The organism is Pseudoxanthomonas japonensis (genome assembly GCF_010093445.1).
Classification (GTDB): Bacteria; Pseudomonadota; Gammaproteobacteria; order Xanthomonadales; family Xanthomonadaceae; genus Pseudoxanthomonas_A; species Pseudoxanthomonas_A japonensis.
On record NZ_PDWW01000006.1, the window covers coordinates 115344 to 172466 of the forward strand.

The 57123-nt window shown below is 66.9% G+C and carries 54 protein-coding genes (2 of these 54 running past the window's edge); 13 read left to right on the top strand and 41 right to left on the bottom strand.

Annotated elements, in window-relative coordinates; genetic code table 11:
• Positions 1-968 carry the 5' portion of a metallopeptidase domain-containing protein gene (locus CSC78_RS06865; RefSeq protein WP_162337163.1) on the bottom strand. Its footprint begins 658 nt before the window's first position, so the window shows 968 of its 1626 coding nt (coding positions 1-968); it begins with the start codon at positions 966-968; the stop codon falls past the left edge of the window.
• Positions 969-1109: 141 nt separating this feature from the next.
• On the opposite strand from CSC78_RS06865, the gene CSC78_RS06870 reads away from it, so the two are divergent.
• The gene (locus CSC78_RS06870; protein WP_162337164.1) at positions 1110-1565 is read left to right on the top strand and encodes a nucleoside deaminase; all 456 of its coding nucleotides are present in this window, start codon (positions 1110-1112) and stop codon (positions 1563-1565) included.
• 10 nt (positions 1566-1575) lie between these two features.
• Here CSC78_RS06870 and CSC78_RS06875 read toward each other — a convergent pair whose 3' ends face one another.
• From CSC78_RS06875 to CSC78_RS06935, 13 genes are all read right to left on the bottom strand, one after another.
• Entirely contained in the window at positions 1576-2040 is a 465-nt protein-coding gene (locus tag CSC78_RS06875) for a DUF2269 family protein (protein WP_162337165.1), read from the bottom strand.
• The gene (locus tag CSC78_RS06880; RefSeq protein ID WP_162337166.1) at positions 2040-3356 is read right to left on the bottom strand and encodes an SDR family oxidoreductase; all 1317 of its coding nucleotides are present in this window, start codon (positions 3354-3356) and stop codon (positions 2040-2042) included. Before CSC78_RS06880 ends, CSC78_RS06875 begins: the two co-directional genes overlap by 1 nt.
• A 39-nt stretch (positions 3357-3395) precedes the next feature.
• Positions 3396-3734, bottom strand: coding sequence for a zinc ribbon domain-containing protein YjdM (locus CSC78_RS06885; protein WP_162337167.1), 339 nt, complete (start codon positions 3732-3734; stop codon positions 3396-3398).
• Positions 3735-3830: 96 nt separating this feature from the next.
• Positions 3831-5219 (bottom strand): ATP-dependent protease ATPase subunit HslU, encoded by a 1389-nt coding sequence (hslU, locus tag CSC78_RS06890; RefSeq protein ID WP_162337168.1) that lies wholly within the window; start codon positions 5217-5219, stop codon positions 3831-3833.
• 69 nt (positions 5220-5288) lie between these two features.
• The gene (hslV, locus tag CSC78_RS06895) at positions 5289-5840 is read right to left on the bottom strand and encodes an ATP-dependent protease subunit HslV (RefSeq protein WP_056879246.1); all 552 of its coding nucleotides are present in this window, start codon (positions 5838-5840) and stop codon (positions 5289-5291) included.
• 185 nt (positions 5841-6025) lie between these two features.
• Entirely contained in the window at positions 6026-6904 is an 879-nt protein-coding gene (gene xerC, locus CSC78_RS06900) for a tyrosine recombinase XerC (RefSeq protein ID WP_162337169.1), read from the bottom strand.
• Between the two features lie 136 nt (positions 6905-7040).
• Entirely contained in the window at positions 7041-7715 is a 675-nt protein-coding gene (locus tag CSC78_RS06905) for a DUF484 family protein (protein ID WP_162337170.1), read from the bottom strand.
• 2 nt (positions 7716-7717) lie between these two features.
• The gene (gene dapF, locus CSC78_RS06910) at positions 7718-8575 is read right to left on the bottom strand and encodes a diaminopimelate epimerase (protein WP_379608859.1); all 858 of its coding nucleotides are present in this window, start codon (positions 8573-8575) and stop codon (positions 7718-7720) included.
• Positions 8568-8777 (bottom strand): LPS translocon maturation chaperone LptM, encoded by a 210-nt coding sequence (lptM, locus tag CSC78_RS06915; RefSeq protein ID WP_162337172.1) that lies wholly within the window; start codon positions 8775-8777, stop codon positions 8568-8570. Before lptM ends, dapF begins: the two co-directional genes overlap by 8 nt.
• Before the next feature lie 40 nt (positions 8778-8817).
• Positions 8818-9255, bottom strand: coding sequence for a YbaN family protein (locus CSC78_RS06920; protein ID WP_274379346.1), 438 nt, complete (start codon positions 9253-9255; stop codon positions 8818-8820).
• Between the two features lie 213 nt (positions 9256-9468).
• Positions 9469-11640: a S9 family peptidase gene (locus tag CSC78_RS06925; RefSeq protein ID WP_238391183.1), complete on the bottom strand. Its 2172-nt coding sequence runs from the start codon at positions 11638-11640 to the stop codon at positions 9469-9471.
• Positions 11641-11803: 163 nt separating this feature from the next.
• Complete coding sequence (locus tag CSC78_RS06930) at positions 11804-13909, bottom strand: prolyl oligopeptidase family serine peptidase (RefSeq protein WP_162337174.1); 2106 nt, start codon at positions 13907-13909, stop codon at positions 11804-11806.
• Between the two features lie 76 nt (positions 13910-13985).
• Positions 13986-14279: a hypothetical protein gene (locus CSC78_RS06935; RefSeq protein ID WP_162337175.1), complete on the bottom strand. Its 294-nt coding sequence runs from the start codon at positions 14277-14279 to the stop codon at positions 13986-13988.
• A 142-nt stretch (positions 14280-14421) separates the two neighbouring features.
• Here CSC78_RS06935 and CSC78_RS06940 point away from each other — a divergent pair, with 142 nt between their 5' ends.
• Entirely contained in the window at positions 14422-15006 is a 585-nt protein-coding gene (locus CSC78_RS06940; RefSeq protein WP_162337176.1) for a lipocalin family protein, read from the top strand.
• A gap of 105 nt (positions 15007-15111) precedes the next feature.
• Here the strand turns inward: CSC78_RS06940 and CSC78_RS06945 are convergent, their stop codons facing one another.
• Positions 15112-16083: a helix-turn-helix transcriptional regulator gene (locus CSC78_RS06945; protein WP_162337177.1), complete on the bottom strand. Its 972-nt coding sequence runs from the start codon at positions 16081-16083 to the stop codon at positions 15112-15114.
• Positions 16084-16390: 307 nt separating this feature from the next.
• On the opposite strand from CSC78_RS06945, the gene CSC78_RS06950 reads away from it, so the two are divergent.
• Positions 16391-17011 (top strand): hypothetical protein, encoded by a 621-nt coding sequence (locus tag CSC78_RS06950; protein ID WP_162337178.1) that lies wholly within the window; start codon positions 16391-16393, stop codon positions 17009-17011.
• 309 nt (positions 17012-17320) lie between these two features.
• Positions 17321-18067 carry a DUF481 domain-containing protein gene (locus CSC78_RS06955; protein ID WP_162337219.1) on the top strand — a complete coding sequence of 249 codons (747 nt, stop codon included), beginning with the start codon at positions 17321-17323 and terminating at the stop codon, positions 18065-18067.
• Positions 18068-18073: 6 nt separating this feature from the next.
• Here CSC78_RS06955 and hemC read toward each other — a convergent pair whose 3' ends face one another.
• From hemC to CSC78_RS06970, 3 genes are all read right to left on the bottom strand, one after another.
• Positions 18074-18982, bottom strand: coding sequence for a hydroxymethylbilane synthase (gene hemC, locus CSC78_RS06960; RefSeq protein ID WP_162337179.1), 909 nt, complete (start codon positions 18980-18982; stop codon positions 18074-18076).
• Positions 18983-19019: 37 nt separating this feature from the next.
• Positions 19020-19751: a LytR/AlgR family response regulator transcription factor gene (locus tag CSC78_RS06965; protein WP_162337180.1), complete on the bottom strand. Its 732-nt coding sequence runs from the start codon at positions 19749-19751 to the stop codon at positions 19020-19022.
• A 95-nt stretch (positions 19752-19846) separates the two neighbouring features.
• Positions 19847-20533: an alpha/beta hydrolase gene (locus CSC78_RS06970; RefSeq protein ID WP_162337181.1), complete on the bottom strand. Its 687-nt coding sequence runs from the start codon at positions 20531-20533 to the stop codon at positions 19847-19849.
• 383 nt (positions 20534-20916) lie between these two features.
• On the opposite strand from CSC78_RS06970, the gene CSC78_RS06975 reads away from it, so the two are divergent.
• Positions 20917-23100 (top strand): sensor domain-containing protein, encoded by a 2184-nt coding sequence (locus tag CSC78_RS06975; protein ID WP_162337182.1) that lies wholly within the window; start codon positions 20917-20919, stop codon positions 23098-23100.
• On the opposite strand, the gene CSC78_RS06980 is transcribed toward CSC78_RS06975, so the two are convergent.
• The 7 genes from CSC78_RS06980 to CSC78_RS07010 form a co-directional block, all read right to left on the bottom strand.
• Positions 23075-23944, bottom strand: a complete 870-nt coding sequence (locus CSC78_RS06980; protein ID WP_162337183.1) for an NAD-dependent protein deacetylase — start codon at positions 23942-23944, stop codon at positions 23075-23077. The two genes, CSC78_RS06975 and CSC78_RS06980, sit on opposite strands and share 26 nt — an antisense overlap.
• A gap of 16 nt (positions 23945-23960) precedes the next feature.
• Positions 23961-25469, bottom strand: a complete 1509-nt coding sequence (locus CSC78_RS06985) for a tryptophan halogenase family protein (protein WP_162337184.1) — start codon at positions 25467-25469, stop codon at positions 23961-23963.
• Between the two features lie 25 nt (positions 25470-25494).
• Entirely contained in the window at positions 25495-26514 is a 1020-nt protein-coding gene (locus tag CSC78_RS06990) for a cupin-like domain-containing protein (protein ID WP_162337185.1), read from the bottom strand.
• Positions 26498-27205 carry a SapC family protein gene (locus tag CSC78_RS06995; RefSeq protein WP_162337186.1) on the bottom strand — a complete coding sequence of 236 codons (708 nt, stop codon included), beginning with the start codon at positions 27203-27205 and terminating at the stop codon, positions 26498-26500. Before CSC78_RS06995 ends, CSC78_RS06990 begins: the two co-directional genes overlap by 17 nt.
• A 12-nt stretch (positions 27206-27217) precedes the next feature.
• Positions 27218-28771 carry a tryptophan halogenase family protein gene (locus CSC78_RS07000; RefSeq protein WP_162337187.1) on the bottom strand — a complete coding sequence of 518 codons (1554 nt, stop codon included), beginning with the start codon at positions 28769-28771 and terminating at the stop codon, positions 27218-27220.
• A 128-nt stretch (positions 28772-28899) separates the two neighbouring features.
• Positions 28900-31935 carry a TonB-dependent receptor gene (locus CSC78_RS07005; RefSeq protein ID WP_162337188.1) on the bottom strand — a complete coding sequence of 1012 codons (3036 nt, stop codon included), beginning with the start codon at positions 31933-31935 and terminating at the stop codon, positions 28900-28902.
• 317 nt (positions 31936-32252) lie between these two features.
• Positions 32253-33263, bottom strand: a complete 1011-nt coding sequence (locus tag CSC78_RS07010) for a LacI family DNA-binding transcriptional regulator (protein ID WP_162337189.1) — start codon at positions 33261-33263, stop codon at positions 32253-32255.
• A 308-nt stretch (positions 33264-33571) separates the two neighbouring features.
• Between CSC78_RS07010 and CSC78_RS07015 the strand changes: the two genes are divergently transcribed.
• Together CSC78_RS07015 and CSC78_RS07020 are read left to right on the top strand one after the other, a co-directional pair.
• Positions 33572-35014, top strand: coding sequence for a glycoside hydrolase family 30 protein (locus CSC78_RS07015; RefSeq protein WP_238391185.1), 1443 nt, complete (start codon positions 33572-33574; stop codon positions 35012-35014).
• Positions 35015-35016: 2 nt separating this feature from the next.
• On the top strand, positions 35017-35853 hold the full coding sequence (locus CSC78_RS07020) for a polysaccharide deacetylase family protein (RefSeq protein WP_238391186.1): 837 nt from the start codon (positions 35017-35019) through the stop codon (positions 35851-35853).
• A 12-nt stretch (positions 35854-35865) separates the two neighbouring features.
• Here the strand turns inward: CSC78_RS07020 and CSC78_RS07025 are convergent, their stop codons facing one another.
• The 10 genes from CSC78_RS07025 to CSC78_RS07070 all read right to left on the bottom strand — a co-directional run bounded on the left by CSC78_RS07025 (position 35866) and on the right by CSC78_RS07070 (position 48771).
• Positions 35866-38001: a TonB-dependent receptor family protein gene (locus tag CSC78_RS07025; protein WP_238391187.1), complete on the bottom strand. Its 2136-nt coding sequence runs from the start codon at positions 37999-38001 to the stop codon at positions 35866-35868.
• 7 nt (positions 38002-38008) lie between these two features.
• Positions 38009-38467 carry an azurin gene (azu, locus tag CSC78_RS07030; protein ID WP_162337190.1) on the bottom strand — a complete coding sequence of 153 codons (459 nt, stop codon included), beginning with the start codon at positions 38465-38467 and terminating at the stop codon, positions 38009-38011.
• 81 nt (positions 38468-38548) lie between these two features.
• Positions 38549-40276 (bottom strand): PQQ-dependent dehydrogenase, methanol/ethanol family, encoded by a 1728-nt coding sequence (locus CSC78_RS07035; RefSeq protein ID WP_162337191.1) that lies wholly within the window; start codon positions 40274-40276, stop codon positions 38549-38551.
• A gap of 68 nt (positions 40277-40344) precedes the next feature.
• The gene (locus tag CSC78_RS07040) at positions 40345-40899 is read right to left on the bottom strand and encodes a QcrA and Rieske domain-containing protein (protein ID WP_202924134.1); all 555 of its coding nucleotides are present in this window, start codon (positions 40897-40899) and stop codon (positions 40345-40347) included.
• Between the two features lie 95 nt (positions 40900-40994).
• Positions 40995-42431 carry an aldehyde dehydrogenase gene (aldA, locus tag CSC78_RS07045; RefSeq protein ID WP_162337193.1) on the bottom strand — a complete coding sequence of 479 codons (1437 nt, stop codon included), beginning with the start codon at positions 42429-42431 and terminating at the stop codon, positions 40995-40997.
• A gap of 70 nt (positions 42432-42501) precedes the next feature.
• Positions 42502-43362, bottom strand: coding sequence for a transporter (locus tag CSC78_RS07050; RefSeq protein WP_202924135.1), 861 nt, complete (start codon positions 43360-43362; stop codon positions 42502-42504).
• A 428-nt stretch (positions 43363-43790) separates the two neighbouring features.
• Complete coding sequence (locus CSC78_RS07055) at positions 43791-45776, bottom strand: sigma-54-dependent Fis family transcriptional regulator (RefSeq protein WP_162337194.1); 1986 nt, start codon at positions 45774-45776, stop codon at positions 43791-43793.
• 102 nt (positions 45777-45878) lie between these two features.
• The gene (locus tag CSC78_RS07060) at positions 45879-47354 is read right to left on the bottom strand and encodes a LutB/LldF family L-lactate oxidation iron-sulfur protein (RefSeq protein ID WP_162337195.1); all 1476 of its coding nucleotides are present in this window, start codon (positions 47352-47354) and stop codon (positions 45879-45881) included.
• Positions 47351-48034 (bottom strand): LutC/YkgG family protein, encoded by a 684-nt coding sequence (locus tag CSC78_RS07065; protein WP_162337196.1) that lies wholly within the window; start codon positions 48032-48034, stop codon positions 47351-47353. Before CSC78_RS07065 ends, CSC78_RS07060 begins: the two co-directional genes overlap by 4 nt.
• Entirely contained in the window at positions 48031-48771 is a 741-nt protein-coding gene (locus CSC78_RS07070) for a (Fe-S)-binding protein (RefSeq protein WP_238391188.1), read from the bottom strand. Before CSC78_RS07070 ends, CSC78_RS07065 begins: the two co-directional genes overlap by 4 nt.
• A gap of 137 nt (positions 48772-48908) precedes the next feature.
• On the opposite strand from CSC78_RS07070, the gene CSC78_RS07075 reads away from it, so the two are divergent.
• Positions 48909-49628 (top strand): FadR/GntR family transcriptional regulator, encoded by a 720-nt coding sequence (locus CSC78_RS07075; protein WP_162337198.1) that lies wholly within the window; start codon positions 48909-48911, stop codon positions 49626-49628.
• A gap of 61 nt (positions 49629-49689) precedes the next feature.
• Here the strand turns inward: CSC78_RS07075 and arsH are convergent, their stop codons facing one another.
• From arsH to CSC78_RS07100, 5 genes are all read right to left on the bottom strand, one after another.
• Complete coding sequence (arsH, locus tag CSC78_RS07080; protein WP_162337199.1) at positions 49690-50409, bottom strand: arsenical resistance protein ArsH; 720 nt, start codon at positions 50407-50409, stop codon at positions 49690-49692.
• Positions 50393-51049 carry an aquaporin gene (locus CSC78_RS07085; RefSeq protein ID WP_162337200.1) on the bottom strand — a complete coding sequence of 219 codons (657 nt, stop codon included), beginning with the start codon at positions 51047-51049 and terminating at the stop codon, positions 50393-50395. The genes arsH and CSC78_RS07085 overlap by 17 nt, the downstream gene beginning before the upstream one ends.
• Positions 51046-51549 carry an arsenate reductase ArsC gene (locus tag CSC78_RS07090; protein ID WP_162337201.1) on the bottom strand — a complete coding sequence of 168 codons (504 nt, stop codon included), beginning with the start codon at positions 51547-51549 and terminating at the stop codon, positions 51046-51048. The genes CSC78_RS07085 and CSC78_RS07090 overlap by 4 nt, the downstream gene beginning before the upstream one ends.
• A 21-nt stretch (positions 51550-51570) precedes the next feature.
• Positions 51571-51891 (bottom strand): ArsR/SmtB family transcription factor, encoded by a 321-nt coding sequence (locus tag CSC78_RS07095; RefSeq protein ID WP_162337202.1) that lies wholly within the window; start codon positions 51889-51891, stop codon positions 51571-51573.
• Between the two features lie 234 nt (positions 51892-52125).
• Positions 52126-53139 (bottom strand): GlxA family transcriptional regulator, encoded by a 1014-nt coding sequence (locus CSC78_RS07100; RefSeq protein WP_238391191.1) that lies wholly within the window; start codon positions 53137-53139, stop codon positions 52126-52128.
• Between the two features lie 57 nt (positions 53140-53196).
• Here CSC78_RS07100 and CSC78_RS07105 point away from each other — a divergent pair, with 57 nt between their 5' ends.
• The 3 genes from CSC78_RS07105 (at position 53197) to CSC78_RS07115 (ending at position 55223) form a co-directional block, all read left to right on the top strand.
• Complete coding sequence (locus CSC78_RS07105) at positions 53197-54003, top strand: SDR family NAD(P)-dependent oxidoreductase (protein ID WP_162337203.1); 807 nt, start codon at positions 53197-53199, stop codon at positions 54001-54003.
• 40 nt (positions 54004-54043) lie between these two features.
• Entirely contained in the window at positions 54044-54805 is a 762-nt protein-coding gene (locus tag CSC78_RS07110; RefSeq protein ID WP_162337204.1) for an SDR family oxidoreductase, read from the top strand.
• An 85-nt stretch (positions 54806-54890) separates the two neighbouring features.
• Positions 54891-55223, top strand: a complete 333-nt coding sequence (locus CSC78_RS07115; protein ID WP_162337205.1) for a carboxymuconolactone decarboxylase family protein — start codon at positions 54891-54893, stop codon at positions 55221-55223.
• Positions 55224-55404: 181 nt separating this feature from the next.
• On the opposite strand, the gene CSC78_RS07120 is transcribed toward CSC78_RS07115, so the two are convergent.
• Positions 55405-55842, bottom strand: coding sequence for a winged helix-turn-helix transcriptional regulator (locus CSC78_RS07120; protein ID WP_162337206.1), 438 nt, complete (start codon positions 55840-55842; stop codon positions 55405-55407).
• A 123-nt stretch (positions 55843-55965) separates the two neighbouring features.
• Here CSC78_RS07120 and acuI point away from each other — a divergent pair, with 123 nt between their 5' ends.
• Together acuI and CSC78_RS07130 are read left to right on the top strand one after the other, a co-directional pair.
• Complete coding sequence (gene acuI, locus CSC78_RS07125; protein WP_162337207.1) at positions 55966-56952, top strand: acrylyl-CoA reductase (NADPH); 987 nt, start codon at positions 55966-55968, stop codon at positions 56950-56952.
• A 39-nt stretch (positions 56953-56991) separates the two neighbouring features.
• Positions 56992-57123, top strand: the 5' end (the start) of a protein-coding gene (locus CSC78_RS07130) for an SDR family NAD(P)-dependent oxidoreductase (RefSeq protein WP_162337208.1). The gene runs 657 nt beyond the window's last position; the window shows 132 of its 789 coding nt (coding positions 1-132); it begins with the start codon at positions 56992-56994; the stop codon falls past the right edge of the window.

Here is a 57123-nt window from a genome sequence, read left to right on the forward strand (position 1 = left end):
TTCGACCAGCTGTCGCTCATCACGTCCCACGGGTTGTCGTAGGTATCGTCGTCGCCATCGGAATTGTCCGAGTGCGGCAGGCCGTAACCGTGTCCCATCTCGTGCGCGAGCGGGGCGAGGTTGCCGAACGACCACGGCGGGTTCCACGTAACGCGCTTGCACAGGCGCGCGCCGCGCACCGTGGCGCAGCTCTGTCCACCCCAGGCATAGCCGTCCAGGTTGCCGTTGAACATCATGTTGATGCCCACCGGCGCGGTCAGGTCGACGGTGTCCGGTGCGGCCGACGCGCAGTCGGCGAACAGCTTGTTGAGGTCTGCCTTGTCCTTGCCATCCACGGTCGTGACATACGTGGAACGCGGACTGGGCAGCGTGTACCAGCCATGCGCGGTGCTGCCCGTCAGGTTGATCTTGTTGTACGACACCTCGCGCCAGTAATGACCGAGCTGGCCGACGCCTTCGCCGTACTGGGACTGGAAGAACGCCAGGTCCTTCTGCTCGTCCGCGAGGTCGCTGAACTTGCACATCAGCGTCACCCAGCGTGTGGTGCCGCTGATCGGTGCAGCCGCCATCACGCGGGCATTGGCGGCATGCATGGGTGCGGATTGCGTCACGCGATCGACAGGCACGATGGCCTCGATAGCCGGCATGGATGACATGACGCGTCCCGCGGGCGCGAAGGCCACGGCAACGCGGCGATTGGCCAGCACGTACAGATCGCCCGCCGCCAGCTTCGCCTGCGCGGGATCGAGGCGGATGCGGGTGCCGTCGTCCTTCAGCAGCGAGGCGTTGAACTGCGGCGCACGCCGTGGCTGTCCCTTCGCCACGGGTGGCGGATCGCCCCATTCCAGATGCAGCAACCCTTGTTCGATGGCCTGTGCGCGCGCGTCCGTCGCCGACGACATCGCACACATGACCAGTACCGCCACCGCCCACGCGCGGCACGGCGGCGCCTTGGCATCCTTCCCCATGATCTCCGACTCCCCAGGTTCCGGTGCGCCTTCCGCACCGCGTCCTGCGTTCTAACCGCTCGCCGGCGCATGCGCCGTGAGTGGTATCACATTCTCCACGTGTGGGATGCTGCGCACCTGACACCACCGGCCTTTCACCGCATGAGCACGTCCATCGACTACCACGCCCTCCTCCAGACCGCCATCGCCGAAGCCCGGCAGGGACTCGCGGAGGGCGGCATCCCCATCGGCGCCGCGCTCTACCACCAGGACGGGCGCCTGCTCGGCTGCGGCCACAACCGCCGCGTGCAGGAAGGCGACCCCTCCGTGCACGGCGAGACCGACGCCTTCCGCAAGGCCGGCCGCCAGCGTCGCTACCGCGACACGATCATGGTCACCACGCTGGCGCCCTGCTGGTACTGCAGCGGGCTGGTGCGCCAGTTCAACATCGGCACCGTGGTGGTCGGCGAATCGGTGACGTTCCAGGGCGGCATCGACTGGCTGCGCGAATCCGGCGTCGAGGTCGTCGACCTGCACGACCAGGAATGCATCGACCTGCTCGGCGGCTACATCCGCGCCAATCCCGAGGTGTGGAACGAGGATATCGGCGAGGACTGAACGCCGGACCTCAGGCGGGTTTCACCACCATCAGCCAGAAGATGGCGATGACGCTGATGAAGGCTGGCCAGCCCAACCAGAACCACCACCGCATCGCGCGGTGGTAAGCCGGCGGCAGCGGCGCGCCGGTGGTGGCCGCCTGCGCCGCGAGATCGCGCGCACGTACCTGCAGCCACAGTACCGGCAACCAGCAGACACCGATCACGAAGAAGAGCACCAGCGCCGCCTTCACCCAGAACACGTCCAGCGGCAGGCCGAGCAGATGCGTCAGCCACAGGCCGCTGCCCAGTTGCACCACCACGGCGGGGGCGGTGAAGCAGGCATCGGCGATGACCACCGTGCGCGCCGTGGCGGCGATGACGCGTGCATCGCCGCGCAGGTGCGCCAGCCACATGAAGAAGGCGATGCCCAGGCCCGTGCCGAACAGCAGGGTCGAGGCGAGGATGTGGATCCACTTCACCCACAGGTACGTCATCAGCGTCGCTCCGTCAGGACCCACAGCACGGCCAGGGTCGGCAGCAGCCCCAGGTTCTTCGCCAGTCCGCCCAGCGGGTCCCACCAGAGCGCCGGCACGGCGATGCCCAGCACCAGCGTATAGGCGAGCAGCAACAGCAGCATCGCGGAGACGGCGGCACGGGGGCGCCGGCCGCTGGCCAGCCACAGGCCGAGCATCAGGTCGGCCACGCCACCACCACGGGCCAGCAGCACAGGATCCATCGCATCCAGCGGCGTGCCGGACGACAGGCGCAGGATATCGGCCGCCGGGGTGAGGAAGCCGGCCAGCGCCGACAGCAGCCAGAGCGCCACCACGGACCATCTCAAGGCCGGCGCAAGGAAATACAGCTCCGCCTGCCAACGGTCCTGCACCTGGCTCGGCGCCGATGCGAGTGCATCCTCCAGCGTGCGCGGCCGAATGCCGAAATCGGCCGCCAGCCGCTCGCCCGCGTCCGGCCCCGCCGTGTTGCCGCGCCGGAGCATGCGCCACATGGTGCGTCCCACCGGACCGCGTCCGAGCGCTTCCATGACGGTGACGGCGAGCGACACCGCGGCCTCGGGCACGGCGACGACACGCGCTCCCGGGACCCGCAGCCAGCGCCGCCACTGCCCCTGGTAGTCGCGCAACGACAGCGGTGCGGGACCGCCCACGTCATAGATGCCGGTGACGGTGCCCGACGCCGCGCGCGCGACCAGTTCCCCGAGGTCTTCCGCCGCCAGCGGCTGCACCTGCCAGCGCCCATCGCCCGGAAGCCATTGCACGCCGGGAAATCCTGCCAGCGCACGCAGCAGCGAGGTGCCGCCATACGAACCGCTGACCGAATACACCACCGAGGGGCGAAGCACGACGGACGACAATGCGAGGCCGCCGAGTCGCTCGTCGAAACGATGCTTGGAGGCGATGAACGGACCGTCCTCGGGAAGGCCGAGCGCCGAGACCTGCACGAAACGGCCTACGCCGCGTGCCAAGCACGCTTGCGCGAGTGCGAAAGGCGCCTCGACATGGATCGCCTCGAACGTCTGGCCGCCCTCTTCGCGCAGGATGCCGGCAGCATTGACGACGGCATCCACGCCATCGAGCAGCGGCAGCCAGTCTTCCAGGCGCACCATCGCCTGCAGGTCGCAGGCGCGCTCATCGTCCGAAAGCGCGCGTCCTTTCGGTCGCACTGCGCGCAACACGTTCCAGCCATGGCGGCGAAGCGCCGCGACCAGATAGCCACCGATGAAACCCGCGCCACCCACTACCAGCACGGTCCGACCCACGTTGTCCGGCGATGCCTGCGGGAGGGGTTCCATGCGGTCTTCCATGTCCGTCGAGGAGAGAGAAACGTGGAATCAGGCCTTGCGCACGAACTCCGACTTGAGCTTCATCGCGCCGATGCCGTCGATCCTGCAGTCGATGTCATGGTCGCCATCGACAAGGCGGATGTTCTTGACCTTGGTGCCGACCTTGACCACCAGCGATGAGCCCTTGACCTTCAGGTCCTTGATGACGGTGACGGTGTCGCCATCCTGCAGCAGGTTGCCGTTGGCATCCTTGATGACGCGCTCATCGTCGCTGGCCGCCGCCGCATCGGCGGACCACTCGTGTCCGCACTCCGGACAGACCAGCTGGGCGCCGTCCTCGTAGGTGTAGGCGGAGGCGCATTGCGGGCAGGGAGGCAGCGTACTCATACGGGTGAAAGCGTCTTGCGGAACGAGGTGCGATTGTAACCGACGCCCCGCCGCGACCCGGAAACGAAGAACCCGCCTTGCGGCGGGTTCGTGGCGTCACAGGATGTAACGGCTCAGGTCCGGATCCTGCACCAGTTCGCCCAGGTGCGCATCGACGTAGGCGCGGTCGATGGTGATGCTCTGGCCGTCGCGATCCGGTGCTTCATAGCTCAGCGTGTCCAGCAGGCGTTCCAGCACGGTATGCAGGCGGCGGGCACCGATGTTCTCCTGGCGCTCGTTGACCAGCGCCGCGATCTCGGCGAGGCGATCCACCGCATCGTCGGTGAAGCGCAGCGACACGCCTTCCGTCTTCATCAGTTCGACATACTGCTTCGTCAGCGCGGCCTTCGGTTCGGTAAGGATGCGGATGAAGTCCTCCTTGCTCAGCGCCGACAGTTCCACGCGGATCGGGAAGCGGCCCTGCAGCTCCGGGATCAGGTCGCTGGGCTTGGCCAGGTGGAACGCGCCCGAGGCGATGAACAGGATGTGGTCGGTCTTCACCGTGCCGTACTTGGTCGACACGTTGCTGCCCTCGACCAGCGGCAACAGGTCGCGCTGCACGCCCTCGCGGCTGACGTCGGCACCGCTCATGGTGCCGCTGCGCTTGGCGACCTTGTCGATCTCGTCGATGAAGACGATGCCGTGCTGTTCGCAGGCCTCGATGGCCGCGGCGCGGATGTCGTCCTCGTTGACCAGCTTGGCGGCTTCCTCCTCGATCAATTGCGGGCGGGCGGCCTTGATGGTCACGGTGCGCTTGTGCGTCTTCTGCCCGCCGAGGTTGGAGAACATCTGCCGCAGCTGCTGGCCCATTTCCTCCATGCCGGGCGGCGTCATGATGTCGACGCCGACGTTGGCGGCCAGTTCCAGTTCGATCTCGCGGTCGTCCAGATCGCCGTTGCGCAGCTGGCGACGCAGCTTCTGGCGGGTCTCCGACTCCTTCGGCGAGGGTTCGGCACCGATGTCGACCGTGGTGGTGTTCGCGCCGAAGCCGAAGCCGTTGCCGCCTGCGGCATCGCGTCGCGGCAGCAGCGCATCGAGGATGCGGTCCTCGGCACGTTCCTCGGCCTGCGTGCGCATGCGCGCCTTGGCCTGTTCGCGGTACATCTTCACTGCGGTGTCCGCCAGGTCGCGGACGATCTGCTCAACATCCTTGCCCACGTAGCCGACCTCGGTGAAGCGCGTGGCTTCGACCTTGACGAACGGTGCGTTGGCCAGCGTCGCCAGCCGGCGCGCGATCTCGGTCTTGCCGACGCCGGTGGGGCCGATCAGCAGGATGTTCTTGGGCATCACTTCGTTGCGCAGCCCGGCATCGAGCTGCATGCGGCGCCAGCGGTTGCGCAGCGCAATGGCGACGGCGCGCTTTGCGGAATGTTGGCCGACGATGTGGCGGTCCAGTTCCTGCACGATCTCGCGCGGCGTCATGGTGGACGAGGTGTTTTCGGTCATGGCGTGATGTTCTGTAGGAGGGGCTTCAGCCCCGACCCTGACGGCCGGAGCGGGATGGCGGTCGGAGCCTCAGAGCTCTTCGACCACCACGTTGCGATTGGTGTAGATGCAGATGTCGCCGGCGATGTTCAGCGACTCGACCGCGATGGACTTTGCGTCCAGCTCGGTATGCGCGAGCAGCGCGCGCGCCGCGGACAGGGCGTAGGAACCGCCCGAACCGATGGCGATGATGCCGTCCTCCGGCTCGATGACATCCCCGGTACCGCTGATGATCAGCGAGGTTTCCTTGTCGGCGACCGCGAGCAGCGCTTCGAGCTTGCCGAGGCGACGCTCGGTGCGCCAATCCTTCGCAAGTTCGACCGCCGCACGCGTCAGCTGGCCGTGCTTTTCCAGCTTGGCTTCGAACAGTTCGAACAGCGTGAACGCATCGGCCGCGGCGCCGGCGAACCCCGCCAGCACCTGGCCGTCGCGACCGAGCCGGCGCACCTTGCGCGCGTTGCCCTTCATCACCGTGTGGCCCAGCGTCACCTGGCCGTCGCCGGCAACGGCGACATGGCCGTTGCGGCGCACGGACAGGATGGTGGTGGCGTGGAAAACGTTGGGATTCTGGCTGGGGTCCATGGAGGCCTCCGGGGTGTTCCCCCAGAGGTGGGGACGCCGGTGCCCGGTTCAAGCATGACCTTTGGGAGAACGCTCCGAACACCGACCGTAGGCTGGGATGCAGCGCAGCGAAATCCCAGCAACCCCGCGATATCGAGCGCCACGCGCTGGGATTGCGCGTTGCTTCATCCCAGCCTACGGCTTCCCTATTTCTTTCGCTTCGCTCTGGGATGCGCGGCGTCGTACACCTTGGCCAGGTGCTGGAAATCCAGGTGCGTGTAGATCTGCGTGGTGGCGATGTCGGCATGGCCGAGCAGTTCCTGCACACCGCGCAGGTCGCCGGACGATTCCAGGATGTGGCTGGCGAAACTGTGGCGCAGCATGTGCGGGTGTACGTGCTTGAACAGCCCCTGCCGTTGCGCGAGCTGCTTGATGCGGATCTGCACGGCGCGCTGCGAGATGGGACCCTCGCCGCGACCGGGGAACACGAACGCGTCGTTGCCGGCGGGTTTTTCCTGTCGCCATTCCGCCAATGCGTTGCGCGCGTGCGAACCGACCGGCACCTTGCGTTCCTTGTTGCCCTTGCCGAGCACGGTGACCATGCCGCCGGCCATATCGAGGTCGCGCCAGCGCAAGGCGCATAGCTCGCTCAGGCGCAGGCCGGAGGAATAGAACAGTTCCAGCAACGCGCGATCACGCTTGCCCAGCGGCGCATCGACCGGCACCTCGACCAGCCTGACGGCCTCGTCCGCGTCCAGCACCTGCGGCAACTTGCGCGGTGCCTTGGGCGCGCGAAGCGCGGCGGCAGGACTGGCAGCGACGCGGCCGTGCTTCAGCAACCACTGGTAGTAGCTGCGGCAGGCGGACAGGCGCCGTTGCAGGCTCTTCGGCGACAGGCCGCGCCGATGTTCGCTGGCGACGAAGCCGCGCAGCTGTTCCGCCTGCAGCTCGGCAAGACCGGCGATGCCCTGGGCCTGCGCCCATTCGGTCAGCGCGGCGAGGTCACGGCGATAGGCATCCAGCGTGTGCGTGGAGACCCGGCGCTCGACTTGGAGATGGGCGATAAAGTCGGCGACTGCGTACATTCCGGTGATCCGTCATTCCGGCGAAAGCCGGAATCCACGTTGCCGTTGCGTTTGTCTTGATCGGCCCACCGGAAAGACAAGAGCGAAATGGATTCCGGCTTTCGCCGGAATGACGGCCGGAAGCGTCGGCCCGCGCTCAACCATCGAACCGCTTCAGCGCCGTCACCAGCGTATCGCCCATCATGCGCAGGAACAGCGTGCCCATGCCGGGGTAGAAGCGGTTGCCGTCGCGGCTGCCGACGGCGACCAGACCGATGCCCGGCAGCGGCAGCAAGGCCGACGACGCCACGTCCTCGGCACGCGCACCGTACAGCAGCACGTGCTTCTCCGGCTGCAGGCGGCCGCAGATCGGCTCGCCGTCGCGCAGGCAGTCGCGGAACGGCGCCATGTGCGGGTTGTCGGCCGGAATCACCTGCAGCCACTCGCTTTCCTCCAGCCCGGCCACGGGCTGCAGCAGCACGATGCTGACGCGGTCGCCATTGAAGTCTTCGGCCAGCGAGGCGGCCATCGCACGCACGGTGTCGGCGGCAGTGCCCTGCTTCATCAGCGTGAGCGCCAGCTGGTGCGTGCGGACGGCCAGGCGTTCGTTCTCCTGCGCATTGGCGAACAGGTCGGTGAGGCGGCGCGACAGTTCGCGGTTCTTGTCGCGCAACACTTCCAGCTGGTAGCTGGCCAGCGACGCCGTGGGGCCATCGTCGCGCGGCACCACCAGGCTCAGGGCCAGGTCCGGGAACTGCTTCAGGAAGGTCGGGTGCCGACGCAGCCACGCCGCGACGTCGTGGGCGCCCAGTTTTTCCAGTGTCTCGCTCATGCTTACCATTCCCCTTCGAATACGAATGCCGCCGGCCCCGACATGATGACCGGCGCGTCGTCGGACGGCCAGCGGATCCGCAACTCGCCCCCCGGCAGCGCGATGGCCACGTCGCGATCGACCCGGCCGCGGCGGATCAGCACCGCCGCCGCGGCGCAGGCGCCGCTGCCGCAGGCCAGCGTCTCGCCCACGCCGCGCTCGTACACGCGCAGGCGGACGCGGTCGCGCGCGACGACCTCGGCGAAGCCGACGTTGACGGATTCCGGGAAATGCCGCGAGCGCTGCAGCAGCGGGCCGTAATGCCGTACCGGCGCGGCGTCGACCGAAGGCACTTCGATGACGGCGTGCGGATTGCCCATCGATACGGCGCCGAAACGCAGCCGCAGACCTTCGTCCACGTCCGCATCGTATTCGGCACGCACCTGCTCGAAGCCATGCATCGGAATGCGGGCGGGCACGAACTCCGGCACGCCCATGGCGATGGCATAGCGGTCGGCGCCGATCCGTTCGACCGCGTGCGTGGCCAGTGGACTGTCGACATCGAACATGTCGCCGTGCGCCGCACCGTCGCGCATCAGCCAGGCCGCCACGCAGCGCGCACCGTTGCCACACTGCTGCGAGGGCGAGCCGTCGGAATTCCAGATGCGGTAGGCCGCGATCGAACCGGCGCTGCGCGGCCGCTCGATGGTCAGGATCTGGTCGCAGCCGACACCGCGGTGACGATCGGCCAGTGCGGCGGCGAGCGCGGCATCCGGCGGCGGCAGGCCATCGCGCAGATCGAGCACGACGAAGTCGTTGCCGGCGCCGTGCATCTTGGTGAACCGCATCGCCGTGGACCGCGCGTGCGGAAACTCAGCCATTCCCGCCGGTGGCGGGCACCGTCGCGGGATCGATCGGCGGTTCGGCGGGAACGCTGTCGGTCGCGGGCGGTGCCGGCTCCGCCGGCGTCACCGGCGCCTCTTCGACCGGCTTCTCCGGCATGAACAGCGGGCCCTTGGCACCGCAGGCGGACAGGACCGCCATGACGGCGGCAGCGAGGACAAGACGGACGTTCCGGTTCATGCCGCGAGTATAGCCACAGCGGGATGAATGCGATGGCCGTTCACCCCGCACGCGGCGGTTCCGGACGTCGCCACAACCAGGCGGCGACCACGGCCATGCAGGCGATCGGCAGCGCCACCATCCACCAGCGGTGCGAAGCGGTCCACAGCATCAGCGCGACCAGGATCGCGGCACTGGCAAGCATCGTCCACGTCGCGGCCCACTTGGCCCGTCGCGAGACGGCACGATGCAGATGCCAGTCATGGATCATCGGCCCGAAGCGCGGATGGGTGACCAGGTACCGATGCAGCCGCTCGGAACCCCGCGACGCCGCATAGGCGGCGACCAGGATGAAGACCGTGGTCGGCAGGCCGGGGACGAACACGCCCACGATGCCCATGCCGAGGCTGGCGTACGCCAGCAGCCACCACGCCCAGCGGAAGCGCACCGGGTGCGCATCGGGCAGGTCACGCGGCGGCGGCGGAGACGGCTGGTGCACGTCGACCTTGTACCCCAAATCGGCAACGGACGGCGCGAATACCATCCGCGCCGATCTTGCGACCGCACCCCACCCTGCCATGACCCTCACCCGCTCGCGCCGACTCTTCCGGGTTATCGGCGGTGACCTGCACCTACTGAAGCCCCCGGGTTCGCGATCCGGAAACGGAAAGAGCCGGGTTTCCCCGGCTCTCCCTGTTCACGCACGACGCGGTTACTTCGACGCCACGCCCAGCTGGTCCAGCATGAAGGCGTACATTTCCGCACGCTCGCGGTACTGGCGGAAACGGCCCGACTTGCCGCCGTGGCCCGCTTCCATGTTGGTGCGGAACACGATGGTGTTCTTGCTCGTGTTCAGGTCGCGCAGGCGGGCGACGTACTTGGCCGGCTCCCAGTACTGCACCTGCGAATCCCACAGCCCGGTGCCGACGAACATCGCCGGGTAGGCCTTGGCCGCCAGGTTGTCGTAGGGCGAGTACTTCAGGATGTAGTCGTAGTAGCCCTTCTCTTCCGGGTTGCCCCACTCGTCGTACTCGTTGGTGGTCAGCGGGATGCTGGGGTCGAGCATGGTGGTGACCACGTCGACGAACGGCACCAGGGTCAGGATGACCTTGTACTTCTCCGGCGCCATGTTCGACACCGCACCCATCAACAGGCCACCGGCGCTGCCGCCCATCGCGGCGACGCGATCCTTGGCCGCATAACCTTCCTTCACCAGGTAATCGGTGACGTCGATGAAGTCGGTGAAGGTGTTGATCTTGTTGTACAGCTTGCCGTCGTCGTACCAGGTACGGCCCATTTCCTGGCCGCCGCGGATGTGCGCCAGCGCATACACCACGCCGCGGTCCAGCAGGCTGATGTTGGTGATGCTGAAGTTCGGGTCCATCGACGAGCCGTAGCTGCCATAGGCGTACTGCAGCATCGGCGCCTTGCCGTCGCGGGCGACGTCCTTGCGGTACACCAGCGTCACCGGGATCTTCGTCTTGCCGTCGCGGGCCGGCGCCCACACGCGCTCGGTCACGTACTTCGAGGCGTCGTAGCCCGGCACCGGCTGCTGCTTCAACTGGCGGCGCTCGCCGGTCTTGGTGTTGATCTCGTAGGTCGTGGCCGGCGTGGTCATCGACGTGTAGCTGTAGCGGACCCAGTCGGTGCCGGTCTCGGGATTCGCGGACAGGCCCATCGAGTACGCAGGCTCGTCGGCCTTGATGTCCTCGCTGCTGCCGTCGGCCTTGATCACGCGCAGGCTCTCCAGCGCGTTGGCGCGCTCGGACACCACGCTGAAGCCGTCGAACAGCTCGATGCCCTCGACGAACACGTCGTCGCGGTGCGCGATCCAGTCCTTCCAGTCCTTGCGCGAAGTCGAACCGGTCGGCGCGGTGACGACCTTGAAATTGGTGGCGCCGTCGGCATTGGTGCGGATCACCCAGCGGCCGCCCAGATGATCGGCCTGGTACTCGACGTCGCGCTCGCGCGGCGCCAGCACGGTGAACACACCCGGGCTGGCGGCCGGCGTGCAGCGCATCTCCGAGGACACGGTGCTTTCCACGCCGATGCAGATGAATTCATCGTCGCGGGTGCGGCCGATGCCCATGTAGAAGCTGTCGTCTTCCTCTTCGTACACCAGCTTGTCGTCGCTGGCCGGGGTACCCAGCACGTGCGACTTCACCCGCTTGCTGAGCAGGGTTTCCGGATCCTTGTCGACATAGAACAGCGTGCTGCCGTCGTTGGACCAGACCAGGTTCGGTTCGGCATTGGTCACGGTATCCGGCAGGATCTCGCCGGTGTCCAGATTCTTGAAGCGGATGGTGTACTGGCGGCGGCCGTTGGTGTCGTCGGCGTACGCGAGCAGCCGGTTGTCCTGGCTGACCTCGTAGTCGCCGACGCTGTAGTAATCCTTGCCTTCGCCCAGCGCATTGACGTCCAGCAGCACCTGTTCGCCGACAAAGTCGCCGGCCGCGTTCGCCGCCTGGATCGACACCGCATCCACGCCGGGGCCGTCCTTGCGGCGCGCGTGTACCGGATAGTCCTTGCCGGTGACGAAGCGCGCGTAATACCACCAGCCGCGCTCGCGGTAGGGCACGCTGGCGTCGTCCTGCTTGATGCGCGCGACGACCTCGTTGTAGAGCTTGTCCTCCAGCGGCTTCAGCGGCGCCATCACCGCGTCGACATAGGCGTTCTCCGCGTTGAGGTAGGCGAGCATCTCCTTGTTCTCGCGCTTGTCGTCGCGCAGCCAGTAGTACTCGTCATTGCGCTCGGCGCCATGCGGCGCCTTGACGACGTGCGGCTTCTTGGCCACGTCGGGCGGGGTGGCGGTGGCGGCGAAAGCGGAGGTGATCGGCGTGCTCATCAGGACGGTCGCGGCAAGCAGGAGGGAAGTCGTCTTCATGGATGGGGTCCGGGAATGCGGGATGCAATGCGTCGGGATAGGCCCCCTCCCCCGCATGCGGGGGAGGGTTGGGGTGGAGGCGAGCGACTCCGTTTGACGTCGGCGCTGCCCCCATCCGCCCTTCGGGCACCTTCCCCCGCATGCGGGGGAAGGGAGCCAACACTTACTTCGACAGTTGCTGCCAGAGGAACGTATAGGCCAGCGCGCTCATGTGCGCGGCCTGGGCATTGTTCGCCGCACCGCCGTGGCCGCCCTCGATGTTCTCGTAGTAGCGCACGTCCTTGCCGGCATCCAGCATCATCGCCGCCATCTTGCGGGCGTGGCCGGGGTGCACGCGGTCGTCGCGCGTCGAGGTCATGAACAGCGTCGGCGGATAGTCCTTCTTGGCATCGAACAGGTGGTACGGCGAGAAGGTCTTGATGAATTCCCAGTCGGACGTGTCGGGGTTGCCGTACTCGGCCATCCACGACGCACCGGCCAGCAGGTGGCTGTAGCGCTTCATGTCGAGCAGCGGCACCTGCACCACCACGGCGCCGAACAGCTCCGGATACTGCGTCAGCATGTTGCCGGTCAGCAGGCCACCGTTGCTGCCGCCCTGGATGCCCAGGTGCTTGGGCGAGGTGATCTTGCGGGCGATCAGGTCCTGCGCGACCGCCGCGAAGTCTTCATAGGCCTTGTGGCGGTTGGCTTTCAGCGCCGCCTGGTGCCAGCGTGGACCGTATTCGCCGCCGCCGCGGATGTTGGCGACCGCGTAGACGCCGCCCTTCTCCAGCCAGCCCTTGCCGACGCCACCGGAATAGCCCGGCGTCATCGAGATCTCGAAGCCGCCGTAGCCGTACAGCAGGGTCGGCGTGCTGCCGTCGTACTTCAGGCCTTCCGGGCGCACCAGGAAGTACGGGATCTTGGTGCCGTCCTTCGAGGTGGCGAAGTGCTGCTCGATCTTCTTGCCGGACGCGTCGAAGAACGCCGGCATCGACTTCAGCTGTTCCGGCTGCTGGCCCAGCTCGACCAGCGACAGCGTGGTCGGGGTGAGATAGTCGGTGACGGTCATCCACACCGCATCGCTGTCGTCGCTGTCGACCGCGCTGACACTGACCGTGCCGAAGCTGGGGGCGCCGACGAACGCGCTGCGCTTCCAGCCGGTGGCCGACGGCGTCAGCACGCTGAGCTTGTTCTTGACGTCGTCCAGCACATTCAGCACGACGTGGCTCTTGGTCACGGACATGCCAGCGAGCGAGGTGGTCTGGGTCGGCTCGAACAGCACGTCGAACGTGCGCTTGCCGGCCATGAAGTCGTCGAACTTCGCGGCGAGCAGCGAGCCCGCGGCGTAGGTCTTGCCGCCGACGGTCCACGGTTCGCGCAGCTCCAGCGTCAACCATTCGCGGAACGCGCCCTTGTTGGCCGAGTTCGGCGCATCGATCTTGGTGAGCTTGCCGTCCTTGCCGCGCAGGTACATCTCGTCGTTGTAGAAGGCCAGCGTGCGGCTGACGAAATCGCGCTGGAAGCCCGGCGTGTCGTCGTGGTACGCCGCGATGTACATGTCGTCCGGCTTGCCTTCGTAGACCACCTTGGCGCTGTCGAGCGGCGTGCCGCGCTTCCATTCCTTGACGATGCGCGGGTAGCCGGAGCTGGTCATGCTGCCGGCACCGAAGTCGGTGTAGACGTAGACGGTATCCGCGTCCTTCCAGCCCAGGCCGCCCTTGGCCTCGGGACGGTAGAAGCCGTCGGCCAGGAATTTCTTGTTGACCAGGTCGAACTCGCGGGTCTCATCCGCGTCCGCGCCGCCGCGCGACAGCGCGATCAGGCAGCGGGTGTAGTCGGGCTTGCGGCAGTCGGCGCCGTGCCAGACCCAGTTCTTGCCTTCGGCCTTGTTCAGCGCGTCCAGGTCCAGGACGGTTTCCCACTGCGGCTGCGGCTTGCGGTACTCGGCCAGCGTAGTGCGCCGCCACAGGCCGCGCTCGTGCTGCTTGTCCTTCCAGAAGTTGTAGTAGTGGTCACCGATCTTCTGCACGCCGGGGATCTTGGCGTCGGAATCAAGGATGGCGCGGATGTCCGCTTCCAGCTGCTTGAAGGCCGGGGTCGACGCGATCTCGGCCTCGGCCTTGGCGTTGACGCCCTTCACCCAGTCGAGTTGCTTCTGGCCCTCGACGTCCTCCAGCCAGGCATACGGGTCGTCGGACACGTCAGCGCCCCTGGCGTGGGCGGGAACCGACAGCGCGCCGGCAACGGCGAAGCCTGCCGCCAGGCAGGCATGGGCGAGTTTTGACATCGGACGGGGCTCCGGAGGTGCAGTTCATGAACATGTCACGCTAGCACAAGGCCCGGAGGCCACCCCCTGCCGAAGGTCAGGCCGCCCTCGGGAGGCGCCGCGCCTGCGGTCCACGGCGCCGCCGTTCGATACGCGCTGCCGCGGTCCGGCCGGGCACCCTGAACCGGTGCAGCGCCCACCAGGCCGCCGCCGGCATGCCGACCAGCCAGAGCGGCAGCCATCCCAGCGCGTCGGTGCTGGCGCGCGCCAAGGGCACCAGCAGCACCAGCGCCAGGCCGGTCAGCACGGCGCGCCGAAGCAGGCGATCCAGGGCGGCATCGGGCCGGTCGGATGACGGCGCTACGGACGAAGCGGGCGAAAGGAAGAACATGGCGGCGCACTCCTGTGAGGTGATGTCGACTGGACGTCACAGTGGCGCACGCGCATCTCACCGATTGCGACATCAGCGGTTAACATCTCCATCGCATCCTGATGGCTAGCGTGTCCGTATGACGGGGAGAAAGGAGTTCCACATGCCCATGGCCGTGTTTCCCCGTGCGACCCGCTACGCACTGCTCGCCTGCCTGCTGGTGCTGGCGGCCGGCTGCGGCCATCGCGGCGACGTCCGCGAAGAGCCTGCTGGCGTCGACCTGCCGCGCTTCATGGGCACCTGGCGCGTCATCGCCCACATCCCCTATTTCGCCGAGCGCGGCCATGTGGCGGCGCGTTACGAGTACGCGCTGCGCGACCGCGACAAGGTGGGCGTGACCTACCACTACCGCGAGGGCTTCACCGCACCGGAGCAGTCTCGCGATGCGCGCGCCTCGGTCAAGGAGGGCAGCGGCAACCGGGAGTGGACGCTGTGGTTCGTTGGCGTGGTGCCGGCGAAGTGGCGCATCGTCGAGGTGGCGCCCGACTACTCGTGGGCCCTGGCCGACTACCCGGGACGCGACATGGGCTGGATCCTGGCCCGTGATCCGGTGATGACCGATGCGCAGTACCAGGACCTGGTCAGGCGCGCCCGCGACCATGGCATCAACGCCCGGCAGCTGGTCCGCGTGCCGCAGGTGCCGGAACAGGTGGGCAAGCGGGGGTTCGGGGAACCGAAGGGGCCGTAGAACGCGGCAACCATCGCACGTAGAGCGGAGCTTGCTCCGCTGCTTTCGGCAGCAGGCCATCCGACTTTCGACGTCAAGCAGCGGAGCAAGCTCCGCTCTACGGCGTCATTTCTTCTCGTAGTTCGACAGCGCCAGTTCCAGCAGCGCCTTCGCCTGCTCGCGCAGCACCGCGGGCTCCACGATCTCGGCGTCGGCGCCGTAATGCAGGATGTCCATCAGCAGCTCACGCGAGACGCTGTAGGGAATCTTCAGCTCGTAGCGGCCATCAGGCAGATGGCGGCCCTGCTGCTTGGAATGCCATTGCTCGTCGGCGACCCAGCGCGCGGCCTTGGCACTGAACAGGATGGTCGCCCAGCCCTTGGGTTCGCCCGAGAAGATGCCGTAGCTCGAGGCCAGGTGCTGGTTCAGTTCTTCGTTGGGCAGATCGCGCGCGGGTTCGTCGCCCAGCCGCGCATTGCCGATGCGGTCGACGGCGAAGCTGCGCAATGCGTTGCGCTCGTGGTCCCACGCATCCAGGTACCAGTTGTCGCGGTAGTGGGTGATGCGCTGCGGCGACACGGTGCGTCTGGTGCGCTCGTCGGTGGAGCGTGCGCGGTACTCGAACTGCAGTTGCTTGCGCTCCAGCACGGCGGAGGCGACGGTGCGGAAACTGGCTTCGTCCAGCTTGCGACCGCGGTGCGGAATCACCCGCACGCGGTCGACCGGCCACTGGTCCACGCCCGCGTGGTCGGCCAGCAGTCCTTCGATGCGCTTCTGCAGGGGTGCCAGCGCGCCCGACAGCACGCCGCCGCCGGTGCGCACCAGCAACTGCTGCGCGGCGAGCAGCGCATACAGCTCTTCCGAACTCAGCCACAGGCCCGGCAGTTCGAAGCGGTCGCTTTCGGCGGCGTGGTAGCGGAAGCCCGCCTCGCCATCGCCCTCGATCGGCGCCATCAGCGCGTCGCGCAGGTAGGCCAGGTCGCGATAGACGGTGGCACGCGAACAACCCAGCTCCTCCTGCAGGCGCTTCACGGTGACCGGATAGCGCGCCGCTTTCAGGATGCGGTGCAGGGCGGTGATGCGTTCGATCTTGTCCATGGGCGGCACGGCAGGGGGCGTGCGCGGATTATCACCGACGGGTGGCCGTTTTCATCGCCTGCCCGCCGTTGGATCGGAGACAGGGGACAGGCGCCGATGGCGCCTTGGGCCCGTGCGGTGCCTGGTGCCGCGGCGTGTCCTCGCCGACGTGGCGCCCCCAACGCACGGACCCAAGGCACCCTGGCCGCTTGAGATACCTGCACGCTCGCGGGCGATGCGCCACGCCACGCGGCGATGGCCCGATGGCATAACTCCGGATTCATTTCCGGCGCGACAGACTCCGCGTACAGGATGCGGAGATGACAGGATGTCAGTGGAAGGCCGGAGCCGCGCCATCGCGGCCATGATCGTGGTGGTGATCCATGGGATGGTGACCTGGGTGCTGTTGCGCGCACCCCATCCGAGCGCCGATGAGCGCGCGGGTCCACCCGCCATGCGGGTGCGCTGGATCGAGCGCCCGCGACCTGCTCCATCTCGTCCGCCGCCCGCGACACCTCCCTCGTCCTCGGCAGATTCCCGGGTGCCGGACTTGCGTCGCCGCGTCCCGTCACCACAACGAGCCTCACGACCGACCTCGGCGACAGCAACATCGACGCCCGCCCCCACTCCCGACTATCTCGCCCAGGGCGCGGCATGGGCCATGGAAACGGCGCCGGCGCTGGATTTCCAGCCCGCGCTGACCGCCAGTCGCATACCGCCGCTTCCCGGCGGCGCCAACGGCGGTCGATTCCGGATGCGTGAGCCGACCTCGCCCAAACAGACGCTGGAAAAGACGATCGGATGGCTCTTTGGCGGTCCCGACTACACCACCGACCCCTGCCCGCAGATCCATGACAACGTCTACGGCCTGCTGCCGGACACCAGCGACGAAGGACGACGACGCCTGGCCTGGGAACTGCGGGAATACCGCGAACGCTGCCGTCCGTGACGGCGATCCTGATCCGGACCCGCTCCCGTGGCAGAATGCATGTCGCAAACCTGAATCGGAACAAGCACTTGGGTTGTGGCATCAAGGGTGCCTCCCTAACATGTAACCGGTTTCAGCCATCCCACTCCCCCGAGATTCGCCATGCCCGCCCGGATGTCCCCTTCCCTGCTCGCCCTTGCCCTCATGACGGGCGGCGCGATCCAGGCGCACGCCACCGACATCCTGCTGCCACGCAACGACAAGACCGCCGCATCGCAGACCGGCAAGGGATTGAGCAAGCAGGACGCCATCGTGGTGCCGGTCGTCGCGATGGCAGTGCGTCCGATTCCCGAAGAGGCACCGCCGCCGCCACCGGCCACCCCGCCCGCCCCGGCGCTGACCGGCGGTGGCGAGTTGGGCTTCGCGGCCGCCAGCGGCAACAGCAACAACGAAAGCTTCAACGGGCGGCTGGACCTCACCTACAACGACGGCAGCGCCTGGCGCCACAGCGCCAGCCTGTTCGGCCTGCATTCGCGCTCGGAGTACACGCGCACGCAGGAGGACGGCAGCGTCGTCCGCGACCGTCGCACCACCGCCAACCGCTACACGGTGACCGCCAACAGCGCGTACAAGATGGACGACCGCGGCACACTCAACACGTCGGTGCGCCACGAGGAAGACGACTTCGGCACCTACAGCCGGCAGCAGTCGGTCAGCCTGAGCTACGGCAACCGCGTGATCGAAAACGAACGCGCGCACCTCGACCTGCAGGTCGGGCCGGGTTACCGGCGTGCCTACGACACCGTGGACGGCCGCACCGAAGCCAGCTTCATCGGCCGTGGCCTCATCGACATGCGCTACGCCCTCAGCGAGAACACCGAGATCGTCAACAAGCTGCTGGTGGAGTCGGGCGAGTACAACACGTTCGCGCAGAACGATCTGGGCGTGTCGGTGACGATGAACTCTCACCTGGCGTTGAAGGCCGGCTGGCAGGCCCGCCACAACAGCGATGTCGCGCCCGACATCAAGAAGACCGACACGCTGACCACGATGAACGTGGTCTACCGCTTCAAGTAAGGGCCCTCAGGCGAGGAACGCACCCGCGCCCTGCTCCAGCAGCTGCGCGGCGACCCTGCGCCCCAGCGCGTCCGGATCGGTGGCCGATCCGCGCGCTTCGGTACGGAGCACCTGGCCATCGGCGGCCGATCCCACCAGTCCCGACAGCACGAGATCGCCGCCATCGCGCTGCGCGAATGCGGCGACGGGTACATGGCAGCTGCCATGCAGCGCGCGGTTCATCGCCCGCTCCGCTTCCACGCAGATGCGGGTGGCGGCGTCATCCAGTACCGCGAACAGCGCGTGCGTATCGGGGTCTTCAGCGCGGCACTCCACCGCGACCGCACCCTGCGCGGGCGCCGGCAGCCAGTCCGGCGCATCCAGCCGGGCACGGATGCGCGAGGCGAAACCGAGCCGCTGCAGGCCGGCGCAGGCCAAGACGATGGCGTCGTACTCGCCCGCATCCAGCTTGGCCAGGCGCGTGTTGACGTTGCCGCGCAGGTCGCGCAGTTCCAGGTCCGGGCGCAGCGCGCGCAACTGTGCCTGCCGGCGTAGCGACGACGTCCCAACCCGTGCGCCCTGCGGCAGCGCGGCGACATCGGCGTACAGGTTCGAGACGAACGCATCGGCAGGATCGGCGCGGGTCAGGATGGCCGGCAGGGCGAACGGGCCCTCCAGTTCCATCGGCACGTCCTTGAGCGAATGCACCGCGCAATCGGCTTCGCCGCGCAGCATCGCCAATTCAAGTTCCTTGAGGAACAGGCCCTTGCCACCGATCGCGGCCAGCGACCGGTCGAGCACTTCGTCGCCACGCGTGCTCATCGGCACCAGCTCGACGACCAGACCGGGGTGCGCGGCGCGCAGGCGATCGGCGACGTGTTCGCTCTGCCAGAGGGCGAGCGGGCTCTTGCGGGTGGCGATACGCAGCGTGGTCATGCGGGCATTATCCCGCATGGCACGGCGCTCGCGGGAATCAAAGCGCCTTGACCGTCTCGCGCAGGCCGGCCACGCAACGGCGGCTGACCTCCAGAGGCGTCTTGCCGTGGCGCAGGATGGCCTGCACGTGGCCATCGCCGACGCGCTTGATCTCGACCAGCTCGTGCCGCGCCACCAGGCAATTTCGATGGATGCGCACGAAGCGCCCGCCGAATTCCTCCTCCAGCGACTTCAGCGATTCCTCGATGAGGTCCTCGCCGCGGGCGTGGTGTACCACCACGTACTTCTCCTCGGCCTGCAGGTAATGCACCTCGTCCACCGGGATCAACCGCAGGCTGCCGCGCAGGCGCGCACACAGGTGCGTGCGCGGCTGGTTGCTCGATGCCGCCGGCGGATGGTTCTCGCGCCCGGCAATGAAGGTACGCGCGCGCTCCAGCGCCGCGGCCAGCCGTTCCGGACGGATCGGCTTCATCAGGTAGTCGATGGCCGCCGCCTCGAACGCGGACAGCGCGTGTTCGTCGTAGGCCGTGCAGAACACCACCGCCGGACGCGGATCGAAGGCCGCCAGGTGGCGGGCCGCTTCCAGTCCGTCTACGCCGGGCATGGCGATGTCGAGCAGCACCATGTCGGGGCGATGCTGCGAGCACGCCTGCAGCGCATCGAGGCCATTTTCGGCTTCGGCCACCACGTCGATGCCGGGATGCTCGGCGAGCAGCGCGCGCAACCGCTCGCGGGCCAGGGATTCGTCGTCGGCGATGACCACTTTCACGGCAAAGGCGTCCTCGGTGAACGTTGGCGTGATCCCCCGAGTCCTAGGGTACCCATGGCGACGCCCTGCGTCATCCATCGGGGGGCGCGTGGGGATTACAACGCAAAACGCCGCGCCATCCAGTCACCCAGGTCACGGATTTCCTCCGCGCAGACCTGGTGCGCCATCGGATAGCGGTGCCACTGGACGTCGAAGCCCAACTCGCCCAGTACGCGCGCGCTCTGGTCGGCATGGACGAGCGGAATCACCGGATCACCCGTGCCGTGCGCCATGAAGACAGGCTGCGCGGTCGCCGCCTGGGCGAGATGGGCCTTGGCCTGGGCAGCGCCCGGCAGGTAGGTCGACAGTGCGATGAGCCCTGCCAGCGGTACCTGCCTGCGCAGACCGGCCGCCAGGGTAATGGCGCCCCCCTGCGAGAAGCCGGCCAGCAACAGCCGGTCCGCCGCGATGCCGCGCGCCTGTTCGCGTGCGATCAACGCCTCCACCTGCACGATGGATTCCTCGATGCCGGCGCTGTCCGCGCGGGTGGGGAAATCCATGCCCACGATGTCGTACCACGCGCGCATGCGCACGCCATTGTTGATCGTCACCGCGCGCACCGGCGCATGCGGGAACACGAAGCGCAGCGCCGGCCAGCCCGGCCGCACCAGTTCAGGCACCAGTGGCGCGAAGTCATGGCCGTCGGCGCCCAGTCCGTGCAACCAGAGCACGGACCACTGCGGCTCGGGGCCGGTTTCCTGTTCGACGGTTTCGAGCACGGCGGAAGCGGAAGAAGTGGTCATGCCCCCATTCTCGCCGCAGACGCTTGCCGACACCACTCAGCCGCCGGCATCTCCGGCGGACAGGCGGAACCGCACCGCCGATCCGCACCGTGTCGGTGCGCACCTGTCGGGGCGGACCCTGGGCATTGCGCGCACGCGCGGAGCCGCTGGCGGCGTGCGCGGCGGCAGCGATCCGGCGCGCCGGGGGCTGGAAGCGTTTGCACGTCGCGCCGTCGCCCGCGTCACGGAAAACTTCAGGTAGAGTGCTGCGATCACGGGCAATACCTCGACGTATTGCCCTGCCTCGGGGACGGCTCGGCAGGGAATGCCGTGACGAACCCGGTCCATCTGGCGGCAACCGTTCTTTTGGGGAAGAACCGACCGTGAGGCCTACTGCCATCGCCATGCCTTCGTACGTCGCCGATGGCGAACCCGACGTGTCATGGGTCATCGACCACAGCGACAACGCCATCGTCGTCTGCGACGAGGCCGCGCGCGTCACCTGGATCAACCAGGGATTCACGCGCATGTTCGGCTACACGCCGGAAGACGCCCTCGGGCGCCGGCCCAGCGATTTCCTCGCCGGCCCGCACACCGACCCCGAAACGGTCGAATGGGTGCGCGGGCAACTGCACACCCAGCAGGGTTACCGCACCGAGTTGCTGGTGTACGCCAAGAACGGCGTACCGCTGTGGATCTCGGCGGTGGTGAACCCGGTGTTCGACCCCGAGCGCAACGTCCGCTACCTGCTCGGCGTCTACACCGACATCACCCACAGCAAGCTGCACGAGGAAATGCACCGCAAGGTGCTTTCCGCGATCGTCCGCGAGCAACCGCTGCAGGAGGTGCTGACGCTGATCTGCCGTGAAGTCGAGAAGGTCATGCCCGAGGCCGTGGCCTCGGTGATCGGCGTCGACGACTACGGTCGCCTGCGTCCGCTGGCATCGCCCAGCCTGCCCGACCAGATCGCCACCCTGATCGACGGCGAGCTGGCCGGGCCGATGGTCGGCGCCTGCGGCTCGGCCGCCTGGAGCGGGCAGCCGGTCGAATGCCGGGACATCGAGCGCGATCCGCGCTGGCAGTCCCACAACGCACCGTTCCTCGCGCTCGGCATCCGCGCCTGCTGGTCCAGCCCGGTCAAGGGCAACGACGGCCGCGTGCTCGGCACGTTCGCGCTGTACTACTGGGAGAATCGCGCGCCGGACGAATTCCACCTGCGCGTGGCCGACGTCTGCCTGCACCTGTGCGCGCTGGCGATGGAGCGCGAGCGCGAACGCGCCCGCATGCACCAGCTGTCGTTCTTCGACACGCTCACCGGCCTGCCCAACCGTGCGCTGTTCAACAGCAAGGTCGAGCAGATGCTGCTGGGTGCCGCGCGTCGCGATAGCCAGGTGGCATTGCTGTTCGTCGACATCGACCGCTTCAAGATCGTCAACGACACCCAGGGCCACACGGCCGGCGACGCGCTGCTGCGAGAACTGGCGAAGCGCTTGGGCAGCGAACTGCGCGACGGCGACGTGGTGGCGCGGCTGGCGGGCGACGAATTCGTGCTTGCGATTCCCGACCGCACGGCGGAGGAAGCCGCCAACCTCGCCGACCGGCTGATGGCCCGCCTGTCGGAGCCGCTCAGTGCCGGCCGCATGATACTGACCCCGCAGGCAAGCGTGGGCGTGGCGATGTTCCCCACCGATGGCTGGGACGTCGATTCGCTGGTGCGGCATGCGGATATCGCCATGTACCGTGCCAAGTCCGAAGGCGGTGGACGCATCGTGTTCTACAGCCTGGAGATGAACCAGGCGATGCAGGAACGCCTGGCGCTGGAGAACGCACTGCGAGAGGCCGTGCGCAGCGGCCAGCTGCGGCTGCACTACCAGCCGCAGGTCGCGCTGGACGACGATGCGAGCCTGCACGGGGTCGAGGCGCTGCTGCGCTGGCGGCACCCGGAGATCGGCGAGATCTCGCCGGCGACGTTCGTGCCGATGGCCGAGGAATGCGGCCTGATCGACGAGCTGGGCCGCTGGACGCTGGAGGAAGCCTGCACGCAGATGGCCGACTGGCGCCGCCGCGGCGTGCCGGTGCCGCGCGTGTCGGTCAACCTGTCGGCGATCAACTTCGAACAGCAGGATCTGCCCACCTTCATCGGCAACGTACTGGGCAAGTGCGGCCTGTCGCCCGACGAACTGATGGTCGAGGTGACCGAAAGCGTCATGCTGGCGCAGAAGCCGGAAGTGCTCGCCAACATCGACGCGATCCACCGGATGGGCGTCAGCCTGTCGATCGACGATTTCGGCACCGGCTATTCCAGCCTCAGCCACCTGCACCGCCTGCCGATCAGCGAGCTGAAGCTGGACATGAGCTTCGTCCGCGATCTCGAACACAGCGAATCCGCACGCGCGCTGACCACGTCCATCCTGCGCATCGGCGAAAGCCTGTCGCTGAAGGTGGTCGCCGAGGGCGTGGAGAATGCGGCGCAGCGTGCGGTACTGGCCTCGCTCAACTGCGACCTGCTGCAGGGCTACTACGTGTCGCGCCCGCTGTCGCCGCACTCGCTGGAGCGCTGGGTCAGCCTGCAACCGCCGACGGAGTGACCGGCGGACGCTCTGCGTCGTCCAGCAGGAAAGCGAGCGCCTCGCCGCAGTGCGCCGCCACCCGGAACTGCAGGACATCGTCCGCGCGTGTGCGCCCCAGACCGACCGCCGCCACGGGCAGGCCAAGCCGTATCGCGGCGTGCACGAAGCGCAGGCCCGAGTAGACCATCAGCGACGACCCGACCACGAGCATCGCGTCGGCCCGGCCCAGATGCGCCATCGCACGATCGACCCGCGCACGCGGCACGTTCTCGCCGAAGAACACGACGTCCGGCTTGAGCAGGCCCTCGCAGCGCTCGCATGCAGGCACCTGGAACAGGGAAAAATCTCTCCCTTCCAGATCCGCGTCACCATCCGGCGCAGCACCCGCCTCCAGACTGGCCCAGCCGGGGTTGGCCCGCTGCAGGCGAAGCTGCAGGCGTGCGCGTGAGGTCGTCGCGCCGCATGCGAGGCACACCACGCCATCCAGGCGGCCGTGGAGATCGATCACCGACGTGCTGCCCGCGGCCTGGTGCAGGCCATCGACATTCTGCGTCAGCAGCAATTCGCAACGACCCTGTTGCTCCAGTGCCGCCAGCGCGCGGTGCGCCGCATTCGGTCGTGCCGCCGCGACGCGGGGCCAGCCGAGCAGGCTGCGTGCCCAGTAGCGCTGGCGCGTCGCCACCTCACCGACGAAGGCCTGGTACGTCACCGGCGGCGTGCGCTTCCACGCCCCCTGCTCATCCCGGTAGTCCGGAATGCCGGAGGCCGTGCTGCACCCCGCGCCGGTCAGCACGAACAGGCGGCGGTGCGCCGCAACGAAGCCCTCGAGTCTCGCGTCGTCCATGCCGGCAGCATAGGCCATGCCGGCATCGGCGGGATCAGGGCTTCGGAGCGGGGCAGTAGCTGCGCAGGTAATCCATGTGTGCCGGCATCCGCTGCACGTTCCCGAGCACGTTGTGGCGGATGCCGTCGAGGAAGCGCTTCAGGTCGTCCGGCGACAGCACGTCCGCCGTCGGGTGGTAGCGCTTCGGCAGGATTCCCTGCCCCATCATCACCTGGATCCACGAGTTCTCGCCGAACAGTTCGCCCGGCACGTGGAAGACGGTACCGGTCTCGCGGAACAGGTCGATGCGGTGGCGCAGCGTGGACGGAATCTCCATCTCCGCGATCTCGCGCCAGTACGGCGAGTCACGGCGGTCGCTGAGGTGGTAGTGCATCACCACGAAGTCGCGCACATGCTGAAGCTCCTCGTCCAGCCGTGCGTTGTACTCGTCGATCGCGGGCTGGGTGATCACCTGCGGGAAGTTCTGCAGCAGGTGCACGATCCCGCGCTGGATCAGGTGGATGGTGGTCGACTCCAACGGCTCGATGAAACTGCCGGCCAGGCCGAGCGCCACGCAGTTCTTCGCCCAGCACTGCTGGCGCTGGCCGGGCTTGAAGCGGATCGGCCACGGCTGCTTGATGACCTCGCCCTCGACGCTGCCGAGGAACTCTTCGCGCGCCTGGTCGTCGCTCATGTGGCGGCTGGAATACACGATGCCATTGCCGACCCGGTGCTGCAGCGGAATGCGCCATTGCCAGCCGGCGCTGCCGGCGATGGCCCGGGTATACGGCACCGCATCGCGCACGGCCGTGGTCTGCGTGGCCAAGGCGCTGTCGTTGAACAGCCAGTGCGACCAGTCGGTGAAGCCCACGCCCAGCGTCTTGCCGATCAGCAGCGCGCGGAAGCCGGTGCAGTCGATGAAGAGATCGCCTTCTATCGTGTCGCCGTTCTCCATCTTCAGCGCGATGATATGGCCCGATTCCGCGTCGGTCAGGACCTCGGCGATCTTGCCTTCCACGCGCTTGGCGCCATGGCGTTCGCTGAACTTCCGCAGGAACCGGGCGTACAGGCTGGCGTCCATGTGGTACGCGTAGTTGAGGCCACCGTTGGGAAGATGCGCAAAGCGATCCTCTGTCGCCGCCTTCAGTTCGAGGCAGTAGTCCTCGTAGCCGCTGGCGATGCCTTCCTTGTGGCCGCGCAGCCAGAAGTGCTGGAAGCCCGTCGTTCCCCGGTCCTTGCCACTGAATCCGAACGAGTGGATATAGCGATGGCCGACATCCAGCCAGTTCTCGAATGAAATACCCAGCTTGACGGTGCCCTGCACCGCGGCCATGTAGTCCTGCTCGCCGATGTCGATCATCCGGTGGAAGCTCAACAGCGTCGGGATGGTGGCTTCGCCGACGCCCACGGTACCGATCTCCTCGGACTCCACCAGCGTGATGTCCAGCGTTACGCCAAGAACCCTGGAGACCGCTGCCGCGGCCATCCAGCCGGCCGTGCCGCCGCCGGCGATGACCACGCGCTTGACGGGCCGGGTGCGGATGTCGTTGTCGGGGTCGCTCACGGACGGATTCCTTGGTGTTCGCTGGTCAGCGGTTGATACGTTTGATCAGGCGCGCGCGAAGATCGCGCGCACGGGTTTCGTCGAGCGGCGAGAGCAGGCGGCGTGCGTGTTCCGGGATATGCGCGGCGGTATCGGCGTCTGCCTCGAACACGTAATGACGGAATACGTCCTTCCATGTCTCGCGCTCGTGCGGCGGAAGATCGCGTAGGGTCATCAGCGCGTACATGAGCACGTTCATGGGCGTGTCCATCCAGTCCGGCACGTCGCGCCACCAGTAGTTGACCAGCACGTTGAACGGCTCCAGCCCTTCCATGTGGTGCCACCACATGCTGGGGATCAGTACCGCGTCTCCCGGTTCGAGTTCGGCCACCTGCGCATGCCGCATCGCCTCGGCGAAACGCGGGAACCGCTCCAGGTCGGGCGCTGCGAAATCGACCAGGCTGATCGCCTGCCCGGCCGGCGTGAAATCCAGCGGTCCGATGTACAGGTTGCGCAACTGGTCGGGGGGAAACAGGGTGACCCGACGACGCCCCGCCACCACGCAGGCGAGGTTGTCGGGAACATCCTGGTGCGCGGCGATACGGGTGCGGTTGCCGATCCAGATACTGGCCAGCGGATCGCGCGCGCCCAGGGACAGGTCGTTGGCGTTGCGGAATCCCGGCAGCCAGGTGTCGAGCGTAGTCGATGCGACGTAGATCATCGGCGGCGACGGATGCCCGGCGTACTTGAGCAGCGTATCGAGCACCGTGTGCAACGGAATCTGTTCCTGGCGGAAATTGAGTCCGCTCAGGTCGTCGTTGTAGAACACCCTGCCACCGGTCTCGGGTGCCGAAACCGTCGCGACGACCGGCGGCGCGTCGGTGCGCACGAAACCATGCAGATAGGCCACAGCCGCCTGCGCCGATGCGCGTGCTGCCGCGACCATGGGCCAGTGCCCGACCAGGTTTCGTAACACCGTCGGTCCGGACGCTGCCTGCAACGCGGCTGCGAGCGCGCCCGGCACATCGCCGCGCTGCTCCCGGATTGGCTCAGCGCCCGCCAGCACGGTTCCGGTTCATCCTGTCGATCAGGCCACGGAAATTCGAGATCGATGCCACCGCCATGAAGACCGGTTCAAGGTAGCCCGCGGCGTGCAGTCGGCCCAGCGCTTCGGCATCGAGGGAGCGCAGGCGCTCCTCGTTGATGGTGTAGTAGCCCGCAAGACGGTTCTGCGAGCCATCGTCGAGCTCCACATCGAAGGCGAACGATTCCAGCAGGTCGAGCGCAAGCAGGGCATCGACGAACGCCGGTACGCGATCCAGCCCGTTGTGCAGCGTGAGCAGCACCGAAGCGATCCGGTCGAGGTATTCGGTGTTGCCGCCGTGCTCGCGGAACAAGGGCTCGCCATCGGTGCGGCCGACCCTGGGGTGGTCGAGGTCGATATGCACCGTCAACTCGTCGCCACTCCTGCCGATCAGGAAAGGCTGCCGTTCAATCGCCAGCGGCAGGTAGTGTGCATCCCAGCGCTCGCCGTCGAGAAACAGGTTCCGTCCTTCTTCGAACCCGAGCAGGGCGACTGGGGACAACGAACCACGGGCGTCCTTGCGGAACACGATGGGATAGCAGGCCTGCAGGTCGCGGAATTCTGCCGGGAACGTGGCGGCAAAACCGACATCGTCGCCCAGCGCAGCGCTGCGCCGGGTATCGACTTTCAGGTCCCTGTGGTCGATGTTGTTGACCTGGGCGTGTCGAGGCATCGTTGGGCTGTCCTAGATGCGCGGCATTCCGCGCGACATCACATGATCCAGCATCTCGCGATGCCCAGGCAACGCCGGCAGCATCTTCCTGGCGATGTCGGCGGACTGGCGGAAATACTCCTCGGAACGCCGCACATCGTCCATGCGGCGCGTGGTGGACCGGGGTTCGGGCGTGAACCCCATGCCATAGAGGATGAACTGGTAGCTCGCCGCCGGGAACACTTCCTCGACCCGGTTGAGGTCGTAGCGCGAAGGCGGCTGGTGGCGCCAGAACGCGAGCAGATCCTGCAGGCGCTCCGGTATCGTTTCCGGCCTGCGGTTGTCCCGCCAGTACTCACTGTCGTCGCGCTTGCTCAGGACATAGTGCAGTTTGAGGAAGTCGACGATGCGATCCCAGCGGTAACTGAACGTGTCGTTGTATCGCCTGGCGACAATGTCCACGGCCGCACGTGTTGCGGGCATCTGATCGGCGAGCATCCCCGCAGCGAGTTCCACCATGACCAGCGACGAGGCTTCGAGCGGCTCCATGAAGCCGCTCGACAGCCCGATGGCCACGCAATTGCGGTGCCAGGCACCCCGCCTGAACCCGGGACGGATCGTGATCCTCGGCAGCGACTCGATGTCCTGTTCGCGCCCCCCCGTCGCGACGATATAGCGGCGCAACGCGGCCTCCGCGGCCTCGTCGGTCGTATGCGTGCTGGAATAGACATGGCCGATGCCACGCCGGCTCTGCAGCCCGATATCCCAGATCCAGCCGGCCTCCTGTGCCGTCGAGATCGTCTGGCAAGCGATCTCCACGCTGGGATCAGCGTACGGCACCCGCGTGGCGATGGCGCGATCGTTGAACAGCACGTCCTTCTGCGATTCGATCTCGACGCCGTAATGCTGGCCGATCAGCAGCGCGCGCATGCCGCTGCAGTCCACGAACAGATCGCCCTCGATCGCCCCGTGCTCGCGCGTCCGCAACGCCGCGATGTCGCCGTTTTCGTGCGTTTCCACTTCGACCATGTGGTCGGCGACATGACGCACGCCCAGCTTCTCCACGCAGTGTCTGCGCAGGAACACACCAAGCTTCGCGGCATCCAGGTGGTAGGCATAGTTGGCCACGGACGCCCATTCCGGCGTGGCGAACTGCTTGGGCGATTTCCCCGCCTCGCACAGGTGCGCCTGGAAGCAGGTGAGCATGCTGAAGGGCACGTCGCGGTGCGCCATCCAACCGGTCGCCAGATGGGTCTCCAGGAAGCCAGGCGGCAATACGAACGGGTGGTGGTAGTAGTCGCCGTCGACCTCTTCGCGCCAGCGGACGAACTTGGAGCCCTGCTTGAAGGCCGCATCGCATTCGCGGACGAAGTCGGTCTCGCTGACGCCGGTCCTGCGCAGCGTGTCGCGCATGGTCGGCCACGTGCCCTCGCCCACGCCGACCGTCGCCACCTCCGGCGATTCGATCAGCGTGATCCGCAAACCGGTATCCAGGGCAGCCTGGTGCTCGGCCGCCAGGACGGCGGCCGTCAGCCAACCCGCGGAACCGCCGCCGAGGATGACTATCTGCCTGATGGGATGATCCACGCCACTACCTCGCTTCTGCGTTCGCTGGGCGCGACCTGCCGGACCCGCCCCAAAACCAAAGCCGCTGGAAACCAGCGGCTTCAAGATGCTGCCCGGATCCGTTCAAGATCCGGGCATGCGGTCGAACGTCATTGGAAGTTGTAGCGGAAGCCCAGCATGTAGCGCGGACCGGTCTGGGTACCATAGAACAGAATGTTCTTGTGGCGCTCGCTCAAACGCTGGGTTTCGTTGGTCAGGTTGATGCCTTCGAACTGCACCGTGAAGTTCTCGCTGAACTTGTAACCCACGCTCACGTCCCACTGGCCGTATTCTTCGACGTAGACCGGGTTGTTCTTGGCGGGATCGGCGGGGTCTCCGTCGTACTGGCCGCTCAGGAACTTGTCGCGCCAGTTGTAGGCCAGGCGCACCTGCCACGGCCCCTTGTCGTAGAAGCCCACCACGTTGGCCGAATCGCTCAGGCCGATCAGCACTTGTTGCGGCCCCTTGGCCGCATTGTCGTAGGACAGGCTGTCGCTGTCGACGATGGTGTAGTTGGCCGCCACGCCGAAACCGCTGTCGCCGAACATGTGCTGCACGTTGAGCTCGTAGCCGTTCAGGCTGTGCGAACCGGCGTTGCCCGGAGCGGTGACGCTGAACACCGTCAGCGGATCACCGGGAATGCCGGTGATGATGCCGGCCGTGCCCGCCGTGCTGTCCACGCCTGGCTGGCCATCGAAGTTGGCGAAGATGTAGTCGCGGATGCATTGCCCGTCGGCTTCGCCGCAGCCGTTGGCGACGGCGGCATTCCAGTACTCGCCGCCGATGGGCGTGGGCAGACTGAACAGGGTGTCCTGGAACGAGCCCGCGCCGTTGTCGATGTAGTTGGAGATGTTCTTGCGGTAGTACGTGGCGGAGACATAGCTGCCCTCTCCGTAGTACCACTCCCAAGACAGGTCGAAGTTCTTTGACAGCAAGGGCTTCAGGTCCGGATTGCCCGTCGAGGCGCTGCCGCCATTGACGCGCACGTTGCGGTTGACGACCAGGCCGCCCTGGATGTCCCTCCAGCCCGGACGACCGATGCTGTGGCCGTAGCTGGCGCGCAGCACCATCTCGTCGGTCAGCTGGAACTTGCTGTCGATGCTGGGCAGCCAGTACGCGTAATCGCCCGTCAGGGTGGTGAACGCCTTGTCGCCATCCACGGTCCTGAGTTCATTCGGCGCGTTCCATTCGACCAAGGTCGGCGTCACCACTTGGGCCGAAGACGTCACTTCGGTCTTCTCGTAGCGCACACCCACGGAGAGATCGACCGGAATCCGGCCCTGCCAACCGGTGCCGAACTGCAGATAGGCGCTACGGGTCTTCTCCGTCGTGCGCAGATCGTTGCTGTTGAATTCGGACGGATAGGTGGTCAGATCGCCATAGTCGCCCAACGCGCGGCGCAGGCGCTCCATGTCGCTGGTCAGGAACGCGGACGTGAAGCGCGGATCGTCATGCCCCGAGAACGCATCGAAGTACCTGGACATGTGGTCGATCTGCCAGATGCCGTCGTCCCAATCCGCCGGCGAGCCGAGCGGCGTCCCCCAGTCTGCGTATTCCCTGATGCCCACGGCGGTACGGTTATCGACCTCGGTGTTGGCCGCGCCGAAACGCAGGTCGGAGTAGTCGCCGAACTTGAATCTGCCGTCCAGGCGGGACTGTTCCACTTCCGACAGCGAGTATCCGTTCACGTAACGGCGCCCGCTCGGCCGCGCCTGCGAGGGATCCACCCCGCCCACCACGTCGTTCAGGCCAATGTTGAGAATGGGCAGTTCGTTGTCGAAATAGACGGTGGTATCGCCTCGCATGTTGGCGGCGACACCGATGGAGCCATCCGTACCCCAATCGCTGTCCGGACCCAGCTCGGCGGAAGAATTGTGGTAATCGAACGCAAGATCCAAGGCGTCGGTGACGGCCCATTCCACGTTGAATCCCACCGATTCGTTGACGGCCCGGGTCGCGCCCTTGCCGCCACCCACCGCGAGGTCGGCGCATCCGACGTAGATACCGCTCTCGTTCAGTTCATCCGTGCAGTTGATCAGTTCCCGGTAGAAGACCGGACCGGCCGCGGGTCCATCGGTCCATGCGCTCTCCGAAGGTCCGAAGTTGAACCACACCGACATCTCGTTGCGCTGCTGTTGGATCTTGTTTTCGGAATAGGTGTAGTCCAGCGTGGTGGTCACGCGATCGGTCGGCGCCCATTGCAGGGTGAGCTGGCCATTGGTGCGCTGGCGCTGCACGCTGTTGATCGTGTAGCCGAAGGATTGCGGCACGGAGTACAGGTCGGTGGGGCCGGGATAGTTCTCGGCGCTCGGGGAATCGGCCGGGATTGCGCCCCATCCGCCTTCACCGCCGAAGTGCGTGCGCCAGCCTGCGTTGACATGGGCCTGGTTGTAGCCGCTGTCGCGCTCCTGGTAGCTGCCGCTCACCGAGACACCGAACTTCCCGTCGGCGAAAGTCTGACTGAAGATGCCGGACATTTCACCGGTGAAGTCGTCGCCCTGCAAAGACGTCGGCAGGTTGCCGTTGGACGTATCGTGGACCGTCTTCATGCCCACGTTCATGAGCGGCCCGCTTTCCAGTGGCCGGGCCGTCTTGATGTTGATGGTCGCGCCGATGCCGCCGGTCGGATTGGACGCGCGGCCGGTCTTGTAGACCTCGATGGCCGACACAGCCTCAGACGCCAGATTGGCGAAATCGAAGGCGCGCGAGTTGGAAGCATTGAAGCCGTCGAGCAGGGCGCCCGGCATCTGCCTGCCGTTGAGCAGCACCAGGTTGTGGTCGGGCCCTATGCCGCGCACCGTGACCTTCGAACCTTCGCCGCTGGCGGTACGGTCGATCGATACGCCGGAGATGCGCTGCAGCGACTCGGCCAAGTTGGTGTCCGGGAACTTGCCGATGTCCTCGGCGACGATGCCGTCGACGACGCCCTGCGCATCGCGCTTGAGGTTCATCGACGACTCGAGGCTAGCCCGGATACCGGTGACGACGATGGTGTCGAGCTCGGTCGGATCTGCCTGCTCGGTGGCAGCCGGTGCTGGACTTGCACTTTGCGGCTCCGCCTGCTGGGCCCATGCAGGACCGGCCAGCGCGAACAACAATGCGGATGTCAGCACCCGCTTCTTCGGAACGGATTGCACTTGCTTCATGGACTTTCCCCTCTCCGGAAATTCACGAATGGCGTTGGAATACGTGCTCGAGGACCCCTTCGCCTCTCGCATTGGGCCGCATTGGACGCGCGATTGACAGCGTTGTCAACTTTCTGTGATTCGGGTGCCTGCCGTCGAAAAACCCCTTGTTTTCAGCTGCGGGAACGATGCTGCGGCGCAACTGAAACCGTTTTCTCGGCTGTCGATGGAATACGACATCACGAGAAATTCTTCGGCCGACCACACGTAAGGTTTTCTATTGGTATGGCATCCGCCACGACGGAGATCGCGTCCGCGGACGACGGTGTACGCGCGAATCAGCGACCCTTGGGAGCCTGGGTGGATTCGCGGAACAGCACTTCGTGCTCCACGTGCACCATGCTGCCGGCATCAGCGGTCCGGATGCGTGCGAGCAACTGCAAGGTTGCGAGCTTCCCCATTTCCGACGTGGGCTGGCGCACGGTCGTGAGCGCCGGATAGATGTGGCGCGCGATCGGCGTATCGTCGAACCCGCACACCGAGATATCGCGCGGCACCGCGAGCCCGCGCTCGCACGCTGCACGGATCACACCAGCCGCCATGTCGTCGTTGGCCGCGAAAATCGCGGTCGGCGGCTGTTTGAGATCGAGTAGCGCGTCGCCGGCCGCGATGCCGGATTCGAACGAGAAGGCGCCCTGCACCACCAGGTCGGCGTCGTACTCCAGCCCCGCCTTCTTCAGCGCATCGCGGTAGCCCTTGTAACGCCACTGGCAGGCACCGTGCGCGGGCGGGCCCTTGATGTGCGCGATGCGGCGATGGCCCTGCGCTACCAGCCCCGCCATAAGCTCCAGCACGGCCGCGGTCTCGTCCATCATCACGCCGATCCGGCCCTCCGGATGCTTGGGCGCGATCGATGCATACGGCACCTCGTGCTGCTCGAGGAACTCGAGCACCGCCGGATCGTCCGTCAGCGGCGGGATCAGCACCACGCCATCCGGCGCGAAGTGCTCGAACACCACCTTGAGGTCTTCGGCCTTGCGCTGCTTCGGCGAACCCACTGGAGCGAGAACCAGGTTGTAGTGGTGATCGCGGCAGGCGTCGAGCATGCCGCTCTGGATTTCCATCAGGTAGTTGCGCGACGGATTGTTGTAGACCAGCGCAACGACGTACGAGCGCTGCCCGGCGAGGCTGCGTGCGGACAGGTTGGGCCGGTACTGCAGTTTCTCGACCGCCGCCATCACGCGCTGGCGCATCTCATCGCGCACGTTGGGCTCGTTGTTGAGCACGCGCGACACGGTCTTCATCGAAACGCCGGCGGCGGCGGCGACATCCTCGATCCGACTACGCATAAGACGGTTCCCGCTCCACTTCGTCCATCCCTTCCGGCAACGAGGCTGGATTCTGACAGCGCCCAGCGCAACTGGGTATCGTCGCCGCCATGACCGGCATCGGCGACGCATCCTCCATGCTGCACGGCAACACGTTCCGTGTCGCACCGCACGCAACGACAGGCCGCGCGACGCACCGGCGCGCATGCCCCTCGCGTCCGGTTGACAGCACGATGTAGCAACTGTATGACAGCGCTGTCAACTACTGTGTCTGGACATCGCCCGCGTGTATCGCGGGACGCCTTGCCGCGCCCACGAGGAGCCTTCCCATGCGCCATACCCCCCTGTTCGCCGCCGCCATGCTGGCCCTGTCGATGAGCGCAGCGCCCTCCGCGGACGCCGCCGACGCATCGGCGACGGTCACCATCTACACCACCGCGCAGGACAGCATCCAGCGGCTGGCGCGCACCGGCACCGCCACGCTGAAGCCGGGCCACACGCTGACCGAGGTGGAGAACTCGATCTTCGTCGACCCGTCGAAGCAGCACCAGGCCCTGCTCGGCATCGGTGGCGCGATCACCGACTCCAGCGCGGAGGTCTACGCCACGCTGTCGCCGGAGAAGCGCGCCGAATTCATGCGCGCCTATTACGACAAGCAGGACGGCATCGGCTATTCGATCGCGCGCACCACCATCCACAGCTCCGACTTCAGCTCCGCCAGCTACACCTACATCGAGGAAGGCGACAAGGACCTCGCCACCTTCTCCATCGAACACGACCGCACCGCGCGCATCCCGATGATCAAGCAGGCCATCGCCGCCGCCGGTGGTGCGTTGCCGCTGTACGCCAGTCCGTGGAGCGCGCCGGCCTTCATGAAGACCAACCAGCACATGCTGAAGGGCGGCGCGCTGCTGCCCGAGTACCGCGATGCGTGGGCGAACTACTACGTGAAGTTCATCCAGGCCTACGAGAAGGAAGGCATTCCGATCTGGGGCATCACGGTGCAGAACGAGCCGATGGCCACGCAGACCTGGGAATCGATGCTGTACACGGCCGAAGAGGAGCGCGACTTCCTCAAGCTGCACCTCGGCCCGACCATGCATGCCGCCGGCTACGCCGACAAGAAGATCATCGTGTGGGACCACAACCGCGACATGATGCTGTACCGCGCGCAGGTGATCCTGGGCGATCCGGAAGCGGCGAAGTACGCGTGGGGCCTGGGCTTCCACTGGTACGAGACCTGGGCCGGCTTCGATCCGATGTTCCGCAACGTCGCCGCAGTGACGGAAGCCTTCCCCGACAAGCCGGTGCTGCTGACCGAGGCGGCGGTGGAGAAGTTCGATCCCGCGCGCTACCAGCACTGGCCGAACGCCGAACGCTACGGCACGTCGATGATCAACGACTTCAACAACGGCGCCGTGGGCTGGACCGACTGGAACATGCTGCTCGACGAGAAGGGCGGCCCGAACCACGTCGGCAACTACTGCTTCGCACCACTGCACGCCGACACGCGCACGGGCGAGCTGATCTACACGCCCAGCTATTACTACATCGGCCACTTCTCGAAGTTCATCCGGCCCGAGGCACGCCGCGTCAGCACCGCGAGCAGCCGCAGCACGCTGCTGGCCACCGCCTTCGTCAATCCCGACGGACGCCTGGCGACGGTGGTGATGAACCCGACCGACAAGGAGATCGCCTACAACTTCTATGTCGGCCAGGCCTCGGCGGTGGTGACGATCCCCGCACGCGCCATCCAGACGCTGGTGCAATAGGCGTGCGCGGCGCGGCGCGCTTTGCCTTGCTGGTGCTGGTGCTGGTGCTGGTGCTGGCGACGGTCGCCGGTACCGTGCAGGCGGCCGAACCGTTCCCGTGGCCCGGCGACCGAAAAGCCGCCGTCAGCCTCGCCTACGACGACGCCGCGCCGTCGCAGCTCGACAACGCGATACCCGCGCTCGACCGCCATGGCCTGAAGGGCAGCTTCTACCTGACGCTGGCCTCCGACACGCTGCGCACGCGCCAGCGGGAATGGGTCGCCGCCGCGCGCAACGGCCACGAACTCGGCAACCACAGCCTGTTCCACCAGTGCTCGGCCTCGCTTCCCGAGCGCGACTGGGTCGAGGCCCATCGCAACCTCGACAGCCTCACCATCGCGCAGATGGCCGACCAGATTCGGCTGGCGAACACGATGCTCATGGCGCTGGACGGCCGCACCGCGCGCACCATGACCGTGCCCTGCGGCGACACGCAGGCGAGCGACGGCAACTATGTCGACGCCGTCGCCCCGGAGTTCGTGGCGATCAAGTTGGGGGCCGGCGGCGTGGTCGCCGACATGGCCACGCTCGATCCCGCCGCCGTACCGGTCGACGTGCCGGTGGACGTCACCGGCGAGCAGCTGATCGCGCGCGCGGAAGAGGCCGTCCGTCGCGGCACGATGGTCAGCTTCACCTTCCACGGCATCGGCGGCGACCACCTGGCGGTGTCCAACGAGGCGCACGAACAGTTGCTGCGCCATCTCGCCGCGCATCCGGATATCTACTGGGTAGCGCCCTTCATCGACATCATGCAGTACGTCGCCTCGCGACGCTCGGCAGGGCAGCCTCCATCGCCCTGAAGCACGCGCGCCTCATCCGTCCGCCCACAGCCAGCGCAGGCCGACCGTGAACGTGCGGTCCGCGCCCGGTTCGTAGAAGCGCCCGTTGCCTTCGTTGACGATGACCGAGCCGATGTGGAAGCGGTCCAGCGCGTTGTCGATGCGCGCGAACCCCTGCAGCCGTCCGCTCCCCGCCGACCAGTCGCGCACCACTTCCAGATTGAGCAGGCCGTAGCCGGGGGCACGCTCGCTGCCGGTATCGTTCACGGTGACATCGCCGACGCCCAGCAGCTGCGCCGCGGCATTCCAGTGTTTGCCCTGCCAGCGCAGCCGCAACGACGCCTGCTGCCGTGCGACGCCGGGAATGCGCGTGCCGGCCGCCACCTGCACGACCGGCGACGTGCAACCGGTCGCCGTGCAGATCGGGAAGCTGTCGCGGAAGGTCGCATCCAGCCAGGTATAGGCAGCCTGCAGGTGCCAAGCCTCCGACAGCGGCAGGTCGGCCTGCATCTCCACGCCCTGCCGGCGGCCGGCGCCGACATTGCGGAAGCTGCTGCGACCACCGACATTGCGCGCGACCGCCAGTTCGTCGTCGGTATCGGCGCGGAATAGCGCGGCTTCGACGCGCGCGCCGTGCTCGCCGCGCCACTTCATGCCCAGCTCCGCATTGCGCGTGGTCGCCGGACGCAGGTCGAAGGCCAGTCCGGCGCCGCCGTCGGCGCGGTAGCCGACTTCGTTGAAGGTCGGCGTTTCGAAGCCGCGTCCGACCGAGACATACACGCGCCACGCCTCCGCCGGCGCGAACACCACGCCGGCCACCGGCGTCGTGCGCTCGTAGACCACGCGGCCGCTGTCGTCGGGATTGCCGGTCGCGATGTAGTCGTCGTCCGAACGGAAACCGACCCGGCTGTGACGTGCGCCCACCAGCAGTGACCAGCGCGGCGCCACACGCCACCACGCCTGCGCGTACTGGTCCACGTTCCACACCTGGTTGCGCTCGTCGCGACGCAGCGCGCCACGCACGCCCAGCGTCGTGCCGACGAAGTTCTCGTAGCCGCGGCGATGCTGGCGCTGGCGGTCCGCATTGGTGCCTACACTCAGTTCGAACGGACGCCCGGCGAGATCGCCGGTCCACGACCAGCGCAGGTCGGCGCCGCCGTAGTCGTTGTCGAGGTCGATCACGCCACCGGAGTTCAGCCGGTTGGCCTGCGCCGCGATCGGCAGCGCCAGGTACTGCTCCACCTCGCGCCGTCCGCCGTAGGCCATCGCGCGCAGGCGATGGCCTTCCGCGAAGGGCCATTCGTAGACCGCGCCCAGCTGGTCCTGGCGGACCGACTTGCGCGTGTCGTACTGGGTCGCGACCGGTGATGCCTGGCGGGGATCGTCCCAGGCCTGCGCACGCGTCAGGCCCAAAGGATCCTTGGCATCGGGCGCATTGAAATGGTTGAGCAGCAGGTCCAGCGTGCCGGCGCCGGGGCGGAACCGCAGCTTGGCATTCAGCGATTCCCGCCGCGCCGCGCTGTGGTCGCGGTAGCCCTGCGTATCCAGCACGGATGCCGCCACGCTGTAGCCCAGCACCTCGCCGACGCCACGCAGGCGCGCACCGATCACGCTGCTGTCGTGGCTGGCCACGCTGGCCTGCACGCGCGCTTCGTGTCCCTCGTCGGGGATATCGCTCCATACCTGGATCACGCCGCCGGACGAGTTGCCGTGCAGCGCCGAGAACGGACCGCGCAGCACTTCGACACGGTCCGCCGCCAGCATGGTGACGTGCGAGACCTGTCCCTGCCCGTCCGGCATCGTCGCCGGCACGCCATCGGCGTACAGCCGCAGGCCGCGCACGCCGAAGGTCGAGCGCGCACCGAAGCCGCGGATCGACAGCTGCGTGTCCTGCGCGAGGTTCTGCCGCTCGCGCGCCAGCACGCCGGGAATCCCGTCCAATACTTCCGACAGCGCCGCCTGCTGACGCGCGCCGCCCTCGCCGAGCGCGACCACGCTGGTCGATGCCGGCGCATCGAAGCCGTCCACCGTCTCCAGCCGCGTCGCGGTGACGACCACGCGGTCCAGCGTTTCCATCGGCGCCGCCGGTTCGCCCGTGGGCGCGGCCAATGCACCCGGCGCCAACAGCGCCGCGCCCAGCAGCGGCGAGACCCGCGACCTCATGCGCATGCCCGGATCATCCGAACACCAGCTTGCCTTTCATCATCATCCAGTGGCCCGGTACCGAGCAGAAGAACGTGTAGTCGCCGCCCTTGCGCAGCGCCGACGTGGAGAAGGTGACGGTGGTCGACTGTCCGCCGCCCACCACCTTGCTGGCCGCCAGCACGCGCGCGTCGCCCTTGGGCACATGGTCGCTGCTGGCGGGAAGCTTGCCGGCGGCGGTGGCGAGCGCTTCGAGATTGGCGGTGGTCGTCAGCACCCAGTTGTGGCCCATCACTTCGGCGGGAAGGGCGCCAGTATGCCGCAGCGTCAGTTTCACCTGCGTGCAGTCGGCGGCGATGCGGATCTCCTGCTTGTCGAACTGCATCGCATCGTTGCTGCCGATGGCGACGTTGCAGGTCCTGGCCGCCGCGTGCAGCGGCAGCAGGGCGAGCACGGCGACGACGAGACAGGGAAGTAGGGATTTCGGTGACATTCGGGAATCCTGGATCGTGGTGAGCGCGCTGCGCGACCCCGTCATCGGGGCCGCGCAGGCGATGGAGAGCGGATGCGCGGATCAGTCGCCCAGGGCGAACACCCACACCGAGCCGCCTTCCGGCACCGCCTTCTCCCATCCCGCCAGGCCGTGCATCTTGCCCTGGATCCATTGCGCGTCCACGCCCCAGCCGGACACCACGGCGATGTACTGCTTGCCGTCGACGGTGAAGGTGCTGGGCGGCGCGATGATGCCGGACGGCGTGGGGAACTCCCACAGCAGCTTGCCCGTCTTGGCGTCATACGCACGGAACATGCGGTCGTTGGTGCCACCGGCAAACAGCACGCCGCCGGCCGTGGTCATGATCGAACCCCAGTTCCACGAGTGCGGATACTTCTCGCGCCACACTTCCTTGCCGCCGTCCACGCTCCACGCCTGGATGCCGCCGATGTGGTCGAAGTCCTTCTTCACCGACAGGTCGAGGCGATTGATGTCCACGCCCGCCGACCACTGGCCCGGGATGCGCGGCTGGATCATGCCGGTCAGCGTCAGGCAGTGGTTGTCGTTGTACGGGATGTACAGCATGCCGGTCTTCGGGTTGTACGCCTCGTACGGCCAGTCCTTGCCGCCCCACAGGCTGGGACAGTAGGTGCGCGTCTTGCCGGTGGCCGGCTTGGCCTCTTCGTTGTAGGTCGGACGGCCGGTCTTCGGATCGATGCTGGTGAACACCGTGTTGTGCACGTACGGCTCGGACTTGTTGTAGGTGATCCGGCCCTTGTCGTCGCGGTCCAGCCAGTACAGGCGGCCATTGCGCTGCGCGCTGATCAGGCCCGACACCTTCTTGCCGTTGCGGTTGAACTCCACCAGCGTCGGCGCGTTCATGCCGGCCCAGTCCCACGAATCGTTCCAGTGGTACTGGAAGTGGCTGACGATGTCGCCGCTCTCCGGATCCAGCGCGAGCACCGAGGCGAGATACAGGTTGTCGCCGGGCCGCTGGTCACCCAGCCACGGTGCACCGTTGCCGACGCCCCAGTAGATGACGTTGTTGGTGGCGTCGTAGTTGCCCGGCATCCACATGGTGCCGCCACCGTTCTTCCACGCGTCCTTCCACTCGCCGTCCTGCGGCCACGTCTCGAAGCCCTTCTCGCCCGGCCCCGGCACGCTGTAGCGCGTCCAGGCCAGCTTGCCGGTTTCGGCATCGAAGGCCTTGAGGAAACCGCGCACGCCGAACTCGCCGCCGGACGGACCGATCAGCACCTTGCCCTTGACCACCAGCGGCGCGGACGTGATGTAGGCGCTGTCCTGTTCCCAGTCGCAGACCTGCGCTTCCCACACCAGCGTGCCGGTCTTGGCGTCCAGCGCGCTGAGCATGCAGTCGATGCTGCCCACGTACACCTTGTCGCCGTACAGCGACACGCCGCGGTTGGTGCGGTGGAGCGCACCCAGGCCTTCCGGCACTTCGCGCACGAACTTCCAGCGGACCTTGCCGGTGCGCGTGTCGTAGGCGATCACCTGGTTGTGCGGCGTGGCCACGAACATGTACTCGCCGTTGACGATGGCGGGCGCTTCATGGCCGGAGTTCACGCCGGTGGCGGCGGACCACACGGGCCGCAGCTTGGCGACGTTGGCCGTGGTGACCTGGTCGAGTTCGCTGTAGCTCCAGCCGGCGTAGTTGCCCTTGGTCAGCAGCCAGTTCGCCGGCTCCTGCTTGGCCAGGCGCGCATCGGTGACGGGTTGGTAATCGGCCGCGGCGAGCGGGGCCGAAGCGAGGGACGCGACAAGCGCGGCCGTGATGAGTTTCAGGTGCATGGGTCTCCTCCCGGGTGAAGCGTTGGTGTGTGGTGCAAAAGGAACGTGGATGTGGAATTGCGTGCGGGTCAGGTGGTCGGCGGGCCGAGCGGTCCGTCGAACTTGCCGCTGACCACCAGCGCGCCGTCCTTGATCGTCACCGGCAGCATTGCCAGCCGGCGCGTGGCCGGTCCGGTGGTGACAGCGCCGCGGTTGGCCGCGTCGAACACCGAGCCATGGCAGTTGCAGACGATCTGCGTCTGGCTCGGGTGCAGCGTGGTGATGGGACAGCCGTAGTGCGTGCACAGCGACGAGAACACGACGATGCCGTCGGCGGCGTTGCGGGCGCTGGTCGGCTTCAGGTCGGCCGGCTTCAGCCGCACCACCGTCAGCAGATTGGCTTTCGAGATCAGCACCTTGCCGGTGGCCGGATCCATCGGATACGCGAGTACCGGTGGCTTGCCGACTTCGATGTCGGCGGGCTTCACTTCCTTGCCCGCCTTCGGTCCGATCATGAAAGCCAGCTTGTCGCCCGGCTCGGGCTTCGGGCTGCGCGTGGCGGCCGGTGCGGCCGCCTGCGCCTGCGCACCGCCGCTGACCGCGGCCAACGGCGCCAGTGCGGCCAGCGCAAGTGCGCCGGTCATCATGCTGCGTCGTCCGCTGTCGTCGGGATGTCCGGCGCATGCGCACGCGCACCCGCCCTGTTCTTTCGCTTCGCTCATCGTGGCTGTTCTCTTCTTCAGGGCGTCTGCAGGTAGACCACGTGGGTCTCGGTGAACTCGAGCAGGCCGTGCTTGCCGTCGGCGCCGCCGATGCCGGACTTGCGCCGGCCCGCATGGAAGCCCTGCATGGCTTCGAAATGCTCGCGGTTGATGTACGTCTCGCCGAAGCGCAGCTCGCGCGCGGCCTTCATCGCCGCATTGATGTCGCGGGTGAAGATCGATGACGTCAGCCCATACTCGGAGTCGTTGGCCAGCGCTATGGCTTCGTCGAGGCTGTCGACCACCTGGATCGGCAGCACCGGCCCGAACGTCTCCTCGCGCATGATCGCCATGTCGGCGCGCGCATCGACGATCAGCGTCGGCTCGTAATGGAAGCCCTTGCCCAGGTCGGCCGGCTTGCCGCCGGTGACGATGGTGGCGCCGTCGCGCTTGGCCTGCTCCACCGCCGCCGACACCTTGTCCAGGCCGGCCTGGTTCACCAGCGGGCCCATCTGCAGGTCGTCGCGTTCGGAGGGATCGCCGTACTTCGTATCGCGGAACAGCTTCACCAGCCGCTCGACCAGCGCTTCGTGCGCGCCGCGCTCGACATAGACGCGCTCGGCGCAGTTGCAGACCTGTCCGGTGTTGATGACGCGCGAGTCGTAGATCGCCTTCGCCGCCAGGTCGAGATCGGCATCGGCCAGCACGATGGCCGGCGCCTTGCCGCCGAGTTCCAGGTTCACCCGGGTCAGATTCCGGCCGGCCGTCTGCATGATGCGGCTGCCGGTGGCCACGCTGCCGGTGAAGGTGATCAGGTCGACCTGCGGATGCTCGACCAGCGCCTGCCCGGTGCTGCGGCCGAGGCCGCCGACCAGGTTGAACACGCCCTTCGGCAGATCCGTCTCGGCGACGAGCCTGGCGAACTCGTACGCATTGATCGGCGTTTCCTCGCTCGGCTTGATCACGATGGTGTTGCCGGTGATCAGCGCGGGCGCCAGCTTGCGGGCGATCAGGAAGAACGGGAAGTTCCACGGCAGGATGCCGGCGACCACGCCGATCGGCTTGCGGAACAGGAAGATGTTCTCGTTGGCCCGGTCGCTGGTGAGGATCTCGCCTTCCAGGCGGCGCGCCCACTCGGCCATGTAGTCGATGTAGTCGGCGGTGAAGTCGACTTCGACCTGCGCCAGCTGCTGGATCTTGCCCTGCTCGCGGACGATCACGCCGGCAAGGTCCTTGCGGTGCTCGCGCAGCTTGGCGGAGATCTTGCGCAGGTAGCCGGCACGTTCGATCGGCGCCAGCTTCTCCCATGCCGGCTGCGCGCGCCGTGCGGCGGACACGGCGGCGTCGACGGTCGCGGCATCGCTGTCGGGAATGCGCGCGAGCAGCGCACCGTCGGCGGGATTGGTGACGTCGACGGTCGCGCCGCCGCCGGCGACGAACGCGCCATCGATGTAGTTCTGGTAGGTCTGTGTCATGGGGTTTCCTTTGCTTGCGTTGTCCTTGCGGGCGCGCCGTCCATGGGGAACGGCGCGCCACCGGCGGCGATCACCACACGTAGGCGTACTTCAGGTTGAAACTGTCGTTGACGCTGTGGTTCTTGCCGTCGAGCGAGGTCGAGTAGCGCAACGTGATCGACTGGTTGTCGAACGTGTGCACCATCAGGCCGGCGCCGGCATCGACGGCCCAGCCGGTCGGCAGGCCATCGTTCGATTCTGTGTGCTCGGCATCCAGCGCCAGGAACGGCTCGAGCCGCTGCGACGCGCGGTAGGCGAAGCGGTTGTTGGTGTGCAGCGACAGGCCGGGCTGGATACCGTTGTCGCGGCGGCTCTGCCAGACGAAACCGGCATCGCCGGTCCAGCCGAACTTGTCGCCCATCCGCCAGTCCCAGAAGAAGCTCGACAGGTTCTTCCAGTTGGTGTCGCTGACGCGCTCGGTGCCGGTGGGGATCTGCACGAACGATTGGAAGCCGAGCGTGGCCTTCTCGCTGGGCTTGTACCAGATGGCGAATCCGGTCAGCGGATCGCCGATGCCGCTGATGTGGCGGTCGCCTTCCGGGGCGCGCCGGTTGCGGATGGCGACCTCGGGCACGATCACTTCCCAGGCCACGCCGATCTTCTTGTTCGATTCCGGCGTCCAGAAGCGCACGTACTTGGACAGGCCGGTCAGCGCCTTGCTGCCCGAGCCGTCGACGCGGTTGCCGTCGGCATCGAACACGCGCGCATTGTCCTGGTAGGTGGCGTACTGCACGAACACGTTGAACGGCTCGAAGCCGACCGGCAGTTCGTACTCGCGCGGACCGATCACGTCGAACGTGGTCTGCGCGCTGGCCGTGCCCGCGACCGCCAGCAGCGGCAACAGGGCCAGCGGCAACAGGCGCGGCAGCGACGGCATCGTCTCTCTCTTCATGGTGGTACTTCCCTCCCGAGTGAATGGACCGGCCGGTTCGCGGAGCTTTGTCCGTGCGGCGGCGGTGGTTCCGGGACCGCTGCGCACGCGCATCAGGTCCACGCAGGAGGTAGCGCAAGCCGCGTGCCACGTTGCAGTGCAACGGAGCCACGGACATGCATTCTTTTCGAATCAATGACTTGTCGTCCGCGCCGTCGACGCAGGCCATCGAATCCATGCGGCAGTGCAATGCACCTGCGACACGTGCATGCGACCAGCTGTCGCAGCGCCTGCGACAGGTGTCGCACCCCACGCGCATGCGAGGCGGCAGCGACGACGCAAACGAAGACGGCCCGTCGCAGGGACGGGGACGCAAACGAAGACGGCCCGTCGCAAGAACGGGCCGTCGGGTCGCATGGTCACGCCATGCGCACTGCGGGAGGACGGTGCTAGTCGGTCTGCGTCGGCGACACGATGTCCAGCCGCTTCATCCGGCGGTAGACCGTTGCACGACACGCGCCCAGGTCGCGCGCGGCCTCGCTGATGTTCCAGCGGTTGCGGCGCAGGACCTCCAGCAGCTCGCCACGTTCATCGGTGCCGGCCACAGGCTCGCGCGGGAACGGGATGACGGTCGCCGTCTCAGGTACGGCGGCGCCATCGGCCTCGAAGACCTCCTGGGGCAAATGGTCGACACGGACCGTGGCGCCATCAGCGATCGACAGTGCGTAGCACAGCGCATTGCGCAGCTCGCGGATGTTGCCGGGCCAGTCGTGGCGCAGCAGTACCGCCACGGCACGCGGCTCGATCTCGGCGCGCACGCCCATCGCCTGCGCTTCCATCTCCAGGATGCGCTGGATCAGGAAAGGCTTGTCGCCGCGTTCGCGCAGCGCCGGCAAGGCCAGCGTCGCGCCGCACAGCCGGTAGTACAGGTCCTCGCGGAACGTACCGGCGACGATCTGCCGGCGCAGGTCGCGGTGCGAGGCGGCGACCACGTTGAGGTCCACGCGCACCGGTTCGTCCGCGCCCAGCGGCAGCACTTCGCGTTCCGCCAGCACGCGCAGCAACCGCGTCTGCAGCGGCAGCGGCATGTCGCCGATCTCGTCGAGGAACAGCGTGCCGCCGTCGGAACGCTGGATCAGTCCCTTCATGCCCTTGCTGCGCGCGCCGGTGAACGTGCCCGGCGCATAGCCGAACAGCTCGCTCTCGATCAGCGATTCCGGGATGGCCGCGCAGTTGACCGCCACGAACGGACGCTCCGCGCGGCGGCTGGCGTCGTGCAGCGCGCGCGCCAGCACTTCCTTGCCGGTACCGGTTTCGCCCTGCAGGAAGATGCTGACCGGCTTGTCGACCAGGCGCGCTGCGCGTTCCAGCAGCTGGTCCATGCGCGGATCGCCACCGGACAGCCGCGACAACACGCTGTCCTGCACGGGATTGCGTGCTTCGCCGGCGTCCGGCACCTGCAGGCGCGGCGCGGTCTTCGGCGCGATCATCGAGGCGTGGTAACCCTGCCCGTCCCACGTGGTCACCACGCCGCGCGAATCGTGCGAGGTGCCCTTGGTCAATCGCCAGATGTCATCGATGCGCGTGCCGAACACGCCGGTCAGGTGATTGCCGACCAGCTGCGCGCGCGCGGCGTCGCGCGTGTGCAGCGAGTCCAGCAGGCGCAGCTGCTGGCGCGCGCCGCTGTTGGCACCGACGATGCGGCCATCGCGATCCACCGCCAGCATCAATTCACCGCAGACATCGACCAGCGGTCCGACAGTGCCGAGGCGCAGGATCCAGTGCGCGCGGAACTGGCGGATGAAGTTGGCGTCCTCGATCATCCGCGCGTGCAGCACGGTCAGGTGGCGCGCCAGGTGCAGGCTCTCGCGCCGGTCCGGCGACGACAGCGCGGAGACGTCCAGCGCGCCCATGAAGGCGCCGTCGGGATCGTACAGCGGCGTGCTGGTGCAGCTGAGGCCGATGTGGCCGATGTAGAAATGGTCCTCGCGGTCGCAAATCACCGTCGACTGTTCGGCGATGCAGGTGCCGATGCCGTTGGTGCCGGCATGGATCTCGTTCCAGTTGGCGCCCAGCGCCAGGCCGGCGCGGCGCAACGGCGCATCCCAGGTGTCGTTGCCGATGAAATCCAGGGTGACGCCTTCCGCGTCGGTCAGCAGCAGCACGTAGCCGAGATCGGAGACGTGTTTGTAGAGCTGCTCCATGCCTGCGCGTGCGACATGCAGGTGCTCTTCCAGCTGCTGCCGGCATTCGCGCAGGCGCGAATTCGTTTCGATGCGCACGTCCGGGCGCATCGCCGGATCGAGTGCGTGTTCGTTGGCGCAGCGGCGCCACGAACGGTGGATCAGATCGGTATTGGCGTTGCTCCCGGTGCTGGGCGATCCCGAATGGATCACCCGCAACACCGTTTCGACGTGTTGTTGGACAGTTGCCATGCCACCCCTCCCAAGGCCGGCCGAAAACGCTCCCGCTTGCGTGCCGTTCGTGTGTATGGACTGCGGATGCTCCCGGTCCGCGGTCGGCGTGATCGTGTTCCCCTACTCCTCCTGCGTGTCGTGGGTCCGGTGTGTAACGGTGCTGCGCGATGTCCGCCATCGCTCGCGCAGCGAGCGCGGCGCGGGCGTCAGTGGCGTACGTGATCGGGTCCAGCCGCCCTGGTGCGCGGGCGTGAGGCCGCGCAGCCGGGAAGCGATCCAGGTGAACAGGCGATAGCGCATCCCGTTGGAATACAGCAGTCGCCACGCCTTCCAGGCGAGGACCTCCGGGATGCTACGCACTGCACCCTGCCCCTTCAACGCTTTGTGCTGCTGCAGTGCGGGACGATGGTGGCGTCCGGCTTCGCGCAGGTGCATCAGCAGTTCGGGGATGGGAATGCCGACTGGGCAGACATCGCCGCACGCACCGCACAGGCTGGAGGCGGTCGGCAGATCGCGCGTCGACTCCAGCCCCAGCAGGTGCGGCGAGATGATCGCGCCGATCGGTCCCGGGTAGGTCGTGCCGTACGACAGTCCGCCGATACGTGCGTAGACGGGACAGTGGTTCATGCAGGCGCCGCAGCGGATGCATTGCAGCGTCGCGCGGAAGCGTTCTTCGGCGAAGGCCTGGCTTCGGCCGTTGTCCAGCAGCACCAGGTGCACTTCGCGCGGCCCGTCCTTCTCGCCCTCGCGGCGCGGACCGCTGATGACGTTGAGGTAGGTCGTCACGGCCTGGCCGGTGGCCGAGCGTGTCAGCAGGGTGAACAGCGGCGGCACGTGTTCCAGCTTCTCGATGACCTTCTCGATGCCGGTGATCGCGATGTGCACGTCCGGCACCGTGGTCGACAGCCGGCCGTTGCCCTCGTTCTCCACCAGCACCAGCGAGCCGGTCTCGGCGACCATGAAGTTGACGCCGGACACGCCGATCTTCGCCTGGCGGAACTTGTCGCGCAGCGCGACGCGGCCGATCGCGATCAGTTCGTCCACGTCCTCGGTGTAGCCGGCGCCGGGGATGTGCTCGGCGAAGATCTTCGCCACGTCTTCCTTGGTCTTGTGGATCGCCGGCATGATGATGTGGCTGGGCCGGTCGTTGTCGAGCTGCAGGATGTACTCGCCCATGTCGGTCTCGACGCAGGCGATGCCGTGTTCCTGCATGCGGTGGTTCAGCTCGATCTCCTCGCTGACCATCGACTTGCCCTTGACCATCATGGTCGCGTCGTGGCGTGCGGCGATCTCCTGGAAGATGCGGTTCGCATCGGCTGCATCCTCGGCCCAGTGCACCTGCACGCCGCGTGCGTGCAGCGCCTGTTCCAGCTGTTCCAGCAGGTCCGGCAGCCGCGACAGCGCGCGCTTGCGCAGGTGTTCGCCCAGCGAGCGCAGGCGTTCGAACGCATCCTGTTCGGGAAACTGTGCGGCGCGCTTGTCGGCCAGGTAATCCATCGCGCCGCGGAAGCCGCGACGCAGCACCGGATCGGCCAGCACCAGGCGCGCGTTGTCCTTGAACGCGACCGGATCGGCGGCGGGCCGCACCGCGCTCATGCGGTGGCCTCCGTGCGCAGCAGCAGGATGACCAGTTCGCGCGGACCGTGCGCGCCGTACACCAGCAGGCGCTGGATGTCGGCGGTCTTGGACGGCCCGGTGACCAGCAGCGCATTGGTGGGCAGGGCCGACGCCCATTGCCGGTGCCGCATGGCCGCGTACAGCGTGGGCTGCAGGTCTTCTTCGCGCAGCACGGCGATGTGCAGCGGCGGCAGCAGCGACAGCGTGCGCGGCTCGCGCGTGTCGGGCCACAGGATCAGGCTGCCGGTGTCGGCGATGCCGCCCAGCGTGGTGGTGATGCCGGCATCGACCGTGTCGAACAGCACCGGCTTCAGCGTTTCGATGGGCGCGTCGTACCAGTCCAGCGTCGGCGCCTGCGTGGCGGCATGCAGGCCGTCAACCAGCGCCGTGTCGCGGCCCGCCATCAGCCGGCGCACGCCCTTGTCCGCCAGCACTGCGGCGAGCGTGTTCGGCCAGGTGGCGGCATCGGTCTCGATCACCTCGGCACGCCAGCCGCGCGCCTGCGCGATGAAGCGCTCGCGCATCGCGGCCGGCGAGGACGTGCCGGCATCGGCGTAGTACGCGGCGACGTCGGGCGCCGGCAGTTCGACCGGCGCGGCGGCGCGCAGCCGCGACAGGATCGCGGAGCGCGCGCGCGTGGATGCGGCAGGCAGGCTCATGCGCCGGCATCCGGTGCGGGCAGGCCCCAGCGTTCGCGCAGGAAGCTGGCGATATGCCGGCCCTGCAGCGGCGCCTCGCGACGCGCCATCGTGCCATTGAGGTTGAGCAGGCAACCGCAGTCGCCGCTGACGAAGGCATCGCAGCCACTTTCGGCCAGTGCATCCGCCTTGTCGCCGGCCATCGCGGCGGAGATGTCGGGCTGCTTCACCGCGAAGGTGCCGCCGAAGCCGCAGCATTCGGATTCGTAGGCCTGGATCTTCAGTTCGACACCGGGCAGCGCCTCAAGCAACCGCCGCCCGCTGGCCAGTGCGCCGGTCTCGCGTCGCGCACTGCACGAGGTGTGCAGGCAGACGGAGACCGGATCGTTCGTGGCGGCGACGGGCAGCGGCAGGTCGGTCGCCGCGAGGAAGTCGGAGAACTCCACCACCCGCGCGCCCATGTCGCGCACACGCGCCAGCAGCACCGGGTCGTCCGCGAACAGCCGCGGCCAGTGGTGCCGCATCATCCCCGCGCAGGAACCCGACGGCACCACGATCGGCCAGCGCTGCGGGAACAGGTCCAGTTGCGCGCGCGCGACCTTGCGCGACTCCTCGGGAAAGCCGCTGGTGTAGGCGGGCTGTCCGCAACAGGTCTGCGCCTCGGGCAGGTGCACGCGGCAGCCGATCCGTTCCAGCACGGCGATCGCGTCGAGGCCGGCATCGGGCATGAACAGGTCCACCACGCAGGTGGCGAACACGTACACATCCCGAAGGGGGGAGGGGCCGGCAGGATCTGGCGAGCGCATGGCGGGCGGGTCCGTCTTGTCCGGAAGGGAGCATGTGTCGGCCTACGCCGGGCGGTATATTGGTCCGGCCAATCCGAACGCAGGCCGCCATGTCCACCCAGGTCGCCCAGGTCACCCGCCACCTCGAACAGGCCATCGCCGACGGGCGCTACGTAGCCGGCCGCCGACTGCCCGCCGAACGCACCCTCGCCGACCAGCTGCAGGTCTCGCGTGCGACCGCGCGCGAGGCGATCGGCCTGCTGGTCGCGCGCGGCGTGCTGGAGCGCAGGCAGGGCGACGGCACCTATGTGGTCGCCGCCACCGAGCGCCGGATGGCGGAGATCTGGCAGGACATGGCGCGCAACCATCCGATGCTGCAGGCGGACCTGGTGGAGTTCCGCGCGATGCTGGAAGGCCGCACCGCGGAACTGGCGGCGCTGCGGCACGACGACGCGGATCGCGAGCGGCTGCGGTCGGCGCACGCCGCGGTCGATGCGGCCTACAACGGCAGCGACCGCCAGGCGCAGATCCGCAGCGACGTGGCCTTCCACCGCGCGATCGCCGATGCGACCCACAACCCGGTGTTCTCCTATCTCATCGCCTCGCTGCTGGCACTGCTGCACGACCACGTGCAGGTCAGCCTCGCCGGCCTGTCGCCGCAGTCGCCGGTCTCGCAGCAGCTGCGCCGGCAGCACGACGCCCTGCTCGCCGCCATCCTGCAACGCGACCCCGACCGCGCCCGCGCGGTCGCCGGTGGCCACATGGACTACGTCGCGGTGCAGCTCAATGCGCTGCCGCGTGTGTCGCGACCGGTAGACGCATCTGCCTAGCTTCGCGCGGCACGGCTCGGCCGCGGCATCCTGCCAGGAAGACCCGTGAACGTTTCCGTACCTAGATAGCGCGGAAGCTGACCCGCCTGGCCAGTTCCTCCACACTTTCCTTGCGCTCGCTGTAGCGGTCCACCAGATAAGGCGAGACATCACGGGTCAGCAGCGTGAACTTGATCAGCTCTTCCATGACGTCCACGACGCGGTCATAGAACGCGGACGGCTTCATGCGCCCCTCCTCGTCGAATTCGTTGAACGCCTTCGCCACGGAGGATTGGTTGGGGATCGTGATCATCCGCATCCAGCGCCCAAGTACACGAAGCTGATTCACCGCGTTGAAGGACTGCGAGCCGCCCGAAACCTGCATGACGGCCAGCGTCTTGCCCTGGGTCGGACGAACCGAACCCTGCGACAAGGGAATCCAATCGATCTGCGCCTTCATGATGCCGCTCATGGCGCCGTGCCGCTCCGGCGAACTCCAGACCATGCCCTCCGACCACTGCACCAGTTGCCGCAATTCCTGCACCTTGGGATGCGTGTCGGGCTCTGCATCCGGAAGAGGAAGACCTGTCGGATCGAAGAGCCGGGTTTCGGCCCCCATCGCCTGCAGTAGTCGGGCCGCCTCCAGCGCGAGCAACTTGCTGTATGACCTCTTCCTCAGCGATCCGTAGAGCAGAAGGATCCGCGGGGCATGCGTAGCGAGTGCAGCCGGTGATAGACGGTCGACCTCCGGCACATGGAACAGTTCGGCCGATACATTGGGCAGATCACCGAGATTGGACATGAGGTATTCCAAGTAGCTTGTGGATCGTGGCGCCCAGGGCTGCCCCGATGAGTTGCGCCACAACGAAGGCGGGCACGTCGCCAGGCGAAATGCCGGCGAAGCTGTCACTGAACATGCGGCCAAACGCTGCTGCAGGATTCGCGAATGAGGTCGACGAAGTGAACCAATAGGCCGCACCGATGTACGCAGCTACCATCACGGCTACCCGGGACGCGGGTGCCCTGAGCACCACCAGCAGCAATCCTGCCGTTGCAACGATCTCGCCGAACCATTGGCCCTCGCCGGTCCGCGCCTTCGTGGAGAACTCCAGGATCGGAAGATCGAACATGGCGTTCGCCAACCAAGCACCGCACACCGCACCCGCGAGCTGGAACACGATGTATGCCGGCAACAGGGCCCTGGGCAGTTCTCCACGCGCCGCCATGACGGCGCTGACCGCGGGATTCATGTGCGCGCCACTGATCGAACCGAACACCTCAATCAGGATATAGAGGCCGCCGACCGTTGCCAGCGTGTTGGCCAGCAAGGCAACGGCACCGTTTCCGTCCGCGAGGCGCTCGGCCATGATCCCAGAGCCCACCACCGTCACCAGCAGCAGGCCCGTGGCCAAGAACTCGCCAAGGAGACGCTGGCGGATCATTCAGCGCCGACGCGTCCGATCTCACCCAGCTTTGCTTGCGCTGCCAGACGGTCGAGGCTTTGCAGCGGCAGGGATAGCAGTAGCTCGATACGGCGACGCAGTGTGGCGAACGCTGCGGTATAGGCTCGACGACGATCTTCTTCATCGCCCGTGGCAGCTACCGGGTCGGGTACACCCCAGTGCGCGAGTGCAGGATGGCCCAGCCATACGGGGCACGCCTCTCCCGCAGCGTTGTCGCAGACCGTGATGACGATATCCATCTCGGGTGCGCCTTCCACGGCGAACTCGTCCCAGTTCTTGCTGCGCACCTGGCTGGCGTCATAGCCGATCGCCTCGGCAAGCTCCCGCGCCATCGGCTGGACCTGGCCGCTGGGATGACTCCCGGCGCTATAGGCCTTGAACCGGCCGTGGCCCAGCACGTTGAGGATCGCCTCGGCCATGATGCTGCGCGCGGAGTTGCCGGTGCACAGGAACAGTACGTTGTAGGTCTTGTCGATCATGTCGTATCTCTGGAATGCGGATCAACGGAGCTTCTTCTTGACTGCCGGCGCGCAGGACTTGCCGCCGCAGCAGTTCTCCGTCAGGAAGCCAATCAGACCGTTCATGCGGTCGTAGTCGGCACGTATCCGGATGACCCGTCCTTCCCGCTCGTCGGTCACAAGCCCTGCGGCACGCAGCTGGTTCAGATGCGCGGTGAGCGTCGCGGGCGCCAGATCGAGCTGGTCGCGCAGTTCGCCAACGGCCATCCCGCCTGGACCCGCCTGTACAAGGGCGCGGTAGGCGGCGAGGCGGTGGTCGTGGGCGAGCGCACGGAGCGCCATTACGGTCTGGGACGTGTCCATAATTCTATATTTCCGGAATCTTAGAATTATTGCAACCCGTTGTTGCAGCCGGATGACGGCTTCCGGCCAGAAGGTGGACACGCCATCGAGCTCGATTCCAAGCCCGGCTCTGAACCGGCCTACGGAGGCTGTGCTCGTCGTGTGCTTCTACCATCGGCTGGGTAGCCGCCGAAGACGGTTGATGCCTCACGACCGGCGTCAACGCTCAAGGTTGAGCGGGGCGGCGAGGGAACCTTAGCTTCTCAGCCTGGTACGCGACTGCCGCCGCATCGCTTGCGGGGCAACACCAAATCCTCGCAGGTACGCCTCACGCAGATGCCGTCGATCGCGAAACCCTGTCTCACGGGCGATCACCTCCAGAGGAAGTCGCCCCTGTTCGACCATCACACGTGCCGCCTCGAGTCGCAGCGCCTCAATGGCCTTCGCCGGCGACTGCCCCGTCTCTGCCGTGAATATTCTGCTGAACTGTCGAGGGCTCAGATTGATCCGCTCGGCCAGCTGCTCCACCCCCAACGGTCTGTCCAGGTGCCGTTTGGCGTAATCGAGCGCCTGTTGAATGCGATCGCTTCGCGGCGCCATATCCAGCAGCTCCGAATGCTGGGTCTGTCCGCCAGCGCGCCGATGGTGCATGACCAACCGGTGCGCGACGGAGCGCGCCACCTCCGGTCCCAGATCTTTCTCAACCATGCCCAGCGCCATGTCGAGCGCGGCCGTCATGCCGGCCGAGGTCCAGTACTGGCCGTCCAGGATGAAAATCCGGTCGGCCTCCACCTGGATGTCGGGATGGCGTTGCTGCATGTGCTCGGCATAGGCCCAATGCGTGGTAGCCCGGCGCTGTGCGAGCACTCCGGCCTCAGCCAGGATGAACCCACCGGTACAGATGCCTGCCACACGCCGCGCCCTGGGGGCTACGCGGCGGACGAAATCGAGTAGTGGCCGGGAAACCGGGCCACGGAGCGGGTCGATCACCCCGGGGAACATCCAGGTATCGGCGCGGCTGCGCCCGGTGAGTTCGCGCGTCACCACACGCATGCCCAGCGAGGCGTTGATCTCACCGCCCTGGACCGACCAGTTTTCCACGGCATAGAAGGTCTCACCGTGCACCAGGTTGGCGAACTCGAACACCGCCTGCGAGCCGAGCGCCATGACCTGGAAACCATCGCCCAGTACGTATCCCACCCGATGCATGATGGCCGGCCCCGCATGTCCTAAAACATGACTATATGCGTCATTTGCGCCACGATCCATCCGGCGCAAGCTTTCTCCGCACCCCGCGGCAATGGCCGCCCAACTGGAGAAAGCACCATGTCCGCACAATCCTCATCCGCTGGCGTCGCTGTGGTTACCGGCGCGTCCGCTGGCATTGGCGCGATCTACGCCGAGCGCCTGGCCCGTCGTGGGCATGACCTGATCCTGGTCGCGCGTGACCGACAACGGCTCAATGCCCTGGCAGAGCGCATCAGCAGCCAGACCCAGCGCGCGGTGGAGGTCATCGCCGCCGACCTGGGCCAGCGCGATCAGTTGGCCCAGGTCGAGCGCCGCCTGCAGCAGGATGCCGACGTTACGGTACTTGTGAACAATGCGGGCATCGGAACCCACACGCCGCTGCTGCAGAGCGATGTCGAGCGGATGACCGCCATGGTGGAGCTCAACGTCACCGCGCTCATGCGGCTGACCTATGCCGCCGTCCCGCAGATGGTGGCGCGCGGGCGCGGCACCATCATCAATATCTCTTCGATCGCGAGCTTGGCACCGGAAATCCTCAATGGCGTCTACGGCGGGAGCAAGGCTTTCGTCACGGCCTTCAGCCAATCGCTTCACAAGGAACTCGCAGGCACTGGCTTGCGCGTCCAGGCGGTGCTTCCGGGCGCAACCGCCACCGATTTCTGGGCGACCGGCGGTCTGCCGGTCGAGAACCTTCCCCGCGAGATCGTGATGCGTGCCGAGGACCTGGTCGATGCCGCCCTGCGCGGCTTGGATCGCGGTGAATTGATCAGCATCCCGTCACTGCATGCCGGCGAGGACTGGGAGGCGTTCGAGGCCGCTCGCCAATCGATGGCGGCCCACCTGTCAAGCGACACGGTGGCACCGCGCTATCGCGCCAGTCACTGATCTCCAGTTCCCGCTCATCCATTACTCGGGAGGACTTCCCATGAAACTTGCCGGCAACACCATCTTCATCACCGGCGGCACCTCCGGGATAGGTCTGGCACTGGCCAAGGCCCTGCATGCACGCGGCAACCAAGTGATCGTAGCCGGCCGCCGCAAGGCCCTGCTCGAGCAGATCAAGTCCGAGAACCCGGGCGTCGATGCGGTCCAACTGGATGTCGCCGACCCGGGCCAGATCAAGGCGGTTGCCGCCGATGTCATCGCGCGCTACCCAACACTCAATGTTGTGGTCAACAACGCCGGCATCATGCCCTTCGACAATGCGGGCGGTGCGCTGGATGATGGGCAGGCTGTCCAGCTGGTGGCGACGAACCTGCTGGGGCCGGTCCGGGTCAGCGCCGCCTTCGTCGAACACCTGAAGCGGCAGCCGGAGAGCTGGATAATCAACAATTCTTCGGTGCTGGCCTACGTCCCCCTGGCGGCGACGGCGCTGTACTCGGCCACCAAGGCGGCGATCCACTCCTATTCAATGTCGCAGCGCTTTGCCCTGCGCGATAGTTCGGTGAAGGTTCTGGAGATCGCGCCGCCTTGGGTGGATACCGACCTGATCTACAAGAGTGGCGACCCCCGTGCGATGCCGCTTGACGATTTCATCGCGGAGACGCTGGACAAGCTTGCCACCGCAACGACCGAGGTGCTGGTTGATCGCATCGCGGCGGTGCGCGCCAACCCCGGGATGGGCGAGCACGCCATGGTGCACCAGTTCAATCTTTCGTTGGTGGATAACCCCATCCCGGTCGCCTGACCACCGCGTCATCCGGCAGCCACGCTTTGCGAAGCCGCACGCCGGCTCATTTCCACGACTTTTTACTTTCTTCGAGGAGACTCCCGTGTTGTTCAACTGGACCGAGTATGTGCCCGCAGTGAAGAAGGCGTTCGGCAGCCTGGGCAAGCGCCATCCGAAAATGCTCGAGGCTTACCAGTCCTTGGGGACGGCCGCAGCGCATGATCAAGCCTTGGACGCCAAGACCCGTGAACTGATCGCCGTTGCAGTTGCGATCAGCCTGCGCTGCGACGGATGCATTGGTACGCATACTGAGGCGGCACGCAAGGCCGGGGCGACCGAGGCAGAGTTGGCGCAGGCCCTCGCTACGGCGATCCAGGTCAATGCGGGCGCAGCTTACGTTTATTCGATGCGCGCGCTCGAGGCTTACGGCGACTAGTCGACTACTGGGGGTCATCCCGTCGCTGCAAGGGGTGTGGTGACCCTTCCAGGCTCCCTTTGGTGGCTTGTCGATCAACGCTTCTGCGTTGCCTGCAGCACCGGAAACACGGTCACACAGGCATGGTTGGTCGTTTCGATAGCGCGGGCTTCCGGTTCAGGCCTTGGGTTCAAGCGAGCGATCAGTTCGCTGGAGGCGCGAGCTTCTCCGACTGAACGTTCCTCGCGGAAGCTTTCCGCTTCGCGACAACAGGCGTCGCATCGCAATGCACTTCCATCGGCGGCAGGTGCTGCTGGTCGGCGCGATACCGTTCGCCCCACTCGCGAAGGCTCAGCATCACCGGAGCCAGCGTGCGTGCCAGCGCCGTGGCTTCATATTCGACGCGCGGGGGGACTTCCGCGTAAACGTGTCGGATGATCAGGCCGTCTGTCTCCAACTCGCGCAGCTGCAGCGTAAGCATGCGCTGGGTCGCGCTGGGGATCAGTCGCGTCAATTCCATGAAGCGCTTCTTGCCGGTCAGCACATGAAACAGCAGTAAAGGCTTCCACACACCGCCGATGATGGACAGCGTTAGCTCGACGGCGCAGCCACTCTTCGGGTCCAGTCGCTTCGGGCGCATGATGACTCTCACCTGGTGCTCATAGGCACATAATTGATAGTAACGGCGATAGTTGTGCGTTCTTACGACAAACGCGGCACGGACCTATAGTCGCACCCGCTTCCCCACGAAGGAAATGGTGCCGTGTCATTCCGTGCAATCCTTGCTACCCGCGCCGACGATGGCGCAATCAGCGCCTCACTGCAGACCCTCGACGACAACACGCTGTCCGAAGGCGGCGTGACCGTCGCCGTCGACTGGTCGACCCTCAACTACAAGGATGCGGTGGCCTTGGCAGGCCCCCAGATCATCCAGACCTTCCCACTGGTGCCTGGCATCGACTTCGCCGGCATCGTGGTGGATTCCGATGACGTCCGCTTCAGTCCCGGCGACAAGGTCGTCGCGACCGGCTGGGGCTTGAGCCAGACCCACCATGGCGGTTACGCACAGCGTGCCCGCGTTTCGGGCAACTGGCTGGTCAAGTTGCCGACGACCCTGAGCACGCGCGACGCCATGGCGATCGGCACGGCAGGGTTCACCGCCATGCTTAGCGTGCTGGCGCTTGAACACGCAGGCGTATCGCCGGACCGCGGCGACATCCTGGTCACCGGTGCATCCGGTGGCGTGGGCTCCATCGCCATCGCGCTGCTGGCGGAACTCGGTTACCGCGTGGTGGCGTCCACGGGCAAGCCGGGCGAGGCGGACTACCTGCGCAACCTGGGCGCCGCGGACATCCTGGACCGCACGCTCCTGTCGGCGGAAGGCAAGCCCATGGGGACGGAGCGCTGGGCGGGTGCAGTGGACTCGGTGGGTGGCCGCACGCTGGCCAACGTGTTGGCGCAAACGAAGTATCGCGGCACGGTGACCACGTGTGGCTTCGTGGGCGGCGTTGAGCTTCCCACTACCGTGCTGCCTTTCATCCTGCGCGGCGTCACCCTCGCCGGCATCGATTCGGTCAATGCACCGCAAGCGCTGCGCGTCGAGGCGTGGCGCCGCCTGGCCGAGAACCTGGAACTGGCCAAGCTGGACACGACGGTCACCGAAGTGGGACTCGCCGACGTGTTCAGCGCCGCCGCCGAGATGCGCCAGGGCAGGGCGAGGGGACGGACGCTGGTGGACGTGAATCGTTAAGCGCATCTGCCCATTACCTCCAGACCCCACGGGACACCCATGAGCACATCGAAGCAAGTAGCCCTCATCACCGGGGCATCCGCAGGCATCGGCGCCACCTATGCCGATCGGCTGGCCAAGCGCGGCTACGCGCTCGTGCTGGTGGCGCGCGACACGCAGCGCCTGCAAGCG

Bases quoted from the DNA above. Each gene is read 5' to 3' on its own strand.
- CSC78_RS07040 (WP_202924134.1), bottom strand. From the start codon at position 40,899: ATGACCGGCGCACTTGCGCTGGCCGCACTGGCGCCGTTGGCCGCGGTC.
- CSC78_RS07095 (WP_162337202.1), bottom strand. From the start codon at position 51,891: ATGGACACGTCCCAGACCGTAATGGCGCTCCGTGCGCTCGCCCACGAC.
- CSC78_RS07100 (WP_238391191.1), bottom strand. From the start codon at position 53,139: ATGGATCGTGGCGCAAATGACGCATATAGTCATGTTTTAGGACATGCG.
- CSC78_RS06995 (WP_162337186.1), bottom strand. From the start codon at position 27,205: ATGCCTCGACACGCCCAGGTCAACAACATCGACCACAGGGACCTGAAA.
- CSC78_RS06930 (WP_162337174.1), bottom strand. From the start codon at position 13,909: ATGTCAAAACTCGCCCATGCCTGCCTGGCGGCAGGCTTCGCCGTTGCC.
- CSC78_RS06975 (WP_162337182.1), top strand. From the start codon at position 20,917: ATGCCTTCGTACGTCGCCGATGGCGAACCCGACGTGTCATGGGTCATC.
- CSC78_RS06945 (WP_162337177.1), bottom strand. From the start codon at position 16,083: ATGGACAAGATCGAACGCATCACCGCCCTGCACCGCATCCTGAAAGCG.
- CSC78_RS07090 (WP_162337201.1), bottom strand. From the start codon at position 51,549: ATGATCGACAAGACCTACAACGTACTGTTCCTGTGCACCGGCAACTCC.
- CSC78_RS06925 (WP_238391183.1), bottom strand. From the start codon at position 11,640: ATGAAGACGACTTCCCTCCTGCTTGCCGCGACCGTCCTGATGAGCACG.
- CSC78_RS07110 (WP_162337204.1), top strand. From the start codon at position 54,044: ATGAAACTTGCCGGCAACACCATCTTCATCACCGGCGGCACCTCCGGG.
- CSC78_RS07055 (WP_162337194.1), bottom strand. From the start codon at position 45,776: ATGGCAACTGTCCAACAACACGTCGAAACGGTGTTGCGGGTGATCCAT.
- CSC78_RS07010 (WP_162337189.1), bottom strand. From the start codon at position 33,263: ATGCGTAGTCGGATCGAGGATGTCGCCGCCGCCGCCGGCGTTTCGATG.
- CSC78_RS06870 (WP_162337164.1), top strand. From the start codon at position 1,110: ATGAGCACGTCCATCGACTACCACGCCCTCCTCCAGACCGCCATCGCC.
- CSC78_RS07060 (WP_162337195.1), bottom strand. From the start codon at position 47,354: ATGAGCGCGGTGCGGCCCGCCGCCGATCCGGTCGCGTTCAAGGACAAC.
- CSC78_RS07015 (WP_238391185.1), top strand. From the start codon at position 33,572: ATGCGCCATACCCCCCTGTTCGCCGCCGCCATGCTGGCCCTGTCGATG.
- CSC78_RS06955 (WP_162337219.1), top strand. From the start codon at position 17,321: ATGGCAGTGCGTCCGATTCCCGAAGAGGCACCGCCGCCGCCACCGGCC.
- arsH (WP_162337199.1), bottom strand. From the start codon at position 50,409: ATGTCCAATCTCGGTGATCTGCCCAATGTATCGGCCGAACTGTTCCAT.
- CSC78_RS06970 (WP_162337181.1), bottom strand. From the start codon at position 20,533: ATGACCACTTCTTCCGCTTCCGCCGTGCTCGAAACCGTCGAACAGGAA.
- CSC78_RS06935 (WP_162337175.1), bottom strand. From the start codon at position 14,279: ATGTTCTTCCTTTCGCCCGCTTCGTCCGTAGCGCCGTCATCCGACCGG.
- CSC78_RS07105 (WP_162337203.1), top strand. From the start codon at position 53,197: ATGTCCGCACAATCCTCATCCGCTGGCGTCGCTGTGGTTACCGGCGCG.
- lptM (WP_162337172.1), bottom strand. From the start codon at position 8,777: ATGAACCGGAACGTCCGTCTTGTCCTCGCTGCCGCCGTCATGGCGGTC.
- azu (WP_162337190.1), bottom strand. From the start codon at position 38,467: ATGTCACCGAAATCCCTACTTCCCTGTCTCGTCGTCGCCGTGCTCGCC.
- CSC78_RS06980 (WP_162337183.1), bottom strand. From the start codon at position 23,944: ATGGCCTATGCTGCCGGCATGGACGACGCGAGACTCGAGGGCTTCGTT.
- hslV (WP_056879246.1), bottom strand. From the start codon at position 5,840: ATGGACCCCAGCCAGAATCCCAACGTTTTCCACGCCACCACCATCCTG.
- CSC78_RS07075 (WP_162337198.1), top strand. From the start codon at position 48,909: ATGTCCACCCAGGTCGCCCAGGTCACCCGCCACCTCGAACAGGCCATC.
- CSC78_RS06940 (WP_162337176.1), top strand. From the start codon at position 14,422: ATGCCCATGGCCGTGTTTCCCCGTGCGACCCGCTACGCACTGCTCGCC.
- CSC78_RS07050 (WP_202924135.1), bottom strand. From the start codon at position 43,362: ATGAAGAGAGAGACGATGCCGTCGCTGCCGCGCCTGTTGCCGCTGGCC.
- CSC78_RS06880 (WP_162337166.1), bottom strand. From the start codon at position 3,356: ATGGAACCCCTCCCGCAGGCATCGCCGGACAACGTGGGTCGGACCGTG.
- CSC78_RS07065 (WP_162337196.1), bottom strand. From the start codon at position 48,034: ATGAGCCTGCCTGCCGCATCCACGCGCGCGCGCTCCGCGATCCTGTCG.
- dapF (WP_379608859.1), bottom strand. From the start codon at position 8,575: ATGGCTGAGTTTCCGCACGCGCGGTCCACGGCGATGCGGTTCACCAAG.
- CSC78_RS07035 (WP_162337191.1), bottom strand. From the start codon at position 40,276: ATGCACCTGAAACTCATCACGGCCGCGCTTGTCGCGTCCCTCGCTTCG.
- CSC78_RS07025 (WP_238391187.1), bottom strand. From the start codon at position 38,001: ATGCGCATGAGGTCGCGGGTCTCGCCGCTGCTGGGCGCGGCGCTGTTG.
- CSC78_RS06875 (WP_162337165.1), bottom strand. From the start codon at position 2,040: ATGACGTACCTGTGGGTGAAGTGGATCCACATCCTCGCCTCGACCCTG.
- CSC78_RS07005 (WP_162337188.1), bottom strand. From the start codon at position 31,935: ATGAAGCAAGTGCAATCCGTTCCGAAGAAGCGGGTGCTGACATCCGCA.
- CSC78_RS06950 (WP_162337178.1), top strand. From the start codon at position 16,391: ATGTCAGTGGAAGGCCGGAGCCGCGCCATCGCGGCCATGATCGTGGTG.
- hslU (WP_162337168.1), bottom strand. From the start codon at position 5,219: ATGACCGAAAACACCTCGTCCACCATGACGCCGCGCGAGATCGTGCAG.
- CSC78_RS07085 (WP_162337200.1), bottom strand. From the start codon at position 51,049: ATGATCCGCCAGCGTCTCCTTGGCGAGTTCTTGGCCACGGGCCTGCTG.
- CSC78_RS06905 (WP_162337170.1), bottom strand. From the start codon at position 7,715: ATGAGCGAGACACTGGAAAAACTGGGCGCCCACGACGTCGCGGCGTGG.
- hemC (WP_162337179.1), bottom strand. From the start codon at position 18,982: ATGACCACGCTGCGTATCGCCACCCGCAAGAGCCCGCTCGCCCTCTGG.
- aldA (WP_162337193.1), bottom strand. From the start codon at position 42,431: ATGACACAGACCTACCAGAACTACATCGATGGCGCGTTCGTCGCCGGC.
- CSC78_RS07120 (WP_162337206.1), bottom strand. From the start codon at position 55,842: ATGCGCCCGAAGCGACTGGACCCGAAGAGTGGCTGCGCCGTCGAGCTA.
- xerC (WP_162337169.1), bottom strand. From the start codon at position 6,904: ATGTACGCAGTCGCCGACTTTATCGCCCATCTCCAAGTCGAGCGCCGG.
- CSC78_RS06885 (WP_162337167.1), bottom strand. From the start codon at position 3,734: ATGAGTACGCTGCCTCCCTGCCCGCAATGCGCCTCCGCCTACACCTAC.